Raw genomic sequence first — 57,671 nt, 5'->3', positions numbered from 1 at the left:
CGACGGTGTGCTGATTGCCCGCCCGTTTGTCACCGCGGTATATGGCGGGGCAGAGGAAGGTGTCAGGGAACTGGTGAACCGTCTGGGAAGCCAGTTAAAAGACACTATGGCTATGTGCGGCGCACACAGTCTGGCTGAGATCACGAGAGATATGGTGCGGAACGATTGAAGTGTCTTTTGATTGCGGACATATGACCGTTTCCGAAAGGAAAACGACATTAGGTATAACTGAAAAGAATATTACACATTCCTTTTATATAGTTGACAAATAGTACCAGGATTGTTATCATAAAGAGAACGTGACAGAAGGGAGAACACTTATGGATCGAATCGTGTTATCATTGTTAGTAGACAACACATCAGGTGTCTTAAGCCGTGTAGCAGGCTTATTCAGCCGCCGTGGCTACAACATCGAGAGTCTGACCGTTGGTGTCACTGCAGATGAGCGGTATTCCAGAATGACAGTCGTTGCTTTTGGCGATCAGAACGTTTTAGAGCAGATTGAAAAACAGCTTCGCAAGCTGGAGGATGTCCGCGATATCAAGGAATTAAAACCGGGTCATTCCGTTTACCGGGAACTGATCATGGTGAAAGTACGGGCCAACGCGAGTCAGCGTCAGGCAGTCAGTGCCATTTCCGATATTTTCCGCGCAACCATCGTGGATGTAGGCAAGGATTCCCTTACCGTCATGCTGACCGGCGACCAGTCCAAGCTGGACGCATTGATCAACCTGCTGGAGGATTACGAAATCTTAGAGCTTGCAAGAACCGGACTGACCGGCTTATCCCGCGGCTCTGATGACGTGCGGTATCTTCCGTAAGCAGAAATTCCGTGAAGACACGGACTTATTACAAGGGACTTTAAGTGTCAGAAACTTCAGGGGCGGACTGAGAGTCGTCGAAGCGCTGGCGCATGAAGCATACAGGCAGCTGGAGGGAACCTGTTTTCCAGTTACCACACAACTATGAATCTAAAGATTCTTGAGGAGGAAAAGAAGATGGCAAAGATTTATTATCAGGAAGACTGTAACCTGTCCTTACTGGATGGAAAGACCATCGCTATCATTGGCTACGGCAGCCAGGGACATGCACATGCATTAAACTTAAAGGAGTCTGGATGTGACGTGATCATCGGTCTGTACGAGGGCAGCAAGTCCTGGGCAAAGGCTGAGGCACAGGGCTTTAAAGTATATACCGCAGCAGAGGCTGCAAAGAAAGCAGACATCATCATGATCCTGATCAACGATGAGCTGCAGGCTGATATGTACAAGAAAGACATCGAGCCGAACCTGGAAGAGGGCAACATGTTAATGTTCGCTCATGGCTTCAACATTCATTTCGGCTGCATCAAACCGCCGGCAAACGTCGATGTTACCATGATCGCTCCGAAGGCACCGGGTCACACCGTTCGTTCCGAGTACCAGGAGGGCAAGGGTACTCCGTGTCTGGTAGCCGTAGAGCAGGATTACACCGGCAAGGCTCTGGAGAAAGCTCTGGCATATGGCCTTGGTATCGGCGGCGCAAGAGCTGGTCTTCTTGAGACTACTTTCCGTACCGAGACTGAGACTGACCTCTTCGGTGAGCAGGCTGTTCTTTGCGGCGGCGTTTGCGCTCTGATGCAGGCTGGTTTCGAGACCCTGGTTGAGGCTGGTTACGATCCGAGAAACGCTTACTTCGAGTGCATCCACGAGATGAAGCTGATCGTTGACCTGATCTACCAGTCTGGTTTCGCAGGCATGAGATACTCCATCTCCAACACTGCTGAGTACGGTGATTACATCACCGGACCGAAGATCATCACCGAGGATACCAAGAAGGCTATGAAGAAGATCCTTTCCGATATCCAGGATGGTACTTTCGCAAAAGAGTTCCTGCTTGATATGAGCCCGGCAGGCCGTCAGGTTCACTTCAAGGCTATGAGAAAGCTTGCTTCTGAGCATCCGTCTGAGAAAGTCGGCGCTGAGATCCGTAAGCTGTACAGCTGGAACGACGAGAACGGAAAGCTCATCAACAACTAATCAAATTCTCATACAGAGATTACAAAAAGGAGTCTCCGCATTGCGGAGGCTCCTTTTTTGAGCAGAATAAAAGCTTCACATGGGACTTTGCCTGAAATGCAGCTTTGCTTGTTACAGAAAAAATTATTTTGGTGGTGGAAAATCACAGATTCCAGCTGTCCTGTGCCCGACAGAACCGGATAAATGTATCTAACGCCTTGGAAGTGCGGTTACTCTGCCATAAAAATCCAATGGTGCGCTTGTGGATCGGGGTGTCGAGCTTTAACTGCACAAGTCGTCCGGAATCCAGATCTTCTTTTACAAACTCTTTTATGACACATCCGATTCCCAGACCAATGCGGGCAAACTCGATGAGTAGATCCATGGTGGTGACTTCCAGAAGGTTGTTTGCCACGATCTGGTTTAAGGCCATATAGTCATCGATGTAATGGCGGGTGATGTTGTTTTTGTCAAGCAGCATCAGGTTTCCGCTCTGGAACACATCGGTGTCGGCACCTTCCCGCAGCTTTAGGTTTTCCAGATAGCTTGGGGTGGCAACAAAGATATCTTCGATATCCATAACTGGAATAAAATCCATGTTTTTCGCAGATTTCTGTTCGACTACAAGTCCAATGTCGATGCGCTGCTGCTCTAACATGGACAGTGTCTGGATGGTAGGCTGGCTTTCGATGGTGATCTTAATATGCGGGTACTGCTCGATAAAGCTTTTCAGATATTTTACCATGATAAAACGGCATAAGGTATTGCTGACTCCGATGCGGATGTGCCCCATGTTGAATTCACGGATACGTTTTAATTCCATTTCTCCTTTGGTGAGTTCATCGAAAGCATCGCGGGTATGTTCGAAGAGCACCTGTCCCTCTTCGGTGAGCTGTACCCCGCGGGAATTCCGGGTAAAGAGCACCGTGTTTAAGCTGTCTTCCAGCTTGCTGATGGATTTGCTGATCGCAGGCTGGCTGATGTAAAGCTCTTTTGCGGCGCGGGAAATATTTCCGGCTTTTGCCACGGCATAAAAAATGCGGTATTGTGATAAATTCTGGTCCATATCGCGTAATCCCCCTAATAGAATGATAGACTCTCCGGTCTGTGCCTGAGACAGAATAGAATCATATCGCTTACTTTATAACTAACTGTTATGATACATATGAGTATTATCTATTGTCATTATATCAGTAGTGATGATATAATTCAATAAGCGACAAAAAATGCCTGTATGCGGAAGCAAAACCAGAGTGTGAAAAAACATCCACCAAAGCATGCACGGCCAGAAAGAAAAAGAATTGTCAGGAGGACATTATGTCAGTCGGAAAAATTTTTAAATTTCACAATGACCTGGATACGGATCAGATCATCGCATCCCAGTATCTGTTACTTCCAACCATCGATGAGATGAAGGATCATACATTTGAGTCTTTAGACCCGGATTTCCCGAAAAAAGTAAAACCGGGTGATTATGTAGTAGGCGGCGAGAACTTTGGCTGTGGCTCTTCCAGAGAGCAGGCACCGAGCGTGTTAAAGGCTTTGGGTGTCCAGGCTGTAGTTGCAAAATCTTTTGCCCGCATTTTCTACCGCAATGCCATCAACATTGGTCTTCCAGTCATCGTCTGCAAGGACCTTCCGGATGCAGTAAACACTGGGGATGAGATGGACCTTTCCCTCACCGAAGGTGTTGCAAAAGCAAACGGAAACACCTATTCCTGCACCAAGCTGCCGGCTTACATGAAGCAGATCTTAAGTCAGGGCGGACTGATCGCATCACTGAATAAGGAGGAAGACTAAGCCATGGGAATGACAATCGCTGAAAAAATCATCGCTCTTGCAGCCGGTGTGCCGGAGGTAAAGGCAGGAGATATCCATACCGTAACCCTGGACCGCATGATGAGCAATGACGGAACCACACATTTAACCGTCGATATGTACCATAACAAATTAAAGCATCCGCATATTGCTGATCCGAAGAAGATGGTCTTTATCGTGGACCATAACGTACCGTCTGACAGCCCGAAGACCGCTGCTTCCCAGAAAAAAATGCGCGACTTCGCAAAAGAAAATAACATTGATTTCTGGGAAGGCAAAGGTGTGTGCCATCAGATCATGATGGAACACTATGTCTGCCCGGGTGAGCTGATCTTCGGCGCGGACAGCCATACCTGCACCTATGGTGCACTGGGCGCTTTCGGTACCGGTGTCGGCTGTACCGATCTGCTCTACGGCATGGTAACCGGAACCTCCTGGGTACTGGTTCCGGAGACAGTAAAATTCAACCTGGTTGGAAAACTGCCAGAGGGCGTATATCCGAGAGACTTGATGCTTACCATCATCGGTGAGATCGGTGCAAACGGTGTAAACTATCAGGTAATGGAATTCACCGGAGAGGGCGCAAAGACGTTAAGCGTCAACGACCGTATGGTTCTGTGCAACCTGGCGGTAGAGGCTGGCGCAAAGACCGCGATCTTCGAGGCAGATGAGATCGCCCTGGAGTATTTAAAGGCAAGAGGCAGAGAGCCGAAGGCTGTATTCAAGAGCGATGCCGACGCGGTTTACGCAAGAGAGTATACCTTTGACCTTTCCAAGATCCAGCCGGTTGCAGCACGCCCGGATTTCGTGGACGATGTTGTTCCGGCAAAGGAAGTCTGCGGTGTCCGTATCGACGAGGCATTCCTTGGCTCCTGCAACAACGGACGTATCGACGATCTCAGAGTTGGTGCGGCCATCTTAAAGGGAAGAAAGGTTTCCGATCATGTACGTTTCCTGGTCGTTCCGGCCAGCCGTGAAGTTTACTTACAGGCACTGGATGAGGGACTGATCCAGATCTTCATGGAGAGCGGCGCAATCGTGATGAATCCAAACTGCAGCGTCTGCTGGGGAAGCTGTCAGGGTGTCATTGGTGAGAATGAGGTTCTGATCAGCACCGGTACCAGAAACTTCAAGGGACGTGCCGGACATCCAAGCTCCAAGGTTTACTTAGGTTCTGCAGCAACGGTTGCAGCATCTGCCGTGAAAGGCGAGATCTGTACCGCAGATATGCTGTAAAATTTGCATGGCAGATAAAACTATAATAAGATAGGAAATAAGAGGACGAAAACTATGGCACAGTATACCGGAAAGGTCTGGGTCCTGGGCGATGACATCGACACCGACATCATCATCCCGACCGAGTACCTGGCCTTAAAGACCATTGACGATATGAAACAGTACGGCTTTTCCCCGCTCCGTCCGGAACTTGCGGGTCAGATCAAGCCGGGAGATATCATTGTAGCAGGCAAAAACTTCGGCTGCGGCTCTTCCAGAGAGCAGGCACCGGAGGTGATCAAGGCGCTTGGCATTCCCTGCATCATTGCCAAGTCCTTTGCGCGCATTTTTTACCGCAATGCTTTAAACAACGGATTGCTCTTACTGGAGCAGCCGGAGCTTCACGATGTGGTGAAAGAGGGCGATACCATCACCGTTACCGTGAATGAAGATGTTGATTACAATGGAAAGAAATACCCGATCGCTTCCCTGCCGGAGAACTTAATGGAGATCATCGAGGCCGGCGGTCTGGTCAAAGCCATGCGCAAACGCAACGGGCTGGATTAGAGTAGGAGGAAGCTATGGGACAGACAATCATTGAAAAAATTTTAGCACACAATACCGGCAAGGATGTAAAGCCGGGCGATATTGTTACCGTAAACGTAGACCGCGTGATGCTGGATGACATCATGATCCCGTTTATCGTGGACAAGTTCCATGAGATGGGCTTTGCAAAAGTATGGGACCCGGATAAGGTTGTTCTGATCTACGACCATCTGGTACCGGCAAGCCAGCAGGACGATACCCGTCATTTCCGCGTAGGTGATGCCTTTGTAGAGCAGTATGGCATCAAAAACATCCACAGAAGTGACGGAATCTGTCACCAGCTCATGACGGAGGCAGGCTATGTAAAGCCGGGGCATGTGGTATTCGGTACTGACAGCCACACCACGACTTACGGCTGTGTGGGTGCATTTTCCACCGGAATCGGCTACACCGAGATGGCTTCCATCCTGGGAACCGGAACTCTCTGGGTAAAGGTGCCGGAAACCATTAAAGTGGTGATCGACGGCAAACTGCCGGAAAGCGTGATGTCCAAAGACGTGATCCTCCGTCTGATCGGGGACCTGGGTGCAGACGGTGCGACTTACCGTGCCCTGGAGTTTACCGGTTCCGCCGTGAAAGATATGAGCATTGCCAGCCGCACGACCATGGCGAACATGGCAATTGAGGCTGGTGCAAAGTGCGCACTGTTTACTCCGGATGAGAAGACCGAGGAGTACTGTGAAATCAAGCTGGACGATTTCCAGAAGAGTCTGGTGGGCGATCCGGATGCGGTTTACTTAAAAGAACTTCACTACCAGGCGGAAGATTTTGTGCCGGTTATGGCATGTCCTTCCCAGGTAGACAAGATCCGCAATGTCAGCGAACTCGAAGGTACCGTCATTGATCAGGTATTTATCGGTTCCTGCACCAATGGCCGTCTGGAGGATCTGCAGGCAGCTGCAGAGATATTAAAGGGCAAGATCGTGGCTCCGTTTGTGAAGCTGATCGTAACTCCGGCGAGCCGGAAAGTATACGAGGAGGCTGCAGCATGCGGTGCCATTAAGACCCTGATCGAGGCAGGCGCGATCGTCACCCATCCGGGCTGCGGACTCTGCTGCGGACGTACCGGCGGTATCTTAAGCGACGGCGAGCGCGTTGTGGCAACCAACAACCGCAACTTCTTAGGACGTATGGGAACCTCCAAGGTGGAGATTTACCTGGCATCCCCGAGAACCGCTGCAGCCTGCGCTGTAGCTGGTAAGATTGTGAGCCCGGTATAAACATGGAAACAAAGTAACTTGATTGTTGCCTGGAAATGCAGCCCGGTTTGAGCTGCATTTGGGGCTCAATATGACTAGGGAAACCGGCTTGCGGCTGTCCCGTTGCATGGAGATTATGTATATGAAAGCGCAAAAACAGGAAAAAACGAATGTCATGCGTCTTCTGGATGCGGCAGGCATTTCCTACCGTGTCCAGGAGTATGAGGTGGATGAGAATGATCTTTCCGGCATCCACGTAGCAAACCAGATCGGCGAAGACCCGGACAGTGTTTTTAAAACCCTGGTATTAAAAGGCGAAAAGCGAGGATTTCTGGTTTGCTGTATTCCCGTGGCAGAGGAGCTGGACTTAAAAAAGGTAGCCAGAGCGGTAGGGGATAAGAAAGTGGAGATGCTTCCCATGAAAGAGCTTCTCCCGACCACCGGTTACATCCGTGGCGGCTGTTCTCCGATCGGCATGAAGAAAAAGTTTCCTACTTATATAGAAGAAACAGCAATTTTATTCGATGAGATCGCAGTCAGTGCAGGTATCCGCGGTGCGCAGGTCATCTTGAATCCGGAGGATTTAAAGGCTTACACTGAGGCAGAATATGCCAGTCTGACGATTGCATGATTGCGATCCTCCAGTATGTTTGCAGCTGCGAAACAGCAAAAAATGCGGATGTATCCGGAACAGAGTGCTGGAGTTTCATGGAAAAAGGAAACAATAAAGTTTACATAAAAAAGAGTCGACATTGTTCGACTCTTTTTTTATGACGGTATAATTAACAAAAATGTAATAATTGCGTAATAGTTCGGCGGAAAAATGAAACAAAAAAATGGCTGTTTAAGCGGGTAAACTTTGTGAAAAGCTATAGAAAAGCGCAAATTCCTGAAAATTCCGGGTGGCACTTATGACAAAAGTGTGAAAAACTTATTGACAGTTTCACTTGTCCCCCACTATAATATCGCCTGTCACAAGAAACGAAGTGATTTCAGGACTTAATTCCCACTTTGAGTCAAAATAATGCCATATTTAGGGAATCACTTGTAAGGAAGAAAGGAGCATATCATGTATCCATTTTGCTCATTTCTCCAGGCGATTTGTCAGCTTGTAAAAAACATGTTCACTCCGGTAGTGAAGATGACCAAGCGTTTATATCGCAGTGCGGCAGTCATCATGGCCGGAACTGCAGTCGTAGCCGTTATGACTTTTTCTTCTGCTGGATTTGCGGCGGGCGGACACAATGCCCTGACTGCTTATGCGGAGACTTCAGACGGGGAAGTTCCGGAAACGGAAACACCAGACGAAGCCATGGAAGAAATTGCTGGAGAAACGCAACTATTAACGGAAGCAAAGGTGCAACTGCGTCTTACAGATCCTGACAATTTGAGGAGCGGACAGCTCCTTGTGGGCGATACCATAGCAAGAAATATACAGGAACAAAATGCTGTACGTCAGGAACAGAAAGCTGTGATCGAGGAAAACGAAAAAGAAATCGAGCGGATTGAGGAAGAACGCCGCAGACTGGCAGAGGAAGAAGCCGCCAGAAAGGCAGAGGAAGAGCGCAGGCATGCAGAGGCAGAAGCTGTGCGTGCGTCATCGGTCATTTCTTTTTCAGACCAGGATTATGAGGTTTTAAAACGGATCGTAGAAGCTGAGGCAGGCGGCTGCGACATGAAAGGCAGGATTTTAGTAGCCAATGTCATTTTAAACCGTGTACGCGACGGCGAATTTCCATCGACCATAACGGATGTGGTTTACCAGCGCTCTCAGTTTTCACCAGTCGGCGATGGCCGGTTAAACAGCTGCAGTGTGTCGGAAAAGACTGTAGAGGCAGTCAATCGGGCATTGTCCGGGGAAGATTACTCCCAGGGAGCACTGTTTTTTATGAACCGGATCCGTTCACGATCCAGTAATGTCAGCTGGTTTGACCGGAATCTTACGTATCTGTTCCAACACGAAAAGCATGAGTTCTTTCGATAAAACAGAACCAGATATCGTGCATACGTCATTGAAAAATGCAAAAAAACGGTAAACTATGTTAAAAAACAGACAGAATCTGCCATAAGGCAGAAAAACGAAAAGAGAGTCCAAATGGATTCTCTTTTTGTGCATAAGAGAAAACTTAAAAAAACACTGTATACATAATCCAAAACTTATGGATTTCATGAGGATTTTCTTATGGTTTTTTTATTTCCAAATATTGACTTTTTCTTCACAAAATGAGATAATAAACGCGAATTTCGGTAAAAATTGATATCGAGGAAAGTGAAAGAGAGGTTGAATGAAGATGGCAAATATCGATTTAAGTCAGTATGGTATTACCGGAACCACAGAGGTGGTTTACAATCCTTCTTACGAGATGTTATTTGAAGAAGAGACCAAAGAAGGTCTGGAAGGTTATGAGAAGGGACAGGTCAGTGAGCTTGGCGCTGTCAACGTTATGACCGGTATCTATACAGGTCGTTCACCTAAAGACAAATATATCGTGATGGATGAGAATTCCAAGGACACCGTTTGGTGGACTTCCGACGAGTATAAAAACGACAACCATCCGGCAAGCAAAGAGGCTTGGGAAGCAGTTAAGGAAATCGCTAAGAAAGAACTTTCCAACAAGAGACTGTTCGTAGTTGATGCATTCTGCGGCGCAAACAAAGACACCCGCATGGCAATCCGTTTTATCGTTGAGGTTGCATGGCAGGCACACTTTGTAACCAATATGTTCATCAAGCCAACTGAGGAAGAGCTGAAAGACTTCAAGCCGGACTTCGTTGTTTACAACGCATCCAAGGCAAAAGTTGAGAACTACAAAGAGCTTGGCTTAAACTCCGAGACTGCAGTTGTCTTCAACATCACCAGCCGTGAGCAGGTTATCATCAACACCTGGTACGGCGGCGAGATGAAGAAAGGTATGTTCTCCATGATGAACTACTATCTGCCGTTAAAGGGCATCGCTTCCATGCACTGCTCTGCAAACACTGACTTAAACGGTGAGAACACCGCTATCTTCTTCGGTCTGTCCGGAACCGGTAAGACCACCCTTTCTACCGACCCGAAGCGTCTCCTCATCGGTGATGACGAGCACGGCTGGGACGACAACGGCGTATTCAACTTCGAGGGCGGCTGCTACGCAAAGGTTATCAACCTGGACAAGGATTCCGAGCCGGATATCTACAATGCAATCAAGAGAAACGCTCTGCTTGAGAACGTTACCCTGGATGCAAACGGCAAGATCGACTTCGCAGATAAGAGCGTAACCGAGAATACCCGTGTATCTTACCCGATTGACCATATTAAGAACATCGTACGTCCGATCTCCGCAGCACCGGCAGCTAAGAACGTAATCTTCCTGTCCGCAGATGCATTCGGCGTACTTCCGCCAGTATCCATTCTGACTCCGGAGCAGACCCAGTACTACTTCCTGTCCGGTTTCACTGCTAAGTTAGCAGGTACCGAGCGTGGTATTACCGAGCCGACCCCGACTTTCTCTGCTTGCTTCGGACAGGCATTCCTGGAGCTGCATCCGACCAAGTACGCAGAAGAGCTCGTTAAGAAAATGGAGAAGAGCGGTGCAAAAGCATACCTGGTTAACACTGGCTGGAACGGTACCGGCAAACGTATCTCCATCAAAGATACCCGTGGTATCATCGATGCAATCTTAAACGGTTCCATCAACACAGCACCGACCAAACAGCTTCCGTACTTCAACTTCGAGATCCCGACCGAGCTTCCGGGTGTAGACACCGGCATCCTCGATCCGAGAGACACCTATGCAGATGTTGCTGAGTGGGAGACCAAGGCAAAAGATCTGGCACAGCGTTTCACCAAGAACTTCGCAAAATACGAAGGCAACGCAGCTGGTAAGGCTCTGGTTGCAGCTGGTCCGCAGATCTAATCGCGAGATTAATTTCATATTGCAATATTCATGGAAAGGCTGCCCTTGTGGCAGCCTTTCCTGCTTCACAGGAGGCAAGGGCGGAGTGTTGACAAAGCATCGGTAAAATCCTGTTGCTGGGCACGCGTGCGTGAACAGAAAACAAAGCAAAGGCACTTCTGTGGATTCCAGAAGAAAAGAATGTGCATCGGTTGTATTTTCTGCTATACTGGAATCATAAATAAAAAAAGGAGACGAGGATGAAAAAATATATATTCTTTGATTTGGACGGAACTCTCACGGATTCGGCGGAAGGAATCACCAATTCCGTCGCTTACGCATTAAAACGCAACGGCATTTTTGTGGAAGATAAAACATCCCTGAATGTGTTTGTAGGACCGCCGTTGGTGGAAAGTTTTATGAAATATTATCACTTCGACCGTGAAAAAGCGAAAAAATCCGTGGGGATTTACCGGGAATATTTTGAGGAGAAAGGCATGTTCGAAAATGCCGTATATCCGGGAATTCCGGAGCTGCTTGCCGGACTGAAAAAAGACGGATACAAGCTCTACGTGGCAACCTCCAAACCGGAACCGTATTCCGTAAAGATCATCGGGCATTTTGGACTGGCAGAGTATTTTGAGATGGTCGGCGGTGCAGACATGAACGAAACACGAGTTCATAAAGGCGATGTGATCCGTTATGTTATGGAAAGCTGCAATCTGACCAACCCGGACGAGATTGTAATGATCGGAGACCGGGAAAATGACATGAACGGTGCAAAGCAGAATGGAATCGAATCCGTCGGCGTTCTTTACGGATATGGAAGCCGCGAAGAACTGGAAAATGCCGGAGCCTGTCATATCGCAAACGATGTGCAGGAGCTGGGACGCGTACTGCGGACCTTATAAACAATATTAACATATGACAAGGGCCGTGTGAGTTGCCGAAAGGCAACTCACACGGCCCTATTAAAGTTAATCAAATTGTTATTTCAGCTCTTCGATGCGCTCTCCGATGTAGTCGACCATCTGCTCTTTCGGCAGACCGAGGGCAGCCGAAAGTTCGCTGTAGAGGCAGTCCTCTGCCATGCGCAGATACTTCTCGTCTACTGCAGTGATCCGTTTTCCCTGTGCATTTCGCTGCAGCTTTCGCAGGTATAAAGTTTTGATGATCCGGATCCACTGGCGGCAGTCACCGGATTTCATACAGGTTTTATAGAGATCCTCCCGTTGCTTTTCATTGGCAATCCACAATTCTTTGATGTCCGGTATTTCACGGATCAGCTGTTCTGCCTCATCGTGGTTTAATACTTTGCGCATATAGTTTTTGGTGCTGTCTGTTGGAGTGAAAATTTTTCCGCCTTTCTGGGAAGAAGGCACCAGTACATAAAAAAGCCGTCCGCTTCCGGTCTGAAGCGGATCCATGGTAGTAATGTCTTGAATCTGGCATACGCCGGTTGTTCCGTAAACGATATAATCGCCTTTTTCAAACATGTTCACACATCCTTTTTCATTAACATAAAACGAAATTTACACATTCATTTTACCAGAATTTGGAGGCGAATTTCCAATGCTTTTTTACACAAAAGCGAAAGTTTGTGAAATAGTACTGTGTAGGAGTGATGTGTTTTTGTGGAAGATGACAATACAGGTTATAGAAGAAAGACGTTTAGAACCCGGGATTTTCGGAATGAAAAGAATAGAAAAGAATACGAAAGGATATACAAAGAACAAAAGAAAGAGCAGAGACGCCATTGGCATCTGTGCTCCTTCCTTTCTGGTGCGCCCAACCGTGCACGTCTGGTTTTATTTCGATTTTCCGTATTTCTCTTCGCAGTACATGCAGCGGTAAGTCTCGGTCTTCTCATCTGCAAGGTAGAAGATGTGCGGCAGCTCCTGTTCGATGGAGGTGATGCAGCGCGGATTCTTGCAGCGGATCACGTTGGTGATCTTCTTCGGCAGGTTCAGTGCCTTTTTCTCAACAATCTTGTTGTTACGGATCACGTTTACGGTGATGTTGTGATCAATGTAACCAAGTACATCAAGGTCGATGTTGTCGATCGGTCCCTCTACTTTGATGATGTCCTTACGACCCATTTTGCTGCTGCGTGCATTTTTGATGATGGCTATCTGGCAGTCAGTAAGACGGTCAAGACCAAGGTGATAGTAAATGTCAAGACTCTTGCCTGCCTGAATGTGATCCAGAACTACGCCTTCCTGTAATCCACTGATATTTAACATGGTTTTTCCACCTCCAGTAAAGTCATGATCAGAGCCATACGGACATAAACACCGTACTGAGCCTGTTTGAAGTAAGCAGCTCTCGGGTCATCATCCACCTCAGTGGAGATCTCGTTGACACGAGGGAGCGGATGCAGAACATACATATCTTCTTTGGCTAATTTCATTTTCTCCTTGTCCAGGATATAGCTGTCTTTTAAGCGGATGTAATCTTCCTCATTGAAGAAACGCTCTTTCTGGACACGGGTCATGTAAAGAATGTCAAGCTCCGGCATGGCTGCGTCTAAGTTGCTGACTTCCTTGAAGTCGATATTGTTCGCACGCAGGACGTCTTCACGGATGTATTCCGGAACTTTTAATTCGTCTGGGGAAATAAGTACGAAACGAACATTTGGATAGCGGACCATGGCGTTGATCAGGGAATGAACGGTACGGCCGAATTTTAAGTCACCGCAAAAGCCGATGGTTAAGTTGTCCAGACGACCCTTTAAGGAGCGGATGGTCATTAAATCGGTTAAAGTCTGGGTCGGGTGCTGATGTCCGCCGTCACCGGCATTGATCACCGGGATTCTGGAATTCATGGAAGCAACCAGTGCAGAACCCTCTTTCGGATGACGCATAGCCGCGATATCTGCGTAGCAGGAAATCATGCGGATGGTATCTGCAACGCTTTCACCTTTGGCTGCAGAGCTGGAATTGGCCGAAGAAAAACCAAGTACGCTGCCTCCTAAACTTAACATTGCGGATTCAAAGCTAAGTCGGGTTCTTGTACTTGGTTCATAGAAAAGAGTCGCCAATTTTTTGCCATCACAAACGTGAGCGTATTTTTTAAGGTTGTGTTCGATGTCAGATGCCAGTGTCAATAATTCGTCGGTCTCTTCAACGGAAAAATCCAACGGATTCAACAAATGTCTCATAACGTATCTCCTTTACTTTTTTTCTGGCAGCCGGACAAATTATCCGGCCGCAAGTCTTAGGACATTATAGCGGATTTTGTTTGGGATTACCAGTCCCTTTTTTAGAAAATATTTCATAAAAATACATCCTCTTTTTTGTGATATTTTTGGATAGTTTTTCTAAAATTCACTGTAATGAATCTGTAAGGAAGATTAAGAAAAAGTGGATATCTAAAAAGCTGAGAATACGGTATAATGAGCGTGAACAGAGAAGAAAAGCTGTTTTTGTGTATTCCAAAAACAGCAGATATCTGTGAGACATGGAGCAGCCGGAACGTGTTTGGTCCGTGCAGCGCAGGACTGGGACGACGATGCTCTCAGAGGAGATGAAAATGGAAGAAAAGAAGACACCCGTGATCCGGGTGAAGAATTTATATAAAATTTACCAGGTGGGCACAAATAAGGTCTATGCCTTAAACGGTGTGGATTTCACGATGTACAAAGGGGAATTTTGTGCGATTGTCGGTCCATCGGGTTCCGGAAAGTCTACGCTTCTGAATATGTTAGCCGGGTTGGAAAAACCGACAAAAGGCGAGATCATCATAGCCGGGAAACATATGGAACGGATGGATGAAAACCAGCTGGTGACGTTTCGGCGGGAAAATGTAGGTTTCATTTTTCAGTCCTACAATTTATTGAAAACGCTCAATGCCGTGGAAAACGTTGCTTTGCCTCTTTCGTTCCGTGGAGTACCAAAGAAGATACGAAATGCAAAAGCAGAAGAATATTTAAAGCTGGTTGGTCTGGAAAAGCAGATGAAGCATATGGCGAACGCCATGTCTGGTGGTCAGCAGCAGCGTGTAGGCATTGCACGGGCGCTGGTGGTAAATCCAAAGATCATTTTTGCGGATGAGCCAACCGGAAACCTGGATTCCAAAACGACCATGGAAGTGTTAAAGCTGATGCAGCGGATTGTGCGGGAGCAAAACCAGACCCTGGTTATGGTCACGCATGACAATTACATAGCCGGGTTTGCGGACCGGCAGTTCCACATTGTGGATGGAAAAATTCTGAAAATTGAGGAGCAGAAAGCGGACGAAGTGGGAGAAAAAATAGCGGAATCAGAACCAACAGAACCAGAACGGTTCGGAACATGTTTGAAATAGAGGAGAAGAGCAATGAAAAAAATGAAATGGAAGCGGCTTGCCGCCTTTGTACTGGCTGCGCTGCTGTTTGCAGGAGCTGTGCCACTTACCATGCCGGTGCAGACCTATGCATCGGAGGTAGCGGTGTATTCTGACAAGATCCAGCGGGGAAAGACAGGGAAATCCCTGACGGTCAGTTTTACCATTCAGAATCAAAGCGGAAGTGATATCAAAGACGCAAAGATCGCGTTTGACACCAGCGGCGGTGAAATCTGGGATGAGGATGAGGAAGACCGGCAGTATGGCTATTCTTTCCCGTTTGAGGTGACCGGAAAACTGAACGATACCGATCATCCAAAGGGAATCGGAACCATTTCGGACGGAAAAGAAAAGAAAGTTTCCCTGACCGGTACTGTGCGCCGGGATTTATCTGAGGGTTACTATAAGGTCCCTGTTGTAGTCATGGACAAAGACGGGGGCTGGATCGGTCATGAGGACCTTCGCGTCTGGATCACCAAATCCACTTCCAAGGATGATGACGACGATGACACTAACAAAACCTACGATTTTGTTTTGGGCGAAGGGCAGGATGCTCCGCGCGGCGTTTATCCGAATGTGATGAATTTTTCCATTGGCCTGCGTAACAACAGTCCGGCAACGGTATACAATGTGAAAGCGAGCATGGTCCTGGATGCGGACAATACGAAGTTCCCGTTTGAGATCAATGATGCCAACTACGACCGCATGTTTGACAAGATCGCGGTTGATGAGACGGTGCAGCTGGACTACAGCTTTGCTATCCGCAAGGAGTCCTACACCGGTTATTACCCGATCGCCATGAAAATCTATTATTCAGACAGTTCCACCGGGGAGGAACTGAAAACCTATGAGACGTCCTTCTTTGTCCATATTGTAAGTAAGCCGACTAAGGACGATTACGATGAATTTAATGAACATGACCGCACCAAGGCCCGCCTGATTATCGACGGATACAGTACCGATCCGGAAACCATCATTGCGGGAGAAAGTTTTGACCTGCTTCTTACCGTGAAGAACGCTTCCAGCAGTGTTTCGGCATCGGACATTCTTTTGACGGCAGAATCGGAGAAAGTTTCCGACAGTCCGGTATTCACCACGGAATCCGGATCCAGTTCTGTAGCAGTCAATTCACTTGGTGCAGGTGCATCGACGCAGGTGCGTTTTCGCATGGCATCGCGGGCGGGGGTAGATCAGCGTTCTTATGGACTTACGATCAAGGCAAAGTTCGACAGCCCGGAATTTAAAAATGCGGAGGAAAATATGGCGGTAGACATTCCGGTTAAGCAGATTCCGCGCCTGAACACGGGAACCTTTGAGGTGACCCCGGATTCCATCAATGTGGGCGAAGAGTCCAATATCATGTTTGGCATCAACAATACCGGCAAGGTGACTCTTTACAATGTGATGGCGAAGTTTGAGGCAGACTCCATCCAGACCACAGACACCTACGTCGGCAATATCAAATCCGGCGAGACCGGAAACGTGGACTGCATGGTAACCGGAGCGACACCGACCACAGACGACGGTAAAGTGAAAGTTATCATTTCCTACGAGGATGAAAATGGCGAGGTGTCAGAGGTAGAAAAAGAACTGACCCTGTTTGTAAGCGAACCTGCTCCGGATATGGACGAGATGGATCTGGACGGTATGGACGATATGCCGCAGGAAGAGCCGGGACCGATGCAGAAATACGGAAAGATCGTGCTGATCGCTGTGGCAATCGTCGCCGGAGCAGTAGCTGGCTGTGTTGTATACAAGCACCGGAAACGGAAAAAAGAGCAGGCATTGCTGGCAAGCGAAGAGGAACTGCAGGACGAAGATGATAAACAAGCTGACACCCGGGAAGGAAAATAGCCTGTGCAGGACAGGAAAACAGGATGAATGCCCTGGATTCTGTCAAACATTCGAAACAGAAGCATTTGAAATGGAACGTTGAGAGGAAACAAACACAATGAAATTTGTAGATCTGCTGGCGATGAGCCTGAAAAATTTAAGCAGAAGAAAACTGAGGACCGCTCTGACGGTCCTTGGTGTCGTGATCGGTACAGCGTCCATTGTCGTCATGGTTTCCCTTGGCATTGGGCTTAGTGAATTGAACCGGGAACTCATTTCTTCCTATGGAAGCCTGACCGAGATCACGGTCAACAATCCTTATAATGGCGACAGCACAAAAGATCCGCTCTATCTGACGGATGATGTGGTAAAGCAGATGGAAAAACTTCCCTATGTGACTGGGGTGTATCCGATGCTGCAGGTGGATGTGCTGATGCAGCAGGGAAAATATACCAGCAATGTGACCTTAAACGGTGTGCCTTACGAGTATCTGAAAAAAATTCCATTGGGGCAGGGAACGCTTTCATATTCATCCGATCATGAATTAAAGCTTATTTACGGCAATGCCATCATCCAGTGGTTTACCGATGCGAAAGGCAATAACACCTACTGGGAAACCGGGGAACTTCCGAACGTGGATTTCATGGGAAAGCCGATGTTTGTGATCTTTGATACGGATACCTATTACCAGTCCCAGAATGGTGGGGAAGATGCTCCAAAGCCGCCGAAGAAGTATCTGCTGAAAGCAGACGGTGTGGTAGAAGGCGGCGTGGACGATTACAACAGCTATGCCTATAACGTTTACACCAGGCTGGATCTTCTGGAAACCCAGCTGAAGCGGATCTTTAAGAAAAAAGCCATTCCGGGACAGCCGACAACCAAAAAAGGAAAACCTTACCGCTATTTCATCTACAATTCCTGCAGCGTCAATGTGGATGATATAGAGCATGTGGGCGAAGTACAAAAGAAGCTTACCGACATGGGGTTTCAGGCATCCAGCAACGCCGACTGGATGAAGCAGTCGGAGCAGCAGTCCAACATGATCCAGGCAGTGCTTGGCGGAATTGGTGCGGTTTCTTTATTTGTGGCAGCGATCGGCATTGCCAATACCATGATGATGTCCATCTACGAGCGCACGAAAGAAATCGGAATCATAAAAGTGCTCGGATGTGACATGAAAGTGATTCGCAATATGTTCCTGCTGGAATCCGGCTTTATCGGGTTTATGGGCGGCGTTGTGGGGCTGGTCTTTAGTGCGGGCATATCCTTTGCCATCAACCATTTGCTTCAGATCGGCCAGACCATGACCGGCATGAGCGGCAACATCTCCCGGATTCCGCTGTGGCTGGCGGCAGCCTCGGTAGGCTTTGCCGTGCTGATGGGCATGGCGGCCGGGTTCTTCCCGGCACTGCGGGCCATGAAGCTGAGCCCGCTTGCAGCAATCCGCAATGAATAGTGGATGAAAAGCACTTGAAAAAATACTTGCATTTTCCACGCGAATCCGCTATCCTGTATACAGAGCGTGTGACTGGCGGAAAGAGTGGGAAACCACAGGGGAGCACGCAAGTTTGAATTGCCGGCCGCCTGGGCACCATATTTTGTGGTACTCAGGCGGCCTTTTTGCAAATGTCGGGCAGATGAAACCCGAAACAGTTCTGAAAAAAGAAACAGCCGATTGGTAAGATACTGCAAGATATGGAAACAGTGAGATCCATCAAATGTTCATTCATAGGAGGAAACAGCGATGAAACAGTTATCCCTGCAGGAAGAGTTACAGGCAAACGCATACCCGGGAAGGGGCATTGTCATTGGAAAGACCCCGGATGGCACGAAGGCAGTGACGGCCTACTTTATCATGGGCCGCAGCGAAAACAGCCGTAACCGGGTTTTTGTGGAAGACGGTGAGGGCATCCGTACCCAGGCCTTTGACCCGGGCAAGCTGACTGACCCGAGCCTGATCATCTATGCGCCGGTCCGTGTGCTTGGAAACAAGACCATCGTCACAAATGGTGACCAGACCGACACCATCTACGAGGGCATGGACAAACAGCTTACCTTTGAGCAGTCCCTCCGAAGCCGTGAGTTTGAGCCGGATGCACCGAACTACACCCCGCGTATTTCCGGCATTCTTCACATTGAAAACGGACGTTATAACTATGCCATGTCCATCTTAAAGAGCAACAACGGCAACCCGGATGCCTGCAACCGTTACACTTTTGCTTACGAGAATCCGGTAGCAGGTGAGGGACATTTCATTCATACTTACATGCACGATGGCAATCCGCTCCCGAGCTTTGAGGGCGAGCCGAAATTAGTAGGAATCTTAGACGATATGGATGCTTTTACTGAGCTGCTGTGGAACAGCTTAAACCCGGACAACAAGGTTTCCCTGTTTGTGCGCTACATCGATATCACAACCGGCGCATATGAGACGAAAATCGTGAATAAGAACAAATAAGACGAAAAGTTAGGAAAAACAGGAGAGACAAATGCCAATGGGCAGCAAAGCTGCCAAACAAAAGAAAGGAAGAACGTGACGATGAACGAGATGGAATTAAAGTATGGCTGTAACCCGAATCAGAAACCGGCAAGAGTTTTTATGAACGATAACAAAGACCTTCCATTCCAGGTACTGAGCGGAAGACCAGGCTACATCAACCTGCTGGATGCATTTAACGGCTGGCAGCTGGTAAGAGAACTGAAAAAAGCAACCGGACTTCCGGCAGCAGCTTCCTTTAAGCATGTATCCCCGGCCGGAGCTGCAGTTGGTCTGCCGCTTTCCGAGACCCTGGCAAAGATCTACTGGGTTGACGACATGGGCGAGCTTTCTCCGTTAGCAAGTGCCTATGCAAGAGCGCGTGGTGCGGACCGCATGTCTTCCTTTGGTGATTTCATTTCCCTGTCCGATGTCTGCGATGTTTCTACCGCAAAGCTCATCAAGCGTGAGGTTTCTGACGGTGTCATTGCACCGGGCTATGAGCCGGAAGCACTGGCCATCTTAAAAGAAAAGAAAAAAGGCAATTACTGCGTAATCCAGATCGACCCGGATTATGAGCCGGAGCCGATCGAGCGCAAGCAGGTGTTCGGTGTAGTCTTTGAGCAGGGCAGAAATAACCTGGATATCAACAAAGAGATGCTGGCAAACGTTGTGACGGAGAACAAAGAAATCCCGGATCAGGCAAAGATCGATCTGGTAATTTCCCTCATCACCTTAAAATATACCCAGTCCAACTCTGTGTGCTACGCAAAGGACGGTCAGGCCATCGGCATCGGCGCAGGCCAGCAGTCCCGCGTACACTGCACCAGACTGGCAGGCCAGAAAGCGGATAACTGGTTTTTACGCCAGGCACCGCAGGTATTGAACCTGCAGTTCGTGGATGGCATCAAGCGTGCAGACCGCGACAATGCGATTGACGTTTACATTGGTGACGAGTACATGGATGTTTTGGCAGATGGTACATGGGAGAAGACTTTCAAGGTAAAACCGCCGGTATTCACCAAGGAAGAAAAACGCGCATGGTTAGACCAGATGACCGATGTGGCATTGGGCTCTGACGCATTCTTCCCGTTTGGTGACAATATCGAGCGTGCACATAAGAGCGGCGTGAACTATATTGCGCAGCCGGGCGGATCCGTTCGCGACGACAACGTGATCGAAACCTGCAACAAATACAACATGGCGATGGCCTTCACCGGCATCCGCCTGTTCCACCACTAGGAGATACGGGAAACCGGCAGCAGCCAGAACATGCAGGGCTGCTGCATCCCCCATGTTTGCCGGAGTGGAACAAAAAACATGAAATTGGAGGATGAAAAGATGTTTATTACCTGTTTAGACTTAGAAGGAGTTCTGGTACCGGAAATCTGGATCGCATTCGCTGAGGCCAGCGGCATCCCGGAGTTAAAGCGCACCACCCGCGATGAGCCGGACTACGACAAGCTGATGAAATGGCGTCTCGGAATCTTAAAGGAGCACGGACTTGGCTTGAAGGAGATCCAGGAAACCATCGAGAAGATCGACCCGATGCCGGGGGCAAGAGCGTTTTTGGATGAGCTCCGGGAGCTGGGACAGGTAATCATCATCAGCGATACCTTCACCCAGTTCGCAAAGCCGCTCATGAAAAAGCTGGGCTGGCCAACCATTTTCTGCAACGAGCTGGAAGTAGCAGAGGACGGCGAGATCACCGGATTTAAGATGCGCATTGAGCAGTCCAAGCTCAGTACCGTCAAGGCGCTGCAGTCCATTGGCTTTGAGACCATTGCCAGCGGCGACAGCTACAATGACCTTGGCATGATCCGCGCCAGCAAGGCCGGCTTCCTCTTTAAGAGCACCGATCAGATCAAGAACGACAATCCGGATCTTCCGGCATATGAGACGTATGAGGAGTTGCTTGCAGCGATCAAGGCAGCGTTATAGATTTTGGACATGGCAGACGAAATGACAAAGAACGTGTGACCGATGCATTTCCAAAGAAAAGCAAAAGAGAGCAGATTTCCGAAACAGGAGATTTTGCTCTTTTTGTTTTGCGGGAAATTGTGTTTTGTGAAATCAAAAGAACTTTGCGAGGAAAAGCGTCAGCGACAAGTCTTGTAGATGGTTACTGGAAAAATGTGTTAAATAGAGAAGAAAATAATGAGAAGAAAATAATGAGAAGAATGTGAATAATAGTAATTGAAAATTACAGAAAAATGTGAAAAAATATACGGGAAAAGAAAAAGTGTTATACTTAATAAATGAAATAAACGTTGCTGGACACGCATGCGCGAACAGCGACAGATAAGTATCGATTTCATAGGAGAGAAAACAGTATGCGTACAAAACGATTAGGCGATATGCTCCTGGAACTTGGTCTGATCACGCAGGATCAGTTAAAGGAGGCACTTGAATTCCAGTCCAAAGAAAAGGACCGTCTGGGAAGCATTTTGATCAAACATAAGTTCATTACGGAAGGTCAGCTCATCGATGCCCTCCGTATGCAGCTTGGCATCGATTACATTGATATTACCAAGGTTGACATTGCACCGGAGATGTCGCAGTATGTCCCGAAAAACCTGGCAAAGCGCACAAACGTTGTGCCGGTGCGCCTTTCTAAGGATCAGCTGTTTTTAGCGATGGCGGATCCGTTGAACTTCATGGCAATCGAGGAAGCGCAGCGGACTTCCAAAAAACGGATCATCCCGATGATCGCATCAGAGCCTGCAGTGAAGCACGCCATCAACGTCCTTTACGGAAATGAAGGTGCGGCCCAGGCCATGGCACAGATCCGCGCGGAGAATGCGGCCGCCCAGGAACAGGAAGCGGCACCGAGAACAGCGGAAAACCAGGAAAGTGCAACGCCGATGGTGCGCCTGGTCAATTCCATCATTGAGCGTGCTTATTCAGAAAATGCATCTGATATTCATTTCGAGCCGACCGAGGAAGAACTGGTCGTGCGCATGCGTATCGACGGTCAGCTGCACCGGATCATGACGATTCCGGGAGAACTGAAAGACTCTGTCATTTCCCGTCTGAAGATCATGTCCAGACTGGATATCGTGGAAAAACGGATCCCGCAGGATGGACGTGCCGTGCTTCCGATGAAAGGGACTGACCTGGATATGCGTACCTCGACCCTTCCAACGATCTATGGCGAAAAAGTGGTAATCCGAATCCTGCGCAGAAATGAGGAATCTTTAAACCGGCGCGGCATTGGTATTCCACCGCTGGAAGATGAGAAGATTGATAAATTGTTGGGTCTGACTTCCGGAGTGATTATGATCGTGGGACCGACGGGTTCCGGTAAATCTTCCACCATGTATACACTGGTGCGCGAACTTCTTTCTGACCGGACGAACCTGATCACGCTGGAGGACCCGGTGGAGTACCACATCAAGGGGGCGACCCAGGTGCAGATCAATGAAAAAGTGGGACTGACCTTTGCATCGGGCCTGCGCTCGATTCTGCGTCAGGACCCGGATATCATCTGTGTTGGCGAGATCCGTGACGGCGAGACCGCTGAGATCGCCATGCGTGCTGCCATGACCGGACATCTGGTTATTACTACGGTACATACGGAGGATGCCATTTCTGCAATCGACCGTCTGCGCGATATGGGTGTGCCGCCGTATCTGATCGCAGCGGGCCTGCGCGGTGTCATTTCCCAGCGCCTTCTCAGAAGAATCTGCCCAAGCTGTAAGCAGGAGATTGTTCCGGAGAAGAAAGCCCTGGAGCTTGCAGGAATCCCGGATATTCCGGGTCAGAAATACTGGCAGGGTGCAGGCTGCGACCAGTGCTTCCGTTCCGGTTACCGCGGACGAATCGGTGTCTTTGAAGTGATGATGATCCAGGAAGAATTGCGTCACTGTATTTTAGAGGGAGCAGACCGCCGCAGATTTATGGAAGTAGCAAAGCGGGAGAGCGGATATGTGCCGATGTCGGAACATGCGCGCAAACTGGTGCAGGACGGAACTACCACGGTGGATGAGATGATCCGCACACTGACGACATTGTAAAATGGAAGTTTATAAAGAAGATTGCCTGATACAGGAAAGCGTAAACGACGGATCAGTATGGAATGAAACAGAGAGGACAGATATGTACAATATAGAAGAATTGATCGAACTGGCTGCATCAAAAGGAGCATCAGATGTTCATCTGATCGCGGGTCTGCCGTCGAAATGCCGCATCGATGGCCGGATCATGACACTGACGGAAGAACCCTTAACGCAGGAAGACTGCGAGGAGTATGGACGTCAGCTGGCTGGTGTGCACAGTAAAAAAATTGAAGAGATCGGGCAGCTGGATTTTTCCTCCACGATAGCCGGACGACGGATCCGTATTAATCTGTTCCGGCAGCAGGGAAATCTTTCGGCTGCACTTCGAATCTTAAGCAACAGCATTCCAAAACTGGAGGACCTCGGTCTGCCGCAGGCAGTACGTCAGTTTTCCCGTTGGAACAAAGGCATTGTGCTGGTGACTGGAGAAACCGGAAGCGGAAAATCCACCACGCTGGCAGCAATCCTGGATGAGATCAACCGGAGCCGTCCGCTGCACATCATCACCCTGGAGGATCCAATTGAGTATGTATACACACCGCAGAAAGCCATCATCAACCAGCGTGAAGTGGGCATGGATGTAGAAGATTACGAGCATGGTCTTTATGCGGCGCTCCGTGAGGATCCGGATGTCATCCTCATCGGGGAGATGCGAAGCCCTGAGACGATTGAGACCGCTCTGGTGGCTGCGGAGACCGGGCATCTTGTTTTTTCAACTATCCACACCAATTCCGCGATCGACAGTATCGACCGTATCGTCGGAGTATTTCCGGAAAATAAACAGCCGCAGATCCGCCTGCAGTTATCCATGACGCTGCGTGCCGTTTTAGCCCAGCAGCTGGTGCCGCGTGCAGCAGGACGGGGGCGTGCCGCAGCCTGTGAACTGATGATGGTCACCCCGCCGATCAGAAATCTGATCCGTGACGGAAAAACCCCGCAGATGCAGAGCTATCTGCTGGCCGGTACGAAAGACGGTTCTGTTACGATGGATAATTTTTTGTGCGAATTGGCGAATAAAGGCATCATCATGCCGGAGACCGCTGTCGAGGCGGCAGAAGATCCGACGGAAATGCGGCAAAAAATGATGATGTTCTAACATAAATTTCATATTTAAGCGCTTTTTTGACACAATTTGTGTATTTTTTTGTATACAATCCGGGCGTGCTTTTATGCTTTTCTTTACAAACAATCATTGCGATGATAAAATGACGTTACAAATTGGAAAAAACGCTTGTGATTGAGATGACCTTGCTGTAATGTTTCGCAGTGGTTTTTGTGCTGCGCAGACAGCAGCGGATTTGTACATCCGGTGCAAAAGCCTAAGGTTAAGGTTTGGAGGTAAAATGCGATGCCGAATTTTTCATATCGGGCACTCGGCAGAGACGGAAAAGAAGTCCGCGGTGTGCTTCAGGCGGAAAATGAGACAGCGGCAGCAGCCAGAATCCGTGACAATTATCCGGTTTTGCTCAGTATCAGCAAACAGGCAGAAAAACGAAAAGCAGTCAATCTTCTGGAAATGGAGATTGGCAGCAAAAAGATCAAGACCAAGACGCTTTCCATTCTTTGTTCCCAGTTTGCAATCACACTCCGGTCCGGCATGTCCGTGTCCAGAGCCATGCAGATGCTGGCGGGACAGTGTGGGGACAAACGTCTCCGCAAAATCATGGAAGAAGCCGGACAGGAAGTCTCGGCAGGAAGTACTGTGGCAGCTGCACTGGAACAGTACAGCGAACGCTTTCCACTGACCTTTATTGAAAACATAAGGGCAGGAGAACAGTCTGGTACCCTGGACAAGTCGTTCGACCGGTTACATAAGTTTTACGATAAGGCTTACAAGACCACAGAAAAAGTCAAAGGCGCCCTGACATACCCTATGTTTGTCATCGCCATTGCCATTGTGGTTGTCATCATTGTCATGGCAAAGGTTATTCCGACACTGGCCGATGTCTTTTCCGACCTGGGCGGACAGCTTCCGCTCATGACACGGATGCTCATCGATACCTCGGATTTCTTTGCAAAATGGTGGATTTTGATACTGGCTGTGCTGGTATTGCTGAAAGTTGTGAGCAGCATTTACGCCAAAACAGAGACCGGCAAGATCCAGAAAGCAAAACTTGCCTTATCCATTCCGCTTGTAGGACCTGTCAACCAAATGAACGCAGCAGCCCAGTTTGCCAACACGATGTCGGTACTTCTGGCAGCAGGCATCACCCTGGACCAGGCCATTGAAACCACAGCGAAGGTCATGGACAATGCATTGTTTCAGTATGAAGTCCGTTCCATGAAAGACAGCATCGAGCAGGGACGCACCCTTTCCGACTGTCTGCGGAGTAAAAAGTATTTTCCCCAGACCATGATCGACATGTGTTCCGTGGGAGAAGAAACCGGTGAACTCGAAGAAACCCTCGAAAATGTAGCAGATTATTACACCAACGAAGCCGATTACCGGGTACAGCGTTTGCTCGCCATGTTGGAGCCAACCCTGTTGGTCCTGCTATCCATCTTCGCCGGAATCATCGTTGTGTCCATCTACCTGCCGATCTTTACGATGTATGACCTGATGTAGGTTTTTGATTTAGGATTGGCAACAGGAAACAGAATGATACGGGAGCAAGACCCGTTCAGGAATAAATATTTACAAAGGAGTATGATCATGATGAAGAACTTATTCAAGAAGTTCCGTGAGAACAAAAAAGGTTTTACACTGGCAGAGCTGCTGGTTGTAGTAGCAATTGTGGGTATTCTGGTTGCAATTTCGATTCCGGTGTTTACGTCACAGCTGACAAAGGCAACGAAAGCAACAAATTTGGCAAATGCTAGAGCGGCTAAAGCTGCAGCTGTAGCAGAGTATTTGACCAGTGAGAATACTACGGCTGCTTATTATGATTATGATGTAGCTGCTGGAACTGTGAGTGAAGATAAAAAATCAAAGGATGCTATGGCGGCACATACTAATGAGGTTAATTTAGATCAAGAAACTATGAGTGGTGGTACTGCAATTGGTGCTAAAAAGTTTACCAAGTTTTCGGTTTCAGTTGAACCGGTGACAAACAAAAATTCAGCCGATGTTACGGTATATGCGGCCGAGTAAAATTGGGAAATAGAACCCAAATAAAAATAGTGGATGGGATTTCCCATCCACTATTTTAGTATCAGGAGTTTATTCTAACTTTTACCAATGAACGAATCCTTTTATGAAGGAGAATATTTCATGAATTTCAAAAAATTAGGGTCAAATAAATATAAATCTGCTTTCACTCTGGCTGAACTCCTTGTAGTTGTTGCCATTGTAGGTATTTTGGTAGCTATTAGTATTCCAGTTTTCACTTCTCAGAGAAAGAAAGCAATTATTGCCACCAACAAAGCTAATATTCGTGCAGCAAAAGCAGCAGCAATTGCAGCTATGTATGATGACGAAGCTTCATTGGATAAGGCGTCATCTTCAACTAAAGGAGCCGTCAGTTATTTTGTTTATGATGTTAAGTCGGGAAGTATTGTAACTACTATTTCATCAGGTAACTACAATCCGACAGTAACTTATGCGGGAAAGTCCTGGACTATGAATGAGTTAGGCAGACAAATGCGTAGCGATGCATCGGCGTATAAGATTTGTGAAGTAGTGCTTGTTTATGTTGGAAATAATGCAGATGATGGAGCCCTTATTCAGACAGCACCATATTACACAGATGATGATGAACTGGGCTTTGCTAAAAATAATCCGTTTGGGCCTGGAAATGGCTCTGCGAATGCATCATAGGTATTGCAATGAAATTAGGAGTTTTTGAACTATGTTACACATTACCCCCATCCTTACTGCCTACATCCTCACCTTCACCTTTTTCCTGGGCTGCTGTCTTGGCAGTTTCACGGACTGCCTGGCTATGCGCCTGTTATCCGGGGAGTCGGTGCTGCACGGTCGTTCCCACTGCGACAGCTGCGGTCATGTGCTTGGGGCGGCGGATCTGGTTCCGCTGTTTTCCTGGCTATTTTTAAAAGGACGCTGCCGCTACTGCGGTGCAAAGGTCCCGGCGGAGTGTTTCTTTGTGGAACTTTTGGCGGGAGTCGGCTGCTGCATGGTAGTGTACCGCTATGATATATCGATCCTCAGTATGCGCGGCATTCTTTTGGGCATGATTCTTCTTGCCATGAGTCTGACGGATCTTCACAGCTTTACCATACCGGACCGTCTGCAGCTTGCAGGCTGTCTGGTATTTCTGGGAACGGCACTGTTTCTTCCACAACCGCTTACGGTTATACGCCGCGGACTGTTTTTGGGAATTGTGCTGGCAGGCGGGATGCTTGCTTTTTCGCTGCTTTTTGACCGGCTGACCGGAAAGGAAAGCCTGGGCGGCGGCGATATCAAATTGTTTTTCATGACCGGTCTGTATCTGGGATCGGCATGGGAAATTTTGTTTTATCTGATCTTAAGCTGTCTGCTTGGACTTGGGTTTGCGGCGCTGAGAAAAAGTCAGCGGATCCCGTTTGGTCCGGCTATTGCGGCAGCATGTTTTCTTATGCTATTATATGGACAAATCATGACCAGCTGGTATACCGGACTGTTTTGACGTGGATCATACAAAAATGTAGTTTTTGCAGATCTGAGAGACGTGGAACCGTTACAGAGTTTTCAAAACTTCGGGTATCTGCAACAGGAAATGGAGTACTTCAGATGAAAAATTGTTTAGGAATTGAAATCGGACATTACCGCGTAAAGATTGCCTACATGGAACGGGGAGAGTTAAAAAAATATGTCTCGGAGCGTATCGAGACAAAATCCATGACCGATATGCGGCTTTATGCGGAGTTTATACAGGATGTTTTGCATGAAAACGGGATTCTTTGCCGGAATGCAGTTTTTGTGCTGCGGCAGGATGACACTTATGTGAAGCGTCTGCAGCTTCCGCTTATGACGGTTGATCAGTTAAAGCTGAATCTTCCTTATGAGTTTCAGGATTACATTGGGGATCAGTTAAATGAGTACCAGTTTGACTATGCGGTGATCAGCCGAACGGAAGATCAGCTGGATCTTCTGGCAGCTGCATGCAAAAAAGAACTTTGCCAGCAGTTCCAGAAGTTTGCGAAGATGGCACGTTTGAAATTAGTGGGCCTGGTACCGGCAGTGGTAGGTTTGGAGCGGATTCTGGAGCATGCAAGCCAGACTACAGCGAACAAGAGTACGGAAAGCAGGAATATAACCAGCCAGGGCTCAGACGAAATTTCTCTGGAAGATGCAGCAAAGATAACCGGTCAGACCGGACAGACACAGGACGCCAGACCGATGACAGAAAAGAAGGATTATGCGATTCTGGACCTTGGAACCAAGGCGCTGCGTATCCACTTCTTCCGCAAGGGCATTTATGACATTACCCGTACCATGGAGCCAGGCTGCGAGGAGATTGAACGTCTCCGCCGCGGTGACAAGGAGACGGTCATGGAAATGAATGTGGATGCGGAAGATGCATTCTGGAGTAAAAAGAGTGAGGAAGCGATCGACAAAGTCCTGGCAGACCGTTATCAGACCATTGCGGTACAGACCATGCGTGTCCTGAACTTTTACAGTTTCAACAATTCTGATAATACCATTGACACGCTGTATTACTGCGGAGGCGGTGCCCGTTACCAGGCGCTCATCGATACGATAAGCGATACATTAGACATTCCGGTAAAAAGCATTGGTGCTCTGCTTCCGGAAGTACATGAGGATGAAATGCCAGAGTGGAGGGACAGTCCGCAGACCTTTGGCGTTATGCTGACTTAAGGAGGAAGAAAACGTGGCTGATTTAAAATCCATTGCGAAGATACAGATCGGCGGTCCGAAATATCCGGACAAAAAACACATCAATCTGTATCAGCGTGAGTTTAAAAAGAGCAAGATCGCGTTGGAACTTTTGGCGTTTGCGGTATTTCTGGTATTTCTCCATTTCTTTGTCGTATTTGGAGTGCAGGAACCGCTGCAGCATGCTGAGCGCGCGGAACTGACTTATCAGAGAATGGAAAAGCAGCTGGATTCGATCCGGCGCGCCAACCGTGTGATCACGGATGTGCAGAATGAGTATGCACACTATGGAAATTCCTGGCAGAATGAGACAGAAAAACAGACTCCGGACCGCCTGGTGATGTTAAATACCCTGAAAGAGCGGATATTCCCGCGGTGTAACAGCATTGATTCCGTATCCATTACGGAGGATCAGATGAATATCTCCTGTGTGCTTCCGAAGGGGACGGTACTTTCCGAACTGATCGGGCAGATTGAAGAGGATGAGGCAGTTTTCTACGTGACTGCTTCGCTGGAAGATGTTGGCGGCGATGAGGCAGATGCCAATTCTTCTGTTCTGGCGCTGAATAAGGAAGCAAAGGCAGAGATTACGGTATCATTCAGGAAACCGGGAGAGAGTGGGGAAAAAGAATGAAATCCATACTAAGCTATGTATTAACACGGACAGAAAAGATCGTATTGCTGATCCTTGTGGCGCTGTTTTTGCTGGCGGGCTGGTATATGGGAATCTATCATCCCATCCAGCTTCGGATCCAGGCGGCAGATACGACAGATCTGGAATCGGAAATGGAAATGGAACAGATGCGCGCAGCGAAGATCAAAGCGATGCAGGCGGAAATTGATGAAAATAAAAATGTAGGCGCACCTATGGTTCCGTCTTACAACAATTTCAAAAAAGAACTGGATGAATTGAATCAGACATTTGGTCAGGCTTACGAGTTCCATTTTCAGTTTTCTGAGCCGGAGGAAGATGGAAATACGCTGCGCCGCAATATGGCAGTTTCGTTTGCTGCGGACAATTACGACCATGCGGTGGAGATGATGCGGCAGCTGCAGGAAGGACCATACCGCATGATGATCCATGACGTAACCATATCCAGTGATTCGCTGACGGATGCAAATTATGCGGCAAATATCAAAACGGGAAGGGTTACCGTTGCATTTTCCCTTACCTACTACGAGACAAAAGTGGAAGCAGAAAATTTAAACGGATTGTCTTCGGACACTCAGGATACGCAGGCGGCAGGAGGTCTGGCAAATGCAGAGTTGTCGAATCTGGAACGCTCGGAGCTTGAGACAGCAGCGGAGGCAGCTTTTGGAGAATAAACGATGAAAAGTTTTGCAGCAGAACGGTTAAAAAAAGAAGATGGAGCCAGTCTGGTGGCTGCACTGCTGTTTTTTGTGCTGTGCGGAGTTGGCGCTTCGGTGATCCTGGCATCGGCATCGACTTCCGCCGGGAAGATGCAGCAGGTCCCGGCTGCGGACCAGAAGCGGTTTGCCGTGGAATCGGCTGCTGTGTTTTTGCGGGATGAACTGACAAGACCGGAAAATACGGTGAAGATCCGGGAAGTGTGGACGGTGATCGAGGGAGACCGCTCCGGAGAAGAAGACACGGTGAAGTATTATTATGTTGGAGCCGGGCAGAAACCAGACGAAGAATCGTCCTGGTCTGCATTTGCATCAGACAGTCAGGGAGAAGCCTTGCTGGATTCGTTCATTCAGTATTTTGACGTGCTGCTTCCAGACCGGGAAACAACACAGGCTGCGAAAACGACACAGGAGAAAACCCTTCCGTTGTTGGTAGAAGCAGGAAGAAGCAAAGGAACCCAAACGGTTATGGAAGAGATTGCGCCGTTAAAAACTTCTGTGAAACTTTCCATGGAACCAGATTATAAGATTACGGCGATCATTTCGGATATGCAAACCGATGAAAACCATCCGGAAGATCTTTGCGAACGCAAACTGACGGTACCGGCACAGGTCCTCGAAGACATTGACGTGGAAGTGGAAGACCATGAAGAAACCGATGCGGAGGGCAATGTCACGGAGGCATGGACCAAGACTACCACGACCCGTCTCACGACCATTCAGTGGCATCGGGGCACGATCGAGAGAATCCATCCGGAGAAAGGAACATCATGATGCAGATAGTACGGAAATGCAAAACGGCTGCATGTCAGAAAGTGGTATCCACACAGGCGGAGACGCTGGCGGAGCTTTTGGTCTCTGTGCTGGTGATCTCCCTGGGGCTTGCGATGTTTGCCACAGCGCTGATGTCAGCCAGACGTATGCTTCAGCTTGGGGATACTGTGATGCAGACCTATTATGAAGGAAGAAATCTTCTGGATCTGGAAGCGGATGAGGCAAAAGAGTCTGCTGCTGCGGAAGTGGTGCTGGAAAAAGGGACCGGAAGTATCAATCTGGGTGCACCGCAAAGCAACTTAAGGACCGGACACCAGAAAAAAGGGCGGTATTCTGTGCAGCTGTATGCGGAAAACCGGAAAGATTCCGAAGCGGATAACAAAATTTACCGGTATCAATGGATGGAGTAGCAGACAAAAATATGAAGACTACCTTTTTTCAATATAAAAAAATGTACAATCGAATCGAGAGCCGTCTGAAAGAACCGTCTGCCATGACATTAACGGAGATGCTGGCAGCACTTCTGATCCTGTCGATGACAGCGGTTGCCATTGCAGGAGGTGTGACAGCTGTAAAGAATGCTTACCAGAAGGTCACACAAAAGGCGGAAGCCCAGCAGATCCTGTCTGCAACAGCAGAACTGATGACAGACGAATTATCGTCTGCCCTTGAAGAAGAAGATGGCGGCACGGATGGCTGGGATTTTTTAAGTGGGAAAAACGGAATCTGGATGCATTTTGAGAGCAATCATGAGCAGGGAATCTGTAAGGTTTATGGTGATGAGGAGCCTGGCACTTCAAACGGAGATCTCGGACAGAATACAGTGGAAGAAAACACGGCGGACAACTCTGACCAGGGAAGCAAAAACGGTGTTTCCGTTCCGCTGCTTTCCCAGGCAGCTATGGGAAACCTGTTTTATACGGACTACGACAGTTACATTTATGAAGATGGCTGTTTTAAGGTAAAGGATCTTGCGGTCTACTACCGGAACGAAGAAACAAACAGTGCGGAGCGGGTTCCGGCAGCGATTTTAAATGAGCTGGTGGTACGGGCAGTGAATCTTGGAGATACACAGTCATAGCAGAAAAACAGAGTATGAGAGAGACATAAAACAAATCCGTTGCTGGGAGCGCAGTGTGCAGGCAGCAACACAGATCCAACTGGAAGCTGGCAGGGAACAACCTGCACCAGCATGCAGGTTTTACCGGAGGATTAAGATCAATGGAAACTAGAGCAAGAAAACAGAAAAAAAGAAAGGGCGGATTTACACTGGCGGAATTTCTTGTGGTGATCGCGGTCACCATGATTCTTGCCGGTGTTTCTTTTGTTGCGGTCATCCGTTATCAGGGCAGGCTCAGACGCCTGGAGATGGATCAGACAGCAAAAGAAATCTTTCTGGCTGTCCAGAATAATCTGAGTCTGGATGCGTCTTCGGGTGTATTTGAGCGTCTGCTTACTCAGAATTCAGGTGCACAAACGGAAGAAAAACTGGGCATTTCCCTTACGGCAGAGGGCTCGGAAGGCATTTACTGTATTCTTTATCAGCCGGATGGTGCAGATCCATGCTCTGAGGTCCGAACACGTCTGCTTCCGTTCGGTTCCATCGATGAGACCGTACGGATCAGCGGGAGTTACCTGGTTTTTTATGAGCCCGCGAAGGGAGCCGTGCGCGCGGTGTGGTATTCAGACCAATACGTCTTTGTGCGCGAAGATATCGAATCTACGGCACTTTCCGAGGCAGCTTTGGATGATACAAAACGGGAACATTATACCGGAATGAATGATGCGTTTGCCAGCCAGGGGCAGCCAGTCGGCTATTATGCAGGCGATGCTTCAAAAAGTCCGGAAATCATCAAACCATCCACGATTTTAAAACAGCCAAGGGTTGAAATTACCAATGACAGCGTCCTGTATGCCGATGTCATCGATCCAAACCTGGAAAACAGCATTTCCCATGAAAACACCTATCAGGCAAAGCTGTATATCGAAGGCGTTACCAGTAAGGCGAAAGGCTGGTTCGATCTCAAGGCAGGCGGACGGATTTCTCAGATCATTACATCCAATGCCTATCGTGTGATTCTGGATGATATTACCACGGCAAATCATCATTTTGCGCAGTTGAATGATGTGGGAAGCGGAGTAACATTCCTGACAGAGAAACGCCTGATCCCGGGAGAGGATATCCGGTTATATGCACAGGTATCTGTTTTGGGACAGGCAGGTTCCATCGAAACCAGTACGGTAAGCCAGGAAAACAGCCTGTTTTCCGGAAAACGTACGGACAAAGTGCTTGTGTCGGATCTGCGTCATCTGGAAAATCTGGACTATAAGATCTCGAAATTCAATCCAGACTCCGACAACCAGAATCTGGGATTGAGCCCGCAGATCTTTGATGGGAAAAAGCAGTATACGGCGCTCCAGCAGTCCGATATTTCCTGGTCTGGTTTCGTACAGAATGTCCAGCTGGTTACAGGCAGCCATAATCCATCCGTTTACATGCTGGACTCCACAAACTATACGGACCCAGACTGCTTTTCGCCGGTCAGTCCGCAGTTTGCCCTGGACTACCGGGGAAACAACTGCATGATAAGTGATCTTACCGTGAAAACCTCCGGAGAGGAGTCTGGCGGACTGTTTGGAAATGTAACAAGAAACTTAAAGGTAAGCCAGTTAAGCTTAAACCAGATCGATGTTGCCTCATCGGCGAGTGCAGGCGCACTGATCGGATGCGGAAAAGCAGCAGATTTGACGATCCAGGTCGACAATGTGAAAATTTTTTATCCCAGCGTGCTGACATCCGGCACAAAGGGAGGCATGACTTCTTCCAAAGAAATTGATGCCGGATCCGTTATCGGAAACTTTGACGGAAAGGAGCTTACGGTTCAAGATACCATTGCGGCGAACCAATTCTGGAAACAGCTCTCTGCACCGCAGGATATCCTTTCCAGACAGGATGAGACTGCATGCCGGATCCGTTCCGTATGGGGAATTGCCGGTGGTCTGGCTGGTGCAGTTCGGGGAAGTGTCCACTTCCAAAACAGCGCGTCTGCCGTTTATGTGGATGCAAGGGATTATGCAGGCGGTTTGATCGGAACTGTGCGGACGGTTTCTGGAAATCAGGCGGTTTCTATCGATAGCTGCTATGTGGGCGGTCATACATCCGGAAAGAACTTTTTATCTGACCCGGTACCGGGCGATGAAAACGATGCTTACGACCAGACACCGGGGCGCTTCAATATCGTATCCCGCAATAATACTGCCGGTGGACTGGCAGCCGTGCTTCCGGCTGTAAGCACAGTCAGTCATACGTATGTATCAGCTTCGGTTTATGCGAAAGCACATGGAGATATTGTAAAAACAGAAATTCTGGAAAGCCAGGAAAATCCGGATGCCACTGAAACTTTCGAAGCTGCAGGGACAACACCGCAGGCTCCGGAAGCAGCCGAGCAGCAAAAAAAGGCAGCATTCGTTGCTTTGTTCGGGGATACCGAACGCGGCAATGCAGGACAGGGCAGCGCGGGCGATCTGCAGGGAGCAGCGGCCTCCGATCCCCGTTTCTCCTACTGCTATACCGCAGTCTGGATCAATGGAGCCAGGGCGTTGGTGTATTCCGACGCCTGGAAAGACAAATTCGAAGAAGAAAATGCATTCCACAGCAAAGCGATGCCTTACGATCCGGAACTGAAAACCAAGTTGGAAACAGAGCCGGAAACGCGGTATCCGATGCCGACCGTGTATCATTTAAACGCATTGGACCGTGCAAATGAAACTGCGCAGAATCTTCCGGGATTTCTCAAGCTTCATGTGGGAGACTGGCAGGAGAGCGGGAAAGAGGAAGCGGCAGAAAACGGACTGACCATGCATAATGGAAATCAGCTCTGGGTGGATTATGTCATGGATATGCCAGGCGAAACGGAAACGAAATATCTGACTTTTTCTGTGAAAGGAGAAACCAGCAAAGTCACAAAATATTTTATTTTGAAGATAGAAGCAGACCTGGATCAGGCACAATTTTATGGAGATACGAATGCAGCTTCAATCGTGGAACTAAAAGAAAAGGTAAATGATTCAGGAGTTCAATGGAAATGGAGCAGGATTCAGGCTTTTGAGAAGGAAGAAGCGAAACGGTTTAAACTATCAAAGATTGGCACTTCCCAGATTCAGGTACGTTTTTATCTGGACAGTAAGGCGTTTATGCGATGCGCATTTAAGTATCTTCAGGATGGATTCCTGGGTGGAGAAGATGTGACCGTGAAAGCGGATGAGAGTGGAGAAATTCCACCGGATGACAAAAAGGGCATAACGAAAAACAGTTATTTTCAGTCTTTAACACAACTGGAAGATGGGACATACTGTGCAGCTGTTTCCAATGCCAGACATCTGATAAATTTAAGTTTTTGTGATACCAATCCATTTAAGATTACAAAAGTGGAACAGACGGATAATATTCTCTGGCAGCCGGATACGGATTCGGAACATGGCATCACAGCGGAAACAGAAGCATACTGCAAAGAACTTGCAGAGGTATATCCGGGAGTTCCGGTCCAGATTTTTGATTCTTATCAGTCCGGGGCTGACAGCTATACAAAACCAGGAAGTTTTAAATGCATCGAAAATTCCGATATTACGTTATATGACGGGAAAAATCATACCATTGTAGGGCTGGAGATTACACCACAGAATAATTTCAGAAATGGATGGAAGAATGCGGAAGCACTTTTTCTGGAAAATGCGCATTTGGAAGTCCGGAATTTGAATTTGAAAGATCCGAAAATCGAGGGAAAAGGAACTGCTGCAGCCATTATTGCATTTGCAAAGGGAAATTCTGACGCAAACAGTTATCTGCACTTAACAAACATCAATATTTATGGCGATTCCCTGCACGTCTACGCGAATAATGGAGATTATGGATACGTGGGCGGTGCGGTGGCTTTTTCAGATGTTCGTGATCTGGCATTGGATCATGTGCGCATCTATGGAAAAGATGCACTGCTTGACCGGAATGGCGGTCAGAGTATAGGCGGACTGATCGGTTATGCACAGATGGGACAACATTTAAAAATCAGTCAGTCTGTATTCTCTGGATTTATAAATGGAAATGAATGTGAAAATGGAACGGGAGGTCTGATCGGATGGCTGAACGTTCCGGAAGGTCCAACACAGGAGCCGGCTGAAATTACGGAATGTTACGTAGCCGGCAGAAATCAGTCGTATGCGCAGAGCCAGGCAACGGATCTCCTGACAAACGGGGCAAGCATTTCCGGGCGGAGACCGGTTGGTGGTCTGATCGGTATGGCACAGGGATCCGTTAGGATTTCAAAAACATTCAGTACTGCCAGTCTGTACGATACACGTTTAGGCTGGAGAGGTGGTTTTGGCGGTCTGATCGGTATTTATTCTGGAAATGCGAAAATGGAAGTAAGTGACTGCTATTTTGCAGGAAAGCTGCTTGGCGCAGCAGAATACAGGGAGTGGGATCAGACAACGGGAATTCTGGTTGGAAGTCTTGGCGATAACAAGCAGGCAGACTGTATTGTATTTCGTCAATGCGGATATCATCTGTCAGGCGCAGGGGACAAAATTATTGGTTCGCCTGGCATCACATCGGACAGTCAGGTAAATGAAAGATATCTAAAACCAAATATGACGGATGAAGGTTATGATTCGTTGGTTACAGATGCATATGATGAGATGTTGAAAAATAGTTCTTATCCATATAAAATCTGGACAACGGAAGCAGGTGAAGATGGCGTGGAACGGAAAACTTACCGCGGTGACTGGATTCAGTAATTTGCATTGATGTTCTTTCGTATTTTTATCATAATGAATTCCAACAAGCTCAGGTTTATCAATCAGCCATGGTGGAGGATGGATATTGTGGACATTTTTGAAGCAATATGAAACGAAATGATACATTTTTTGCTTTTGAAACAAAAACACCGATTTTTGAAACGTAGCGTTTTGAAACGGTTATGATTGTGAAAAACATGTTAAGATTGAAACAAGGTTTTTTCATAAACATTGCCAGGAGAAAAGGAACGCGCGTATCAAATTATGTTAATAAATTTACAAAATAAAAATAGCTTTGAGAGTTGGCATGTACCTTGCTTATTAAATAATCAGAACATAAATGCAAAAAAGGGTGCATTTAAAGAGAAGGAGGGTATTATCATGGCAATAAAACCAGTAATTGGTGTACTACTTGGGGATGCTGCGGGTGTAGGACCGGAACTTGTGGCAAAATGTGCAGCAGCAAATTTTTATGAGGAGTATTGCAAACCAATCGTAATCGGAGACCTGCGCGTATTAGAGCGTGCACTGAAGGTGATTGGGGCAGAAGACAAGGTAAAGCTTCAGGTAATTTCTGATGTCGATGCGGCAGACTGGAGCAAGGGACTTCCGGTTCTCGACCAGAAAAACCTGGATCCGGCTGAGGTTCCGTTTGGAACAAAGACGGTAGTAAGCGGAAAAGCGTGCCTGGATATGTTAAAGCTTGGTGTAGAGCTGTGGCAGGCAGGCAAAATCGGTGGTTATGTATTCGGACCATTAAACAAAGCTGGCATGCATGATGCAGGTCTGACGTTAGAGAGTGAGCATCATTATCTGGCGCAGCTTCTGGGACACACAGATCCATTTGGTGAGATCAATGTAACCAATGGATTATATACGACCAGAACAACCAGCCATATTCCGATCGCACAAGTAAGCGCTGATTTAAGCGAGAATGACGGACTCCGCATCAAGAGAGCCATCCGTCTTTCTTATAAGACTCTGACTGGTGCAGGCATTGAGAATCCGAGAATCGGCGTTGCTGCTTTGAACCCGCATTGCGGTGAAAACGGTGACTGCGGACGTGAGGAGATCGATGTGATCACACCTGCAATCGAGTGGGCGAAGAAGGAAGGCATCAACGCTTCCGGTCCATATCCGTCCGATATTGTATTCCACAAAGCTCTGGTAAAGAAAGAGTTCGACGGCGTTGTTACCATGTATCACGACCAGGGACAGATTGCACTGAAACTGATCGGATTCGAGGGAGGCATTACCGTTGCAGGTGGTTTCCCGATTCCGATCGTAACTTGCGGACATGGAACTGCTTATGATATTGCCGGAAAGGGTGTAGTAACCACCGCATCCTTTGAAAATGCTGTAAAACAGTGTGCTACCATGGCTGCTGTAGCAGCAAAATAATTGTTTTATTTCACTGCCAACTGGTTTGAATTTTGATTGCATACGGGAAAGGGACTCCGAAAGGGGTCCCTTTCCCGTATGCTCATTTTCGGTTCATGAAAAATGAAATATAGAAAATGAAACATGATGAAACAAAATTAAACATGAAACAAATAATAGAAACATTTTTGCAGGAAATAAAACGATATTGGCAAAAAGTATGGTAATCAAACAAAAAAGCAGAGAGATGATTGTGCGAAATAACTATGATATTATGGGGCCTGGATGAAAAAAATGGGGGAAATCACTGAAAAAATATCAACATGGCACGGGAATTGCTTTATATAGAGTCATCAGGATGTTCTAAAAAGAACGCAACAAGGAGGAGGTAACAAAGTGAAAAGGTTTGGTTCAAAGCAGCTGATCCCAATCGCAATGGCACTGATGGGAGTGGTGTTTGCGGTCATCGGATTTACACAGCTGGGGTTCTGGGATAAAGAACCGAAGCCGGGATTTTTCCCAAGCATCATTGCCATTGTCATGGTGATTTCCAGTGTGGCGGCATTCTTTCAGACCCTGAAGGAGGAAGATAAGCCGCAGTACAACAAAAATGAACTTCTTGTCATTGCCGGTGGTGCCGGTGTGATCGCCGGAAGTTTTATTATTGGCATGATCCCGATGATCTTTCTGTACGTGCTCTTCTGGCTTCTGGTCATCGAGAAAGGAACACCGATCCTGCATATCGTGATTATCGAAGCAATCGTAGCGATCATTGTGCTGGGTGTTTTTGCCGGATGGCTTCAGGTACAGTTCCCGTGGGGGCTGTTCGAAAACTTTATGTAGGAGGAACGGAACATGGAAAACTTTTCAATGCTGCTTCAGGGATTCGGCACAGCGTTGACTCCGATGAACATTGGAGTATGTATGCTGGGTGCGGTCCTTGGACTGATCGTAGGCGCAATGCCTGGCATTGGTTCTCTGGCCGGTGTTGCACTGCTCTTGCCGCTGACTTATAAGTTCAATCCGGCAACTGCGATCATCATGCTGGGCGCCCTGTACTATTCTAATATGTACGGCGGCAGCTTCAGTGCGATTCTGTTAAATATCCCGGGCGATTCCCCGGCGGTCTGCACAACTCTGGATGGTTACCCGATGGCGACCAAGAGAAAAAGACCGGGTCAGGCACTTCTGACCGCAAACATGGCATCCTGCATCGGCGGTACCATTGGTATGTTCATTCTGACCTTCATGGGACCTGGCCTTGCAAACCTGGGCCTGAAATTTGGTCCTTCCGAGATGACTGCGATCCTGCTGATTGCAATGACTTCCATTAGCTGGCTGGTTGGTGAAAACCCGATCAAGGGTGTTGTCATTACCTGCTTCGGTATTTTACTTGCAAGCATGGGTATGGATACCTTATCCGGTGCTCCGCGTTATGAGTTCGGAAGCATGCATCTGCTGGGCGGTATTCCGTTTACCCCGTTCGTAATCGGCGCCGTAGGTTTTGCACAGGTGATCAAGCTGATCAATGACCGCGACTCGGATAATGAGAAACGTGCAGGTTCGGCAAAACATGAAATGAAGCTTTCTATCCGCGGATCCATGCTGACCGGACATGACTTCAAGCGTCTGCTTCCGCCGGCACTCCGCTCCGGATTTATGGGAACTTTCATCGGTGTTCTTCCGGGAGCAGGTGCTACTACCGGTTCTTTCATGGGCTATGCGGTGCAGAAGAAATTTAAGAGTGAGGAACCTCTTGGAACTGGTGCGATCGAAGGTATCGCGGCAGCAGAGGCAGCAAACAACGCAGCAGCAGCTGGTGCATTCGCACCGCTTCTTGCACTCGGTATTCCAGGATCCGGAACTGGCGCAGTACTGCTTGGCGGCCTGATGATGTGGGGATTATCTCCGGGCCCGCTGCTGTTTGAGAATGAGCCGGAATTCTGCTGGGGCCTGATCGCTTCCCTGTATCTGGCAAATATCTTTACCCTGCTGGTAGCAATCTGCATCATCCCATTCCTGATCCAGATTTTATCAGTTCCGGTAAAATATATGATCCCGATCATCACGGTAGTCTGCATCGTAGGTGCATACAGTACCAGCAACTCTATGTACGGTGTAATCATCATGTTCGTGTCCGGTATTGTGGGATACCTTCTGAATAAGAACAACTTCCCGTCTGCACCGATGCTTTTGTCCTTTGTACTGGCACCGCTTCTGGAAAACAACATGCGTAAGGCATTTATCCTTTCCGGCGGCAGCTTAAGCATTTTCTTTACCAGACCGATCACCTGTGTACTGATGATCATTTTCTTTGCAATCATTCTTGTTTCAGTTCTGCGTCCGATCCTTGCGAAAAAGAAAGGCGCAGCAGCGTAAAACAAACGTATTAACCAGAAATAAAGAAATGGAGGGTTTACATTTATGAAAAAGAGACTTTTAGCAGGTATTTTAGCAGGCGTTATGGCAGCATCCGTACTGACTACCGGATGTGGTGGCAGCAAAGACATCAAAGACGGAAAATTTACTCCTTCTAAGACTATCCAGTGGATGTGTACATCCAGTGCAGGCGGCGGTTCTGATATCTTTACCCGTAAGATCGGCGATATCATGACATCTGCAAACCTGGTAAACGGACAGACTATCGTAGTAACCAATAAGACCGATGGTTCCGGTGAGGTTGGCCGAAATGAAGTTGCAGGTCTGACAAAGAATGCGGATTACCAGCTCTTAACCTTTAACAGCGGCGACTTAATGCCAATGGTTACCAACACCAAGAACCGTTCCTCTAATTTCCGTATCCTTGCAGTCATGGCAGTGGACAAGCAGCTGTTATTCAAAGGAAAAGATGCGCAGTATGACACCTTTGCTGATGTAATTGATGCAGTAAAATCCGGAACTAAAGTTGTAATCGGTGGTTCCAAGGGTGATGATATCGCAACCTACCAGGCTCTGATCGCAGAACTGGGGGTAAGTGAAGACCAGCTGGCTTACATTACCTACGACTCCACCGGCGATGCGATTACCGCAGCTCTGGGCGGACACGTGGAGTTTGTTATTGCAAAACCGGCAGCAGCTTCTGAGTATGTAGAGGCTGGCTCCCTGGTTCCGATCCTTGCACTGGCAAATGAGCGTTACACCGGCAACCTGGCAGATGCACCTACCTTAAGCGAAGTTGGCGATTACAACAACGTAGAAGTTCCGGTATGGCGTGGTGTAGCAGCTCCGGCAGCAATGAGCGACGAGGCAGCAGCTTACTGGAGTGAGACCTTAAAGGCAGTTTCCGAGACCGACGCATGGAAGACCGAGTACATTGAGGCAAATAAGCTGATCGCGGAGTACATGGATACTGCAACTGCAACGGATTACGTTACCAACTACGAAGCGGATTATATGGCTGAGAATGGAATCCAGTAAATTTCATCGTATAAAACGGACATAAAAGTCAGGGCGTGAGAAAAAGAAATGTTCCTTTTTCTCATGCCCTTTTTGCGTGTTACCGGACAATGATCTTGTATTTTTTCATTTTTCTCCACAGTGTGCTTTTATCAATCCCGAGGAATTCTGCGGTTTTGGATCGATTATTGTGGAAGGTGCAGAGTGCTTTTAAGATTTCCTCGCGTTCGTCATACGGAGAATAGGAAGGTGGGATTTCTTCCAGTACCTGGCTTGGAACCGGCTGTTTTGTTATGCCGGCAGCATCTGGAAGAACCCGGAGGATGTCTGCAGGGCCGGCAAGCGGCACCTGGCTGAGAATGCAGATGCGCTGGCAGAAGTTTCGCATTTCCCGGATATTTCCCGGCCATGGATAGCGAAGAAGCAGGTCAGCGCCTTCAGCAGAAATTCCCTCCAGAATGCAGCCGGTGCGTTCATGTTCATAGGAAATAAGCTGGTTGAGCAGAAAAAGAACATCCTGTTCCCGGCTTCTCAGAGGAGGAAGGTTCAGCTCTAAAACATCCAGACGGTAGAGCAGATCCTGCCGGAAATTTCCATTTGCGACCTCTTCTTTTAGGTTTTTGTTGGTGGCTGAGATGACCCGGACATCGACCGGAATTACGGTGTCGCTTCCAAGACGCACAACTTCCCGTTCCTGCAGGACACGCAGCAGACGGCTCTGGAGTTTTTGGGAGACATCGCCGATTTCGTCTAAGAAGATAGTCCCTTTATGCGCAAGCTCGAAAAATCCCATTTTTCCACCTTTTGCAGCGCCGGTAAAGGCTCCTTCCACATAGCCGAACAGTTCGCTTTCCAACAGATTTTCCGGGAGGGCCGAGCAGTTGATCGCTACAAACGGGTGGTTTTTTCTGGGGCTGGAATTGTGAATGCTTTGTGCAAACAATTCTTTTCCGGTTCCGGTTTCGCCATAGATCAGAATATTGGAGTCGGAATAGCTGTAAGTCATGGCATCTGAGATCACGGCATCCATGATTTTGCTTTTGTGCATGATGTTGGAAAAGTGATATTTGGCCTGAAAGGTAGAATGGCGCAGATTTTTTCGAACCTGCAGTTCATCTGCCTGGATCCGGCTCGTGTCCTGAAAGGTCAGTACACATCCGGAGTTTTCGCTGTATTCCAGCATAGGAACACAGTTTACCATCAAATGGTATGTAGCATAGATATAAATCTCGGAGAGGAGTTTTTTTCCGCCTTTGATCACTTCTTCAATGGGAAGCTTTGGGAAAAACTCGCGAATGTTCCGCCCGGTTAACATGGCATGACCGGAATCAAGGATGGAGTAGCAGTAGTTATTTGCGAAGATGATCGAACCGTCCGGGTCAGTCGAGATGATTCCCTGAAACGAATAGTTCATGATATTGGCAATCTGTGCGCTGCGCATCTTTTCTTTTAGATCGATCTCGGCAGCAGATTTTGCTTCCGAAATGGCATTGTTGATGGCTTCACGGCCAGATTCGATCATGACAGCCGGAAGGTTGTATTTTTTTGCAAATTCAACGGCAGTGTAGTTTCCGACCAGCATTTCACAGCCATCTGCGATCGCTTTTTGTATGGTTTCATCGAGCAAAAGTTCTGAAGTGACCGGGTAGGAAGAAAGACGGATGTCCGGAAAGGCATCCTGGATCGTTTCGACACCGTAGATCATATTAAAAGCCCCGGTGATCGCGATGTGGGAAATGTCAGGTTTTTGTTTTCTGGCTTTCAGGACAGCGGCAATGACATCGTAACCACCTACTTTGAGTTCTGCGCAGAGACAGCCGCGCTGTTTCATCGTCAAAGCGGAGAAGCCGCGGGCAATGACAACATCGGCATTTAAGTCATAGAGCGGGTTATTGTAAAAATCCTGAACGATGCTGCAGGTGATCTCATCCTGGTCGGGACGTTCTTTTAGGACCTGTTCGATGGACGGAACAATCTGTGGGTAAGGTGCGTAAAAAATAATGCGGACCATAAAAACCTCCATGATGATAGAACGTAAAATGAAAACAGGGATAGAGCTATTATAAAATAGGTTTTGCGGAAAGAAAAGAAAGAAATTGCAAAAAATTGCATATTGATTTTCAAACAGATAAAAATGCAATGAAATGCAACTTATTGCAATGATTGCGAGAAGGAAAGAAGGCAACTTAGAAAGAAATTGAAAGAAAAAATATAAGTTCTATGGTGATAATAAATGAAAAATCAGAATTGGTTTTGTAGATATTACACAAAGAAATGGACGAAATTAGAAAAAGAAAAAAAGAAATCCACAAATAAGAAAAGTAGGCACGGTCTTTGCTTTATAGAAGGTCAGAACTGGTTCAAGAAGCAAATGGATGTAATCAACTATTTTATGGAGGGTACTAGTTATGATAGGAAATGTCAGAATACTCGGAACAATGAAAAAATTCCCGGCCGGTGCAATGGTCATTCCGCTGCTGCTTGGCTGTACGGTCAATACATTTTTCCCGGAGGCGCTGAAGATCGGAGGATTTACCACAGGACTTTTTAAGAATGGAATTCCGACTTTGATCGGTCTTTATCTGTTTTGCAGCGGTGCGACGATTGACGTGAAAGCAGCAGGTGAAACCGTATACAAAGGAGTACTTTTGACAGCATTAAAATTCTTCGGTGGATTTGGAATCGGACTTCTGTTAAATACATTGTTTGGAGAAGCTGGATTTCTGGGCCTGCTGCCGCTTGCAGTAATCGGTGCAGTAACGAACTCCAATGGCGTTATTTATGCAACACTCGCCGGTGAGTATGGAGAAGAGTCTGATGTAGGTGCAACCGCGATCCTGACCTTAAATGACGGACCGTTTTTCACGATGATCGCACTTGGAACTGCCGGAATCGGTAAATTCCCGATTACCGCGATCATGGCAAGCATCATTCCGCTGATCATTGGTTTTATCATTGGTAACTTAGACCACGAGTGGAGAGAAACACTTGCAACGGCAATGGCACTGCTTCCGCCGTTCAATGGATTTTGCCTGGGTGCCGGAATGAGTTTCTTTACCATTGCAGGTGCTGGTTTCTCTGGTGTTCTTCTTGGTCTTATGACGGTTGTGGTCACAGGCGTTTTGACCTTTATTGTTTACAGCCTGATCCGCCGGAAAGCAGATCCGATGGGCGCAGCGATTGGTACGGTAGCAGGAGTTGCCGCAACAACACCTGCAGCGATCGCTGAGGCAGACCCGTCTTTTGCACCGCAGGTTGAAACTGCAAGTGCGCAGATTGCGGCAGCTACCATTGTAACAGCAATCGTAACCCCGCTTCTGGTTGCTTTTCTTGCACGCTTTTCAAAGAAGTTTAATGAAAAACACGGGCTGGGCAGAGCTAAAAAAGAGGTGGCTGCTGTTTCTGAGTCCACAATAAAGCAGGCTCAGGAAGCCGTATAGAAGTAAGGAAACGGCGATAAGAGATAATGAAACATGGTTGGAAACAACGAAAAAAATGAAAAAGCGGCGTAAGCAGGAGGAAACGAACATGAATGATATGATTTTGAAAGCAGACCGCGTTCTGCTTGGTGAAGATTTAATCCCAAAAGAAAATATGGCAGTCATTGTCCGCGAAGGAAAAATCGAGGACATTCTTTCCCAGGCAGAATGTCCGGAAATCCCGGGTGCAAAGGTAATCGAGTTTAAGGACAAAACCCTTATGCCTGGTATGATCGAATGCCATAACCACCTTTCGATTGATGCCACGATTCCGGAACATCTGGAACTTCTGGCATGGAGCACAGAGTGTGAACTGACGCTGATCGCACTTGACGGCTTCCGGAAGGATCTGATGAGCGGCGTAACGACAGCACGCTGCATGGGCGACCGCTTCTATATAGATGTAACGCTGAAAAAGTTGATTCAGCAGGGCAAGGTGACTGGTCCGAAGCTTCTGGCTGCCGGGATTGGCATGAAGGGAAGCCATGGCGCAGGATACATTGGCGCACCACATTGCGGCGTGGAGGAGATCCGCAAAACGACCCGCGAAAATTTAAAGAAAGGTGTCGATCTGTTAAAACTCTTTATTACGCCGGGAGTTCCGGATCCGGACAGTGAATTTGTTCCAAGTTTTTTAAGTCTGGAGGAAATCGCAATGGCAGTGAATGAGGGTGCGAAAAAAAATACTCCGGTTGCTGCGCACTGCATTGGTGGTCAGGGATTAAAAGATTGTATCGACGGCGGCGTGCAGGTGATCGAGCATATGTACATGTGCACACCGCAGGATGCAGAATGGCTGGCAAAATCGAATTGTGTTGTTGATTTCACTTCCGGTATTTTCCTGGATCCAACGCGTGAAGAAACCTTATCCGCGAACAACGCGTACCGGGTACGAAAGAACCGCCCGCGTGTCCGCGAAAGACTGAAACTTCTTATGAGCACCGGTGTCCCGTATGTGCTTGGAACGGATGCCTACCATGGTTATCTCTATCGTGAGGTTGGTTATGCAGTAGAGCTTGGTTCTGATGTTGTGACAGCATTAAAAGGTGTTACGTCCAATGCGGCGAAAGTATGCGGACTTGGAGATAAGATCGGAAGTCTGAAAAAAGGGTATGTGGCTGATATCATTGCAGTGGATGGAAATCCTCTGATGGATGTGACCTGCCTTTCCAAAGTGCCATTTGTCATGCAGGATGGCAAGGTGATGAAACAGGAATAGTATGTTTCAAAAATGTTTCACGGAACAAAATAAAACGTATTGAGAAACAAAATGAAACATTTGCATGGAGGGCGAAACACAAAAAGAGCGAAAATGAAATCCGCAGCTGCAAAAAAATGGTCAGAATGGTTTGGAAAATGTACATGAAATGCAAAATAAGACCTGGCACGCGTTTTGCTTTATATTACAGCATAAGGAACTTAAGGAAAAGAAAAGGAGTGAGGGTATGAAGTTATGTTATCAGGTTGCCACACCGGATGTTGCGATTGCAGATTCCGTGACGGCATACCAGGGACCGCTGGAGAAAAGCTTTTCCGATCTGGCAAAGCTTGGATACCAGGGCGTTGAGCTGATGACGTTAAACCCGTCAGAGCTTGACTGGGATTTCGTAAAAAAGGAAGCAGAGAAAAATGGACTGAAAGTAGTTTTAGTATGCACCGGTGAGATTTTCGGGCAGCTGGGACTCAGCTACACAAACCCGGATCCGGAAAACAGAAACGAGGCGATCCGCAGAAGCAAGGAAATCATCGACTTTGCGGCATATTTGGGGGCAAACATCAACATCGGCCGTGTCCGTGGGCAGTACTGCAAGGAACTGACCAGAGAGCAGACGGAGGAGCTTGCGATCGCGGCATTCCGGGAGCTGGCTGACTATGCTGCACCGAAAAACGTGCAGATCGCCCTGGAAACCGTTACCATCATGCAGACGAATTTTATCAACACCTGTGCTGAGGGTGCCGATATGGTAGACCGGGTAGACCGGAAAAACTTCCGCCTGATGTTAGATGTGTTCCACTTAAATCTGGAAGAAAAGAATCTGTTCGATGCGATCCGCCAGTATAGTCCGTACAACATTCATGTACATCTGGCAGATAACAACCGCCGTTACCCGGGCCAGTGCGGACTGGATTTTGAAAAGATCATTTCTACGTTTAAAGAGTGCGGATATGACGGTGCCTTTACGACCGAGATCTTCCAGCTGCCGAGCATGGAAGGCGCAGCAAAAGGCGCAGCCGCGTATCTGATCCCGATCTTCGAAAAGGTATACGGACCACTGAAATAGGAGGGACTATGAAAAGTATTGCGCTGATCCATACCGTGAAAACGGTGGCAGCTTCGTTTGACCAGAAGCTGCGTGATTATGTGGGGGAACCGGTAAAGATCCACAACCTGTGGGACGATTTTCTTGCCAACAATCCGAATGAGATTGGAACATTTACCATAGAAAACCGATGCCGCCTTTACAACGACATCAAATCCGCTGAGATGACAGGTGCTGACATGATCGTGGTGACCTGTTCGACCCTGACTCCGGTTGTAAACATGATTCGCCCCTTTGTGAAAGTTCCGCTGATTGCCATTGATGATGCAATGGGAAGAAAAGCGGTTACTTACGGGGATAAGATCCTGGTTCTTGCGACGGCAGGCAGCACCGAAGGACCGATGCGGGAAAAGTTAAACGCAGAGGCAGCAAAATTAAATAAGACCATTTACATTGATTTCAAAGCAAACGCAGAAGCATTCCAGGCGATGAAAGCAATGCAGATGGACCGCCACGATGCGATCCTTCTGGAGATGGCAAAAGAAATTTCCGGTTATGACTGTGTGGTGCTGGCTCAGGCGTCCATGGCACATCTGGATAAAAAAATCGAAGAAATCTGTAAGATTCCTGTCCTGTCAAGCCCGGAGCTTTGCTTAGAGCAGGTGAAAGAAACATTGAAAACCATTTAAAGAAAAGGAGATTACTGACATGACCAACGAAAAGAAACAGGAGTTGGATGCTCTTTGCCTGAAATTCAGACGTACCCTGATTGAAATTTTACATGAGAGACAGACCGGACATCCGGGCGGATCTCTTTCCGTGTGCGAGATCCTGACAAATCTTTACTTCAATGATGCAAATATCTCCCCGGAGAATATCAATGACAGAAGCCGCGACAAGATTGTACTCTGTAAAGGCCATGCAGCACCGATGCTGTATCTGGAACTGGCTGAGAAAGGTTTTTTCCCAATGGAGGAGATGCATACCCTTCGGCAGATCAACAGCCGCCTGCAGGGGCATCCGTGTTCCAAAGAGACTCCTGGCGTAGAAGCTTCTACCGGTCCTCTGGGCGCTGGCTATCCGTTCGCTCTGGGTATTGCTCTTTCCGATATGCATGATGGAATTGATGCCTACACCTATGCGATCCTTGGCGACGGCGAGATCAATGAGGGTGTGGTATGGGAGACCTGCATGAATGCTACCAAATTCAAGGCAGACCGCCTGATCTCCATTCTGGACTGGAACGGCGTACAGTTAGACGGTACCACTGAGCAGATCATGCCGATGGGGGATATTGAACTGAAGTTTAAGGCATTTGGATACAATACCATTGTCTGCGACGGACACAATGTGGCTGCACTCAGCGCAGCAATCGAGACTGCAAAATCCGTAAAAGGTGTTCCGAGCATCATCTTGGCGAAGACCGTAAAGGGCAAAGGGGTATCCTTCATGGAAGGAAAGAATACCTGGCATGGCGCTCCGGTTAAGGATGCCGACTATGAAGCAGCGATGAAAGAACTGGGAGGTGTACGGTAATGGGAAAAGCAATTCGTGATGTATATGGAGAATGTCTGAAAAAATATGGAGCAACCAATGAAAATATCGTAGTTCTGGATGCAGATGTATCTGGTTCCACCAAATCTGCAATGTTCGGCAAGGAATATCCGGACCGTTTCTATAACTGTGGCATCAGTGAGTATGCCATGATGGGCATGGCAGCAGGTATGGCAAAGAGCGGCAAAATCCCGTTCGTCAATACCTTCGCAGTATTCTTAACTACCCTGGGTTCTCTGGCAGCAAGAACCTTCATGTCTTACTCCGGACTGCCGATCAAGATGATGGGAGGCTACGGCGGATTATCTGACGCATTTGACGGTGCTACCCACCATGCACTGGAAGACATCGCCATGATGCGTACCCTTCCAGGCGTGAATGTGATGGTTGCTTCCGACGCACAGATCACTGACTGGATGGTGAAAACCGCAATCGAAGTCAATGAGCCGATGTACATCCGTCTTTCCAGAGATGCTGCACCGGACTGCCACCCGGAGAATGCGAAGTTTGAGTTTGGAAAGGGCATGGTTGTAAGAGAGGGCAGCGACGTTACCATCATTGCATGCGGCCTTATGGTAAGCACCGCGATCACTGCAGCTGAGATACTGGAGAAAGAGGGCATCAGCGTAAGAGTGGTTGATATGTACTGCATCAAACCGATCGACGCAGAGCTGATTGAGAAGTGTGCGAAAGAAACCGGCGCGATCGTAACGGCAGAGGAGCACAGCGTGATCGGCGGTCTTGGCGGAGCAGTCAGCGAAGTTCTGGCAAAAAGCGGCAGTCTGGTTTCGGTTGAGATGGTCGGCATGCAGGATCGCCACGGCGAGTCCGGACCCTACAGCGAGCTGTTAAAGAAATACGGTCTGGATGCAGATGCAGTTGCACAAGCAGTAAAGAAGGCAGCTGCAAGAAAGTAAAAGAGGAAAATCGTATGGAAAAATCCATGAAGCGGTATATGAAGGTCGGTACGATCCTTCATGTATCCTATAAAGAAGTGGGTTCCGGAGAAGGTCCAATCCTGGAGTGTTTAAAAAAGATCACGACGGATCCCTATTTTGAGGCTGTGGAAGTTGCACATATGAAAGATGCACAGGTGCGAAAGAAAGCGGCCGGGATGATCTCCTGTGCTCACATGGTCACTGCCTATGGCGGTCAGGGTCTGATGCTTGGGGCCGGGTTAAACATCAATGACCTGAAGGAAGAAGGCCGTCAGAAAGCCATTGCAGCCCTGAAAATGGGAATTGATGAAGCCTATGAGATCGGCGCACAGGATTTTTCATTTCTGGCAGGGAGGTATGAAGATGCGACCATGGAAGAATCTTTCCAGGCACTGCTTGCTTCGACCAGAGAACTCTGTGCGTATGCAAAGTCAAAAGGAAATATGCCGATTCTCTGCGAGGTATTCGACTATGACATCGCGAAGAAATCGCTGATCGGTCCGGTAGACCGGGTAAAACGTTATGCAGAAACGATCTGTGCGGAGTATGACAATTTCGGTCTTATGGTAGATTTAAGCCACATCCCGATGATCCACGAGACCATCGAGGAGAATCTGCTTCCGGTCCGCAAATTTATCCGTCACGCCCATATGGGCAATACCGTCATCAAGAGTCCGGAATGTCCGGCATATGGTGATGAGCATCCGCGTTTCGGTTTCCCGAACAGTGAGAATGATGTAACGGAGCTGGCAGATTACCTGCGGCTTCTGCTGGAAATCGGATTTTTAAACGAAGAGAAACGCCCGATCGTCAGCTTTGAGGTAAAACCATTTGAGGACGAGGACCCGGATCTGTGCCTGGCCGGTGCAAAAAGAACACTTGACCTGGCGTGGGAACTTGTTTAAATTAGAACTATCCAACAATTTCACAATTTATGAGCAGGAGGATGAAAAACATGAGAGAGTCTATTCACAAATATTTTCAGGTAGGTACCATTCGCTGGATGTCTTTTCCGAACAGAAGCGTTGTTGACCAGGTAAAACGGATCGCAGTGGATGATTATTTTGATGCCATCGAGGTTACCAAATGTGCAGACGACGCAGAGCGCGAGGAAGTAAAGAAGATCCTGGAGCAGTCTCACTTAAAGGTTTGTTATGGTGCACAGCCGAGACTTCTCGGACCGAAGTTAAACCCGAACGATATCGATGAAGAGGGCAGAAAGAAAGCAGAAGCTACCCTGATCGAGGCAGTGAATGAGGCGGAGTACCTTGGTGCAAAAGGGATCGCATTTCTGGCTGGTAAGTGGGAAGAGGCGACCAAAGACCAGGCATACGCACAGCTGTTAAAGACCACCCGCAATGTCTGCGATTACGCTGCAAAGAAGGGCATGAACGTAGAACTTGAGGTATTCGATTTCGATATGGATAAGGCAGCGCTCATCGGACCGGCTCCGTATGCTGCACAGTTCGCTGCTGATATGAGAATGACCCACAACAACTTTGGCCTGTTAGTAGACCTGTCTCATTTCCCGACCACCTATGAGACTTCCAAATTTGTGATCCAGACCTTAAGACCGTATATCACGCACCTTCATTTCGGAAACGCAGTTGTAGAAGAGGGCTGCCCGATGTACGGTGACAAGCATCCGCGTCTGGGTTATCCGAACAGCGCAAACGATGTAGAGCAGCTGGCTGATTACCTGCAGGTTCTGAAGGAAGAGGGCTTTTTCCATGCAAAAGATCCGATGGTTCTGTCCATGGAAGTAACCCTTGCTCCTGGTGAGGATGACGAGATCATTCTGGCAAACACTAAGCGCTGCTTAAACCGCGCATGGGCTCTGGTAGAAGACTAATAACAGAAACGGTATAAGACGAATGACGATAGAAAGCCGGTCTGCGGCTGTCGGAAACATGGCTGCAGACGGCAAGATCAAAAGGAGAATTGAATCATGAAAATTGTTGTATTAGATGGATATACGGAAAACCCGGGCGACATCAGCTGGGCACCGATCGAGGCACTTGGCGAAGTTACCGTTTATGACAGAACCGCTTATGAGGAGTCCCCGCTGATCGCAGAGCGTATCGGCAATGCTGACGTGATCGTCATCAACAAGACTCCGATCAGCAAAGCAACCATTGACAAATGCCCGAACTTAAAAGCAATCGCAGTTTTGGCTACCGGCTACAATGTCGTAGATTACGAGTATGCAAAAGAAAAAGGTATTCCGGTTATGAACGTTCCGGTATATGGAACGGACAATGTCAGCCAGTTCGCTGTCAGCCTTCTGTTAGAGGTATGTTCTCATATCGGACATCACAGCGATTCTGTCCATGCGGGCGAGTGGGCTGCAAACGCAGACTGGTGCTACTGGCACTATCCGATGATCGAAGTATCCGGCAAGACTGCTGGTATCATTGGCCTTGGCCGTATCGGTGTAAACACCGCAAAGATCTTAAAAGCTATGAACGTCAATGTCATCGCTTACGATGCATTCCAGAGTGAGGCAGGAAAAGAGGTTGCAGAGTACGTTGAGTTAGATGAACTCCTTGCAAAATCGGATTTCATCTTCCTGCACTGCCCGCTGTTCCCGTCCACCCAGGGTATCATTGGCAAAGAGAACATTGCAAAGATGAAAGACGGCGTGATCATCATCAACAACAGCCGTGGTCCGCTGATCGTAGAGCAGGATCTTTACGATGCATTAGAGAGCGGCAAAGTGGCTGCTGCAGCCGTAGACGTTGTTTCCACAGAGCCGATCAAAGAGGATAACGTTCTTCTGAAGGCAAAGAACTGCATTATTACGCCTCATATCTCCTGGGCAACCAAGGAAGCACGGGAACGTATCATGAACACGACAGCTGAGAACATCAAGTCTGTGATCGATGGTGCTCCACAGAACGTGGTAAACAAATAAAATCGCAGAAGAGACAGCGTTACGATCAAGAAGCACCTGTTGTTCCGCTATTGTTTGCGCAACGCGTGAACAGTAATGCATTACGAACAAATAAATGAGAAAATTTATATATTTTTTCTGCAAAATGAACAGGGCTGTGGTATACTTACCATGGCCCTGTTCATGAAAACAGGGCGGAAACACTGTTTGAGAAAAAGGAGAAGATCTCTGATATGGTTAAGATAAGGGTATTTATACCGCATCTCGAATTGAAAGAAATCTTTGAAGATGTGGTCCGCAAACTGCCGCAGTATAAAAATATACAGATTGAGACCATTTATGTGTTCGGGACGCCCGAGGCACTGGCACAGAATGAGGATGCCGATGTTTTAGTGGCCCGCGGAATGACATATGATACGCTGAAAAAGCTTTTTCCCGACAAACATGTGATCGAGATCCATGTAAGCAGTTTTGATATTTTTGATGCGCTGGTCCAGTGCAGAAAGCAGCATGCAAAGAAAATCGCGCTTTGCCTGCATAAGAAAAAGTTTCATTGTATGGAGGAACTGGAAGAGTTATGCGGAGCCTCTATTTCATTATATGACGCGCAGGATCAGAAAACGACGGAAACATCCATTCAGAAAGCACTGGAAGACGGAGCCGATATTTTTGTGGGTGCCGGTACCATGTGCGGAATCTGTGACCGCATGGGCCTGAAATGGGTACATATCCATACCAATTACGATGCCGTGGAAGTCGCCATGCTGGAAGCGGTCAACGCAGCAAGGACGATCAACCAGGAGCGTGCCAAAACGGTGATTATCAAAGAGATGCTCAATCACAGTGAGGAAGGTGTCCTGGCAGTCAATGGGCGCGGTCAGATCTTAAATATCAACAATCAGGCATACCGCATCTTCCAGTTATCTACGGTGGATTCTGTGGAGGGAAAAACTTTGCAGGAGCTGGATCATTCGAAAGAATGGGCGGAACTGATCGATGGAAGTGGGCGCCGCGACCGGATCTTAAAGATCAATGGGACCAGCTATTATGTACAGTTTAAGCCGTTAAGCGACGGTACTTCCGAGGCGGGGGCCTTGATGTTCATCCGGAATGCAGACCGGATCATAGAAGAAGAGCAGAAAATCCGAAAAGGACTTTCGGAAAAAGGTCTGACTGCCAAATATTCCTTTAAGGATATCCTGGGAAAAAGTCAGGCGATCCGCGAAAACATCCAGATGGCAGAGCGTTACAGCCGCGTGAATTCCAACGTACTCATCGTGGGAGAAACCGGTACCGGAAAAGAACTGTTTGCGCACAGCATTCATCAGGCATCCAGTCGTAGAGACCAGCCGTTTGTCGCGTTGAACTGTGCGGCACTCCCGGAAAATCTTCTGGAGAGTGAGCTGTTTGGTTATGAGGCAGGTGCCTTTTCCGGTGCGGCCAAGGGCGGTAAGATCGGACTTTTTGAACTGGCTCATAAAGGAACGATTTTCTTAGATGAGATCGGAGAAATTCCGATCACGCTGCAGGCAAAGCTTCTTCGTGTTCTGCAGGAAAAAGAAATCCGGCGGATCGGAAGTACCAGTGTACATCCGATCGATGTGCGGGTGGTTTCCGCAACCAATATCAATATAGAAGAAAAAATCAAAGAAGGACAATTCCGTTCAGACCTCTACTATCGTCTGAACCTCCTTGATATCACGATTCCTCCGCTCAGAGAGCGAAAAGAGGATATTCAGGAACTGGTGGATTTTTATCTGACCAGGTTCGCCTGCGAGATGGGAAAACCCATTCCTTCCCTGACACCGGATGCGGCACATCTGCTTGCGCAGCACAGCTGGCCGGGAAATGTCCGGGAATTGCGCAATGTCTGTGAGCGTCTCATCGTGTTAAATGACAGTGACGTGATCAGCACGGGACTTTTGCGGCAGTTAAAGATCTTCCGGGAAAGCAGCATAGAAGAACCGTCACTCAACCTGGTGGAGGAAACATCTGACGATTCTGTGTACAGCCGCCTGAAGCCCAAAAAGAAGAAAAAAGAACTGGCAAAAGAGCTTGGCGTCAGCCGTACAACTTTGTGGAGAATGGCGAAGCGCCAGAGTGAACTGGAACGCAGGGAAAAGTAAAGAGGATATAAAGGGACAAGGAGTGAAACAGACACATGGAGATGAATTACGGCTTAACCCTGGAACAGAAACAGCAGCTTTCCCAAAACCAGATCCAGTCTCTGGAAGTACTGGCGATGGACAGCGTGGAGCTGAGTAATTTCCTGCAGGATGAATATCTGGAAAATCCGCTTCTGGAATACAGTCCGGATCATGATATGGCAGGCAGAAGGGAAGACATTGGTCAGACTTATGAGCAGCCGACCGTTCTGGAAAAGAGTTATGAGGACACTGCAGAGGAAGAAGACCGGCGTCAAAAAGACATTCCCATGCCGGAAACGGCAGATATCAAAAATTATATTCTGGAGCAGATACCGGCTGGCGCATGCAGCCGGAAATTAGCGGAATTTCTGACAGAATGCCTGGATGACAATGGATTTTTCACGATCCCGGTGGAGGAAGCAGCGAAGAAAACAGGCGCAGCAGAGGATGAGGTTCGTTGGACGCTTCGGGTTTTACAGGAGCTGGAGCCTTATGGCATCTTTGCACCGGATTTAAAGCATAGTTTGTTAAAACAGCTGGAAATGCAAGGACTGAAAAATGAGCCGGCATACCAGATCGTAAAGGAACACCTGCAGGATGTAGCAGATGGAAAAATCAGTGTGATTTCCAGAAGCCTGAAATTGCCGACCGCAGAGGTGCGAAAATGCATTGAGCAGATCGCAAAGCTGAATCCGAGACCGCTTGGAGAGTTTGGGGAATCCAGGACAGACTATCTTGTGCCGGATATCATTTTCCGCAAGGAAGACGGCAAATGGGAAATTGAGCTGAATGATGGCTGGGTGGAAGATTACCACATCAATGATTATTATCTGAAGATGATGAAAGAATCCCAGGATGAAGAACTCAGCACATATTTCCGGAAAAAGCTGGAGCGTATCCGCTTTGTTATGAACAGCATTGCACAGAGAAGACAGACCATGAAGTCGATCTCGGAGCAGATTTTGAAAAACCAGGGTGAATTCCTGGATGGAACCGCCTTTTTGAAGCCTATGACGATGACGGATGTCGCAGAACAGATCGGAATCCATACTTCCACCGTCAGCCGGGCCATCAAGGGAAAATATATCCAGTATCCGGGCGGCACCATTCTGATGAAAAATCTGTTTACCGCATCGATTTCTGCTTCCGCGACAGAGGGAGCGGTTGGAACCATGCAGATCAAGGAACTTATGAAAGAACTGATCCGCAGCGAGGACAAGAAAAAACCTTACAGCGATCAGAAACTGGTAACGCTCTTAAAGGAGCGCGGCATAGAGATATCCAGAAGAGCAGTGGCAAAATACCGGGAAGAACTCGGAATCCGGGGCAGCTTCGACCGGAAAGTATTTTAGAAAGAAAAAGGAGATTAAAATCATGAAATTTTTCGTAGATACCGCAAATGTAGATGAGATCCGCAAAGCAAATGATATGGGCATTATTTGTGGTGTTACCACCAACCCGTCCCTGATCGCAAAGGAAGGCCGCAACTTCAATCAGGTTATCGCTGAGATTGCTTCCATTGTAGACGGACCGATCAGTGGTGAGGTAAAGGCTACCACCACCGACGCAGAGGGTATGATCAAAGAAGGCCGTGAGATCGCAGCGATTCACCCGAACATGGTTGTTAAGATCCCGATGACTGTAGAGGGCTTAAAGGCAGTGAAGGTTCTGCACGCAGAGGGCATCAAGACCAATGTAACCCTGATCTTCTCCGCAGCGCAGGCACTGTTAGCAGCAAGAGCAGGCGCAACCTATGTTTCTCCATTTCTTGGCAGACTGGACGACATCTCCATGCCGGGCATTGATCTGATTAACGATATCACTGAGATTTTCATGATGCATGACATTCAGACTGAGATCATCGCTGCAAGCATCCGCAACCCGATCCATGTGATCGACTGCGCAAAGGCAGGCGCTGATATCGCAACTGTTCCGTATAAGGTACTGGTTCAGATGACCAGGCATCCGTTAACCGACCAGGGTATCGAAAAATTCCAGGCAGATTACAAGGCTGTGTTTGGAGAATAATCAGCAATTGATTTTGCTTCAGGCAGTCGTGACTGCTGCTTTCCATGTCATTTCGGGCGTATCATGGATACGCCCGTTTTTCTGCTGGTCGTTGCAGCCCTGTCTTTGTTTTTGACAGCAAACTATTTTTTGCAGATTTACAGCATTGAACAGGATATGATCAAATCCTCTTCGAATCTGTTATAAATGGGAAAATGATAAAAAAGTGGTTGACATTTCCTGGAATGTTTGATAAGATACTCCTCGCCCCGTGAGAACGGGGCAGACATCTGAAAGAAAAATAAAAAAGATGAAAAAAGTTGTTGACAAAGCAAAAACGTTGTGATAAAATATTGAACGTTGTCGCTGGAACGGACAACAACATGAACCTTGAAAATGAAAGATTGAACAGTGTTTAAAACCCTGAAAATTCTAATAAAAAAGAGTCCTGGTTGGACATCTTTGAAATGAGATTTCAGAACAAAAACAAACCAAACAACAGTAGAAC

General features: G+C 47.8%; 52 protein-coding genes, 1 pseudogene and 1 riboswitch (1 of these 54 running past the window's edge). Of the genes and pseudogenes, 48 read left to right on the top strand and 5 right to left on the bottom strand.

The features are described 5' to 3' along the window. From DWZ40_RS12050 to ilvC, 3 genes are all read left to right on the top strand, one after another. Nucleotides 1-169, top strand: the end of a protein-coding gene (locus DWZ40_RS12050; protein WP_118543264.1) for an alpha-hydroxy-acid oxidizing protein. Its footprint begins 854 nt before the window's first position; the window shows 169 of its 1,023 coding nt (coding positions 855-1,023); the start codon falls outside the window, past its left edge; it ends in the stop codon at nucleotides 167-169. 151 nt (nucleotides 170-320) lie between these two features. Then, a complete protein-coding gene (ilvN, locus tag DWZ40_RS12045; RefSeq protein WP_118543263.1) occupies nucleotides 321-821 on the top strand; it encodes an acetolactate synthase small subunit in 501 nt (166 codons plus the stop codon). A gap of 177 nt (nucleotides 822-998) precedes the next feature. Beyond that, nucleotides 999-2,018 (top strand): ketol-acid reductoisomerase, encoded by a 1,020-nt coding sequence (ilvC, locus tag DWZ40_RS12040; protein WP_118543339.1) that lies wholly within the window; start codon nucleotides 999-1,001, stop codon nucleotides 2,016-2,018. A 142-nt stretch (nucleotides 2,019-2,160) separates the two neighbouring features. Here the strand turns inward: ilvC and DWZ40_RS12035 are convergent, their stop codons facing one another. Continuing rightward, entirely contained in the window at nucleotides 2,161-3,063 is a 903-nt protein-coding gene (locus tag DWZ40_RS12035) for a LysR family transcriptional regulator (RefSeq protein ID WP_118543262.1), read from the bottom strand. Nucleotides 3,064-3,314: 251 nt separating this feature from the next. On the opposite strand from DWZ40_RS12035, the gene leuD reads away from it, so the two are divergent. The 8 genes from leuD (at nucleotide 3,315) to DWZ40_RS11995 (ending at nucleotide 11,621) form a co-directional block, all read left to right on the top strand. Next, nucleotides 3,315-3,797, top strand: a complete 483-nt coding sequence (gene leuD, locus DWZ40_RS12030) for a 3-isopropylmalate dehydratase small subunit (RefSeq protein ID WP_118543261.1) — start codon at nucleotides 3,315-3,317, stop codon at nucleotides 3,795-3,797. 3 nt (nucleotides 3,798-3,800) lie between these two features. Continuing rightward, on the top strand, nucleotides 3,801-5,051 hold the full coding sequence (locus DWZ40_RS12025; protein WP_118543260.1) for a 3-isopropylmalate dehydratase large subunit: 1,251 nt from the start codon (nucleotides 3,801-3,803) through the stop codon (nucleotides 5,049-5,051). 54 nt (nucleotides 5,052-5,105) lie between these two features. Next, nucleotides 5,106-5,597, top strand: a complete 492-nt coding sequence (locus tag DWZ40_RS12020; protein WP_118543259.1) for a 3-isopropylmalate dehydratase — start codon at nucleotides 5,106-5,108, stop codon at nucleotides 5,595-5,597. 14 nt (nucleotides 5,598-5,611) lie between these two features. Further along, the gene (locus DWZ40_RS12015) at nucleotides 5,612-6,856 is read left to right on the top strand and encodes a 3-isopropylmalate dehydratase large subunit (protein ID WP_118543258.1); all 1,245 of its coding nucleotides are present in this window, start codon (nucleotides 5,612-5,614) and stop codon (nucleotides 6,854-6,856) included. A 115-nt stretch (nucleotides 6,857-6,971) separates the two neighbouring features. Further along, entirely contained in the window at nucleotides 6,972-7,466 is a 495-nt protein-coding gene (ybaK, locus tag DWZ40_RS12010) for a Cys-tRNA(Pro) deacylase (RefSeq protein ID WP_118543257.1), read from the top strand. Between the two features lie 489 nt (nucleotides 7,467-7,955). Next, the gene (locus tag DWZ40_RS12005; RefSeq protein WP_243035326.1) at nucleotides 7,956-8,819 is read left to right on the top strand and encodes a cell wall hydrolase; all 864 of its coding nucleotides are present in this window, start codon (nucleotides 7,956-7,958) and stop codon (nucleotides 8,817-8,819) included. Between the two features lie 307 nt (nucleotides 8,820-9,126). Next, on the top strand, nucleotides 9,127-10,731 hold the full coding sequence (pckA, locus tag DWZ40_RS12000) for a phosphoenolpyruvate carboxykinase (ATP) (protein WP_118543338.1): 1,605 nt from the start codon (nucleotides 9,127-9,129) through the stop codon (nucleotides 10,729-10,731). Between the two features lie 239 nt (nucleotides 10,732-10,970). After that, the gene (locus DWZ40_RS11995) at nucleotides 10,971-11,621 is read left to right on the top strand and encodes an HAD family hydrolase (RefSeq protein WP_118543255.1); all 651 of its coding nucleotides are present in this window, start codon (nucleotides 10,971-10,973) and stop codon (nucleotides 11,619-11,621) included. Between the two features lie 78 nt (nucleotides 11,622-11,699). Here DWZ40_RS11995 and DWZ40_RS11990 read toward each other — a convergent pair whose 3' ends face one another. From DWZ40_RS11990 to pyrB, 3 genes are all read right to left on the bottom strand, one after another. Then, complete coding sequence (locus tag DWZ40_RS11990) at nucleotides 11,700-12,206, bottom strand: CarD family transcriptional regulator (RefSeq protein ID WP_118543254.1); 507 nt, start codon at nucleotides 12,204-12,206, stop codon at nucleotides 11,700-11,702. Nucleotides 12,207-12,518: 312 nt separating this feature from the next. Beyond that, entirely contained in the window at nucleotides 12,519-12,953 is a 435-nt protein-coding gene (locus tag DWZ40_RS11985; RefSeq protein ID WP_118543253.1) for an aspartate carbamoyltransferase regulatory subunit, read from the bottom strand. Beyond that, nucleotides 12,947-13,870 (bottom strand): aspartate carbamoyltransferase, encoded by a 924-nt coding sequence (gene pyrB / locus DWZ40_RS11980; RefSeq protein ID WP_118543252.1) that lies wholly within the window; start codon nucleotides 13,868-13,870, stop codon nucleotides 12,947-12,949. Before pyrB ends, DWZ40_RS11985 begins: the two co-directional genes overlap by 7 nt. 371 nt (nucleotides 13,871-14,241) lie before the next feature. Here pyrB and DWZ40_RS11975 point away from each other — a divergent pair, with 371 nt between their 5' ends. The 24 genes and pseudogenes from DWZ40_RS11975 to DWZ40_RS11860 all read left to right on the top strand — a co-directional run bounded on the left by DWZ40_RS11975 (nucleotide 14,242) and on the right by DWZ40_RS11860 (nucleotide 41,905). Continuing rightward, nucleotides 14,242-15,015: an ABC transporter ATP-binding protein gene (locus tag DWZ40_RS11975; protein WP_118543251.1), complete on the top strand. Its 774-nt coding sequence runs from the start codon at nucleotides 14,242-14,244 to the stop codon at nucleotides 15,013-15,015. 12 nt (nucleotides 15,016-15,027) lie between these two features. Continuing rightward, nucleotides 15,028-16,887, top strand: a complete 1,860-nt coding sequence (locus tag DWZ40_RS11970) for a CARDB domain-containing protein (protein WP_118543250.1) — start codon at nucleotides 15,028-15,030, stop codon at nucleotides 16,885-16,887. Nucleotides 16,888-16,984: 97 nt separating this feature from the next. Beyond that, nucleotides 16,985-18,322, top strand: coding sequence for an FtsX-like permease family protein (locus DWZ40_RS11965; protein ID WP_118543249.1), 1,338 nt, complete (start codon nucleotides 16,985-16,987; stop codon nucleotides 18,320-18,322). A 58-nt stretch (nucleotides 18,323-18,380) separates the two neighbouring features. Then, nucleotides 18,381-18,463: riboswitch (ZMP/ZTP riboswitch) on the top strand. Between the two features lie 147 nt (nucleotides 18,464-18,610). After that, nucleotides 18,611-19,324, top strand: a complete 714-nt coding sequence (locus DWZ40_RS11960; RefSeq protein ID WP_118543248.1) for an IMP cyclohydrolase — start codon at nucleotides 18,611-18,613, stop codon at nucleotides 19,322-19,324. Nucleotides 19,325-19,396: 72 nt separating this feature from the next. Next, nucleotides 19,397-20,584: pseudogene (locus tag DWZ40_RS11955) on the top strand (phosphoribosylaminoimidazolecarboxamide formyltransferase); the annotation flags it as partial. 99 nt (nucleotides 20,585-20,683) lie between these two features. After that, the gene (gene thrH / locus DWZ40_RS11950; RefSeq protein ID WP_118543337.1) at nucleotides 20,684-21,283 is read left to right on the top strand and encodes a bifunctional phosphoserine phosphatase/homoserine phosphotransferase ThrH; all 600 of its coding nucleotides are present in this window, start codon (nucleotides 20,684-20,686) and stop codon (nucleotides 21,281-21,283) included. 35 nt (nucleotides 21,284-21,318) lie between these two features. Further along, on the top strand, nucleotides 21,319-21,528 hold the full coding sequence (locus tag DWZ40_RS11945; RefSeq protein WP_118543246.1) for a hypothetical protein: 210 nt from the start codon (nucleotides 21,319-21,321) through the stop codon (nucleotides 21,526-21,528). A gap of 147 nt (nucleotides 21,529-21,675) precedes the next feature. Beyond that, complete coding sequence (locus DWZ40_RS11940) at nucleotides 21,676-23,358, top strand: GspE/PulE family protein (protein WP_118543245.1); 1,683 nt, start codon at nucleotides 21,676-21,678, stop codon at nucleotides 23,356-23,358. An 82-nt stretch (nucleotides 23,359-23,440) separates the two neighbouring features. After that, on the top strand, nucleotides 23,441-24,496 hold the full coding sequence (locus tag DWZ40_RS11935; protein WP_118543336.1) for a PilT/PilU family type 4a pilus ATPase: 1,056 nt from the start codon (nucleotides 23,441-23,443) through the stop codon (nucleotides 24,494-24,496). Between the two features lie 252 nt (nucleotides 24,497-24,748). After that, complete coding sequence (locus tag DWZ40_RS11930; RefSeq protein ID WP_118543244.1) at nucleotides 24,749-25,966, top strand: type II secretion system F family protein; 1,218 nt, start codon at nucleotides 24,749-24,751, stop codon at nucleotides 25,964-25,966. Nucleotides 25,967-26,053: 87 nt separating this feature from the next. Further along, nucleotides 26,054-26,491 carry a prepilin-type N-terminal cleavage/methylation domain-containing protein gene (locus tag DWZ40_RS11925; protein WP_243035325.1) on the top strand — a complete coding sequence of 146 codons (438 nt, stop codon included), beginning with the start codon at nucleotides 26,054-26,056 and terminating at the stop codon, nucleotides 26,489-26,491. Nucleotides 26,492-26,611: 120 nt separating this feature from the next. Continuing rightward, on the top strand, nucleotides 26,612-27,157 hold the full coding sequence (locus tag DWZ40_RS11920; protein WP_182431725.1) for a type II secretion system protein: 546 nt from the start codon (nucleotides 26,612-26,614) through the stop codon (nucleotides 27,155-27,157). 31 nt (nucleotides 27,158-27,188) lie between these two features. Beyond that, complete coding sequence (locus DWZ40_RS11915; protein WP_118543242.1) at nucleotides 27,189-27,965, top strand: A24 family peptidase; 777 nt, start codon at nucleotides 27,189-27,191, stop codon at nucleotides 27,963-27,965. 104 nt (nucleotides 27,966-28,069) lie between these two features. Continuing rightward, on the top strand, nucleotides 28,070-29,158 hold the full coding sequence (gene pilM / locus DWZ40_RS11910) for a pilus assembly protein PilM (RefSeq protein ID WP_182431724.1): 1,089 nt from the start codon (nucleotides 28,070-28,072) through the stop codon (nucleotides 29,156-29,158). Nucleotides 29,159-29,171: 13 nt separating this feature from the next. Further along, nucleotides 29,172-29,810 (top strand): hypothetical protein, encoded by a 639-nt coding sequence (locus DWZ40_RS11905; protein WP_118543240.1) that lies wholly within the window; start codon nucleotides 29,172-29,174, stop codon nucleotides 29,808-29,810. Continuing rightward, a complete protein-coding gene (locus DWZ40_RS11900) occupies nucleotides 29,807-30,502 on the top strand; it encodes a hypothetical protein (protein WP_118543239.1) in 696 nt (231 codons plus the stop codon). The genes DWZ40_RS11905 and DWZ40_RS11900 overlap by 4 nt, the downstream gene beginning before the upstream one ends. Nucleotides 30,503-30,505: 3 nt before the next feature. Next, nucleotides 30,506-31,318 (top strand): hypothetical protein, encoded by an 813-nt coding sequence (locus DWZ40_RS11895; RefSeq protein ID WP_118543238.1) that lies wholly within the window; start codon nucleotides 30,506-30,508, stop codon nucleotides 31,316-31,318. After that, nucleotides 31,315-31,728, top strand: a complete 414-nt coding sequence (locus tag DWZ40_RS11890) for a hypothetical protein (RefSeq protein ID WP_118543237.1) — start codon at nucleotides 31,315-31,317, stop codon at nucleotides 31,726-31,728. Before DWZ40_RS11895 ends, DWZ40_RS11890 begins: the two co-directional genes overlap by 4 nt. A gap of 41 nt (nucleotides 31,729-31,769) precedes the next feature. Continuing rightward, a complete protein-coding gene (locus DWZ40_RS11885; protein WP_147354190.1) occupies nucleotides 31,770-32,399 on the top strand; it encodes a type II secretion system protein in 630 nt (209 codons plus the stop codon). A gap of 140 nt (nucleotides 32,400-32,539) precedes the next feature. After that, nucleotides 32,540-37,108, top strand: a complete 4,569-nt coding sequence (locus DWZ40_RS11880) for a type II secretion system protein (protein WP_118543235.1) — start codon at nucleotides 32,540-32,542, stop codon at nucleotides 37,106-37,108. A gap of 381 nt (nucleotides 37,109-37,489) precedes the next feature. Further along, entirely contained in the window at nucleotides 37,490-38,509 is a 1,020-nt protein-coding gene (locus DWZ40_RS11875) for a 4-hydroxythreonine-4-phosphate dehydrogenase PdxA (protein ID WP_118543234.1), read from the top strand. A 375-nt stretch (nucleotides 38,510-38,884) separates the two neighbouring features. Beyond that, nucleotides 38,885-39,331: a tripartite tricarboxylate transporter TctB family protein gene (locus DWZ40_RS11870; protein ID WP_118543233.1), complete on the top strand. Its 447-nt coding sequence runs from the start codon at nucleotides 38,885-38,887 to the stop codon at nucleotides 39,329-39,331. Between the two features lie 12 nt (nucleotides 39,332-39,343). Then, the gene (locus DWZ40_RS11865) at nucleotides 39,344-40,867 is read left to right on the top strand and encodes a tripartite tricarboxylate transporter permease (protein WP_118543232.1); all 1,524 of its coding nucleotides are present in this window, start codon (nucleotides 39,344-39,346) and stop codon (nucleotides 40,865-40,867) included. Between the two features lie 45 nt (nucleotides 40,868-40,912). Then, on the top strand, nucleotides 40,913-41,905 hold the full coding sequence (locus DWZ40_RS11860) for a tripartite tricarboxylate transporter substrate-binding protein (RefSeq protein WP_118543231.1): 993 nt from the start codon (nucleotides 40,913-40,915) through the stop codon (nucleotides 41,903-41,905). A gap of 79 nt (nucleotides 41,906-41,984) precedes the next feature. Here the strand turns inward: DWZ40_RS11860 and DWZ40_RS11855 are convergent, their stop codons facing one another. Then, nucleotides 41,985-43,895, bottom strand: a complete 1,911-nt coding sequence (locus DWZ40_RS11855) for a sigma 54-interacting transcriptional regulator (RefSeq protein WP_118543230.1) — start codon at nucleotides 43,893-43,895, stop codon at nucleotides 41,985-41,987. Between the two features lie 397 nt (nucleotides 43,896-44,292). Here DWZ40_RS11855 and DWZ40_RS11850 point away from each other — a divergent pair, with 397 nt between their 5' ends. The 13 genes from DWZ40_RS11850 to DWZ40_RS20330 all read left to right on the top strand — a co-directional run bounded on the left by DWZ40_RS11850 (nucleotide 44,293) and on the right by DWZ40_RS20330 (nucleotide 57,370). Next, on the top strand, nucleotides 44,293-45,324 hold the full coding sequence (locus DWZ40_RS11850) for a 2-keto-3-deoxygluconate permease (RefSeq protein ID WP_118543229.1): 1,032 nt from the start codon (nucleotides 44,293-44,295) through the stop codon (nucleotides 45,322-45,324). Nucleotides 45,325-45,412: 88 nt separating this feature from the next. Next, complete coding sequence (locus tag DWZ40_RS11845; RefSeq protein ID WP_118543228.1) at nucleotides 45,413-46,582, top strand: amidohydrolase family protein; 1,170 nt, start codon at nucleotides 45,413-45,415, stop codon at nucleotides 46,580-46,582. Between the two features lie 226 nt (nucleotides 46,583-46,808). Further along, the gene (locus DWZ40_RS11840) at nucleotides 46,809-47,645 is read left to right on the top strand and encodes a sugar phosphate isomerase/epimerase (RefSeq protein ID WP_118543227.1); all 837 of its coding nucleotides are present in this window, start codon (nucleotides 46,809-46,811) and stop codon (nucleotides 47,643-47,645) included. Nucleotides 47,646-47,653: 8 nt separating this feature from the next. Next, nucleotides 47,654-48,313, top strand: a complete 660-nt coding sequence (locus DWZ40_RS11835; RefSeq protein WP_118543226.1) for an aspartate/glutamate racemase family protein — start codon at nucleotides 47,654-47,656, stop codon at nucleotides 48,311-48,313. 19 nt (nucleotides 48,314-48,332) lie between these two features. Continuing rightward, entirely contained in the window at nucleotides 48,333-49,160 is an 828-nt protein-coding gene (locus DWZ40_RS11830) for a transketolase (protein ID WP_118543225.1), read from the top strand. Beyond that, nucleotides 49,160-50,095: a transketolase C-terminal domain-containing protein gene (locus DWZ40_RS11825; RefSeq protein WP_118543224.1), complete on the top strand. Its 936-nt coding sequence runs from the start codon at nucleotides 49,160-49,162 to the stop codon at nucleotides 50,093-50,095. Before DWZ40_RS11830 ends, DWZ40_RS11825 begins: the two co-directional genes overlap by 1 nt. A 14-nt stretch (nucleotides 50,096-50,109) precedes the next feature. Further along, nucleotides 50,110-51,021, top strand: a complete 912-nt coding sequence (locus tag DWZ40_RS11820; protein ID WP_118543223.1) for a TIM barrel protein — start codon at nucleotides 50,110-50,112, stop codon at nucleotides 51,019-51,021. A gap of 50 nt (nucleotides 51,022-51,071) precedes the next feature. Then, nucleotides 51,072-51,968: a TIM barrel protein gene (locus DWZ40_RS11815; protein ID WP_118543222.1), complete on the top strand. Its 897-nt coding sequence runs from the start codon at nucleotides 51,072-51,074 to the stop codon at nucleotides 51,966-51,968. A gap of 96 nt (nucleotides 51,969-52,064) precedes the next feature. Next, nucleotides 52,065-53,030 carry a D-2-hydroxyacid dehydrogenase gene (locus DWZ40_RS11810; protein ID WP_118543221.1) on the top strand — a complete coding sequence of 322 codons (966 nt, stop codon included), beginning with the start codon at nucleotides 52,065-52,067 and terminating at the stop codon, nucleotides 53,028-53,030. 212 nt (nucleotides 53,031-53,242) lie between these two features. Beyond that, the gene (locus DWZ40_RS11805; protein ID WP_118543220.1) at nucleotides 53,243-55,135 is read left to right on the top strand and encodes a sigma 54-interacting transcriptional regulator; all 1,893 of its coding nucleotides are present in this window, start codon (nucleotides 53,243-53,245) and stop codon (nucleotides 55,133-55,135) included. Between the two features lie 35 nt (nucleotides 55,136-55,170). Further along, nucleotides 55,171-56,508, top strand: coding sequence for an RNA polymerase factor sigma-54 (gene rpoN, locus DWZ40_RS11800; protein ID WP_118543219.1), 1,338 nt, complete (start codon nucleotides 55,171-55,173; stop codon nucleotides 56,506-56,508). Nucleotides 56,509-56,530: 22 nt separating this feature from the next. After that, the gene (gene fsa, locus DWZ40_RS11795; RefSeq protein ID WP_118543218.1) at nucleotides 56,531-57,184 is read left to right on the top strand and encodes a fructose-6-phosphate aldolase; all 654 of its coding nucleotides are present in this window, start codon (nucleotides 56,531-56,533) and stop codon (nucleotides 57,182-57,184) included. Nucleotides 57,185-57,247: 63 nt separating this feature from the next. Further along, a complete protein-coding gene (locus tag DWZ40_RS20330; RefSeq protein WP_279220662.1) occupies nucleotides 57,248-57,370 on the top strand; it encodes a hypothetical protein in 123 nt (40 codons plus the stop codon). The last annotated feature ends 301 nt before the right edge of the window (nucleotides 57,371-57,671 follow it).

Origin of the sequence: Clostridium sp. AF32-12BH (assembly GCF_003477935.1) — a bacterium.
Lineage (GTDB): Bacteria > Bacillota > Clostridia > Lachnospirales > Lachnospiraceae > Brotaphodocola.
This window is presented reverse-complemented; position numbering and strand designations above follow the sequence as displayed.

Bases quoted from the DNA above. Each gene is read 5' to 3' on its own strand.
- DWZ40_RS11925 (WP_243035325.1), top strand. From the start codon at position 26,054: ATGATGAAGAACTTATTCAAGAAGTTCCGTGAGAACAAAAAAGGTTTT.
- DWZ40_RS11970 (WP_118543250.1), top strand. From the start codon at position 15,028: ATGAAAAAAATGAAATGGAAGCGGCTTGCCGCCTTTGTACTGGCTGCG.
- DWZ40_RS11895 (WP_118543238.1), top strand. From the start codon at position 30,506: ATGAAAAGTTTTGCAGCAGAACGGTTAAAAAAAGAAGATGGAGCCAGT.
- DWZ40_RS11935 (WP_118543336.1), top strand. From the start codon at position 23,441: ATGTACAATATAGAAGAATTGATCGAACTGGCTGCATCAAAAGGAGCA.
- DWZ40_RS11880 (WP_118543235.1), top strand. From the start codon at position 32,540: ATGGAAACTAGAGCAAGAAAACAGAAAAAAAGAAAGGGCGGATTTACA.
- DWZ40_RS11845 (WP_118543228.1), top strand. From the start codon at position 45,413: ATGAATGATATGATTTTGAAAGCAGACCGCGTTCTGCTTGGTGAAGAT.
- DWZ40_RS11890 (WP_118543237.1), top strand. From the start codon at position 31,315: ATGATGCAGATAGTACGGAAATGCAAAACGGCTGCATGTCAGAAAGTG.
- thrH (WP_118543337.1), top strand. From the start codon at position 20,684: ATGTTTATTACCTGTTTAGACTTAGAAGGAGTTCTGGTACCGGAAATC.
- rpoN (WP_118543219.1), top strand. From the start codon at position 55,171: ATGGAGATGAATTACGGCTTAACCCTGGAACAGAAACAGCAGCTTTCC.
- DWZ40_RS12025 (WP_118543260.1), top strand. From the start codon at position 3,801: ATGGGAATGACAATCGCTGAAAAAATCATCGCTCTTGCAGCCGGTGTG.
- DWZ40_RS11915 (WP_118543242.1), top strand. From the start codon at position 27,189: ATGTTACACATTACCCCCATCCTTACTGCCTACATCCTCACCTTCACC.
- DWZ40_RS11805 (WP_118543220.1), top strand. From the start codon at position 53,243: ATGGTTAAGATAAGGGTATTTATACCGCATCTCGAATTGAAAGAAATC.
- DWZ40_RS20330 (WP_279220662.1), top strand. From the start codon at position 57,248: ATGGATACGCCCGTTTTTCTGCTGGTCGTTGCAGCCCTGTCTTTGTTT.
- DWZ40_RS11985 (WP_118543253.1), bottom strand. From the start codon at position 12,953: ATGTTAAATATCAGTGGATTACAGGAAGGCGTAGTTCTGGATCACATT.
- DWZ40_RS12035 (WP_118543262.1), bottom strand. From the start codon at position 3,063: ATGGACCAGAATTTATCACAATACCGCATTTTTTATGCCGTGGCAAAA.
- DWZ40_RS11930 (WP_118543244.1), top strand. From the start codon at position 24,749: ATGCCGAATTTTTCATATCGGGCACTCGGCAGAGACGGAAAAGAAGTC.
- DWZ40_RS11960 (WP_118543248.1), top strand. From the start codon at position 18,611: ATGAAACAGTTATCCCTGCAGGAAGAGTTACAGGCAAACGCATACCCG.
- leuD (WP_118543261.1), top strand. From the start codon at position 3,315: ATGTCAGTCGGAAAAATTTTTAAATTTCACAATGACCTGGATACGGAT.
- pckA (WP_118543338.1), top strand. From the start codon at position 9,127: ATGGCAAATATCGATTTAAGTCAGTATGGTATTACCGGAACCACAGAG.
- ilvC (WP_118543339.1), top strand. From the start codon at position 999: ATGGCAAAGATTTATTATCAGGAAGACTGTAACCTGTCCTTACTGGAT.
- pyrB (WP_118543252.1), bottom strand. From the start codon at position 13,870: ATGAGACATTTGTTGAATCCGTTGGATTTTTCCGTTGAAGAGACCGAC.
- DWZ40_RS11860 (WP_118543231.1), top strand. From the start codon at position 40,913: ATGAAAAAGAGACTTTTAGCAGGTATTTTAGCAGGCGTTATGGCAGCA.
- DWZ40_RS11900 (WP_118543239.1), top strand. From the start codon at position 29,807: ATGAAATCCATACTAAGCTATGTATTAACACGGACAGAAAAGATCGTA.
- DWZ40_RS11835 (WP_118543226.1), top strand. From the start codon at position 47,654: ATGAAAAGTATTGCGCTGATCCATACCGTGAAAACGGTGGCAGCTTCG.
- DWZ40_RS11865 (WP_118543232.1), top strand. From the start codon at position 39,344: ATGGAAAACTTTTCAATGCTGCTTCAGGGATTCGGCACAGCGTTGACT.
- DWZ40_RS11815 (WP_118543222.1), top strand. From the start codon at position 51,072: ATGAGAGAGTCTATTCACAAATATTTTCAGGTAGGTACCATTCGCTGG.
- DWZ40_RS12015 (WP_118543258.1), top strand. From the start codon at position 5,612: ATGGGACAGACAATCATTGAAAAAATTTTAGCACACAATACCGGCAAG.
- DWZ40_RS12020 (WP_118543259.1), top strand. From the start codon at position 5,106: ATGGCACAGTATACCGGAAAGGTCTGGGTCCTGGGCGATGACATCGAC.
- fsa (WP_118543218.1), top strand. From the start codon at position 56,531: ATGAAATTTTTCGTAGATACCGCAAATGTAGATGAGATCCGCAAAGCA.
- DWZ40_RS11840 (WP_118543227.1), top strand. From the start codon at position 46,809: ATGAAGTTATGTTATCAGGTTGCCACACCGGATGTTGCGATTGCAGAT.
- ybaK (WP_118543257.1), top strand. From the start codon at position 6,972: ATGTATATGAAAGCGCAAAAACAGGAAAAAACGAATGTCATGCGTCTT.
- DWZ40_RS11990 (WP_118543254.1), bottom strand. From the start codon at position 12,206: ATGTTTGAAAAAGGCGATTATATCGTTTACGGAACAACCGGCGTATGC.
- DWZ40_RS11825 (WP_118543224.1), top strand. From the start codon at position 49,160: ATGGGAAAAGCAATTCGTGATGTATATGGAGAATGTCTGAAAAAATAT.
- DWZ40_RS11920 (WP_182431725.1), top strand. From the start codon at position 26,612: ATGAATTTCAAAAAATTAGGGTCAAATAAATATAAATCTGCTTTCACT.
- DWZ40_RS11965 (WP_118543249.1), top strand. From the start codon at position 16,985: ATGAAATTTGTAGATCTGCTGGCGATGAGCCTGAAAAATTTAAGCAGA.
- DWZ40_RS11850 (WP_118543229.1), top strand. From the start codon at position 44,293: ATGATAGGAAATGTCAGAATACTCGGAACAATGAAAAAATTCCCGGCC.
- DWZ40_RS11995 (WP_118543255.1), top strand. From the start codon at position 10,971: ATGAAAAAATATATATTCTTTGATTTGGACGGAACTCTCACGGATTCG.
- DWZ40_RS11855 (WP_118543230.1), bottom strand. From the start codon at position 43,895: ATGGTCCGCATTATTTTTTACGCACCTTACCCACAGATTGTTCCGTCC.
- DWZ40_RS11885 (WP_147354190.1), top strand. From the start codon at position 31,770: ATGTACAATCGAATCGAGAGCCGTCTGAAAGAACCGTCTGCCATGACA.
- pilM (WP_182431724.1), top strand. From the start codon at position 28,070: ATGAAAAATTGTTTAGGAATTGAAATCGGACATTACCGCGTAAAGATT.
- DWZ40_RS11940 (WP_118543245.1), top strand. From the start codon at position 21,676: ATGCGTACAAAACGATTAGGCGATATGCTCCTGGAACTTGGTCTGATC.
- DWZ40_RS11875 (WP_118543234.1), top strand. From the start codon at position 37,490: ATGGCAATAAAACCAGTAATTGGTGTACTACTTGGGGATGCTGCGGGT.
- DWZ40_RS11830 (WP_118543225.1), top strand. From the start codon at position 48,333: ATGACCAACGAAAAGAAACAGGAGTTGGATGCTCTTTGCCTGAAATTC.
- DWZ40_RS12005 (WP_243035326.1), top strand. From the start codon at position 7,956: ATGTTCACTCCGGTAGTGAAGATGACCAAGCGTTTATATCGCAGTGCG.
- DWZ40_RS11820 (WP_118543223.1), top strand. From the start codon at position 50,110: ATGGAAAAATCCATGAAGCGGTATATGAAGGTCGGTACGATCCTTCAT.
- ilvN (WP_118543263.1), top strand. From the start codon at position 321: ATGGATCGAATCGTGTTATCATTGTTAGTAGACAACACATCAGGTGTC.
- DWZ40_RS11810 (WP_118543221.1), top strand. From the start codon at position 52,065: ATGAAAATTGTTGTATTAGATGGATATACGGAAAACCCGGGCGACATC.
- DWZ40_RS11975 (WP_118543251.1), top strand. From the start codon at position 14,242: ATGGAAGAAAAGAAGACACCCGTGATCCGGGTGAAGAATTTATATAAA.